Origin of the sequence: Paenibacillus taichungensis (assembly GCF_003287275.1) — a bacterium.
Lineage (GTDB): Bacteria > Bacillota > Bacilli > Paenibacillales > Paenibacillaceae > Paenibacillus > Paenibacillus taichungensis_A.
Map to the genome: position 1 here is coordinate 1 of NZ_QEVW01000033.1, position 57,671 is coordinate 57,671.

61 protein-coding genes are annotated in these 57,671 nt (G+C 44.2%); 48 read left to right on the plus strand and 13 right to left on the minus strand.

Annotated elements, in window-relative coordinates:
- From DC345_RS30135 to DC345_RS32500, 18 genes are all read left to right on the plus strand, one after another.
- Positions 1-1,681 (plus strand): DUF456 domain-containing protein (locus DC345_RS30135; protein WP_397333805.1); only part of this gene is annotated, 1,681 nt, incomplete at its 5' end.
- 3 nt (positions 1,682-1,684) lie between these two features.
- Positions 1,685-2,338: a hypothetical protein gene (locus DC345_RS30140; RefSeq protein WP_113056274.1), complete on the plus strand. Its 654-nt coding sequence runs from the start codon at positions 1,685-1,687 to the stop codon at positions 2,336-2,338.
- 11 nt (positions 2,339-2,349) lie between these two features.
- Positions 2,350-3,330, plus strand: coding sequence for an XkdQ/YqbQ family protein (locus DC345_RS30145; RefSeq protein WP_113056275.1), 981 nt, complete (start codon positions 2,350-2,352; stop codon positions 3,328-3,330).
- On the plus strand, positions 3,330-3,653 hold the full coding sequence (locus tag DC345_RS30150) for a DUF2577 family protein (protein ID WP_113056276.1): 324 nt from the start codon (positions 3,330-3,332) through the stop codon (positions 3,651-3,653). Before DC345_RS30145 ends, DC345_RS30150 begins: the two co-directional genes overlap by 1 nt.
- A 3-nt stretch (positions 3,654-3,656) precedes the next feature.
- Positions 3,657-4,100 (plus strand): DUF2634 domain-containing protein, encoded by a 444-nt coding sequence (locus DC345_RS30155; protein WP_258530927.1) that lies wholly within the window; start codon positions 3,657-3,659, stop codon positions 4,098-4,100.
- Entirely contained in the window at positions 4,097-4,921 is an 825-nt protein-coding gene (locus tag DC345_RS30160) for a baseplate J/gp47 family protein (protein ID WP_113056277.1), read from the plus strand. Before DC345_RS30155 ends, DC345_RS30160 begins: the two co-directional genes overlap by 4 nt.
- Positions 4,918-5,571 (plus strand): DUF2313 domain-containing protein, encoded by a 654-nt coding sequence (locus DC345_RS30165; RefSeq protein ID WP_113056278.1) that lies wholly within the window; start codon positions 4,918-4,920, stop codon positions 5,569-5,571. Before DC345_RS30160 ends, DC345_RS30165 begins: the two co-directional genes overlap by 4 nt.
- Complete coding sequence (locus DC345_RS30170; protein WP_113056279.1) at positions 5,571-5,891, plus strand: hypothetical protein; 321 nt, start codon at positions 5,571-5,573, stop codon at positions 5,889-5,891. Before DC345_RS30165 ends, DC345_RS30170 begins: the two co-directional genes overlap by 1 nt.
- A gap of 31 nt (positions 5,892-5,922) precedes the next feature.
- Positions 5,923-8,727, plus strand: coding sequence for a hypothetical protein (locus DC345_RS30175; RefSeq protein WP_146752174.1), 2,805 nt, complete (start codon positions 5,923-5,925; stop codon positions 8,725-8,727).
- Entirely contained in the window at positions 8,727-9,335 is a 609-nt protein-coding gene (locus DC345_RS30180) for a hypothetical protein (protein ID WP_113056281.1), read from the plus strand. Before DC345_RS30175 ends, DC345_RS30180 begins: the two co-directional genes overlap by 1 nt.
- Before the next feature lie 12 nt (positions 9,336-9,347).
- Positions 9,348-9,785, plus strand: a complete 438-nt coding sequence (locus DC345_RS30185; RefSeq protein ID WP_181586784.1) for a hypothetical protein — start codon at positions 9,348-9,350, stop codon at positions 9,783-9,785.
- Positions 9,775-9,978 carry a hypothetical protein gene (locus tag DC345_RS30190; RefSeq protein ID WP_113056283.1) on the plus strand — a complete coding sequence of 68 codons (204 nt, stop codon included), beginning with the start codon at positions 9,775-9,777 and terminating at the stop codon, positions 9,976-9,978. Before DC345_RS30185 ends, DC345_RS30190 begins: the two co-directional genes overlap by 11 nt.
- Positions 9,979-10,064: 86 nt before the next feature.
- Positions 10,065-10,460 (plus strand): hypothetical protein, encoded by a 396-nt coding sequence (locus DC345_RS30195; RefSeq protein WP_113056284.1) that lies wholly within the window; start codon positions 10,065-10,067, stop codon positions 10,458-10,460.
- Between the two features lie 94 nt (positions 10,461-10,554).
- Positions 10,555-10,833, plus strand: a complete 279-nt coding sequence (locus DC345_RS30200) for a hypothetical protein (protein ID WP_258530928.1) — start codon at positions 10,555-10,557, stop codon at positions 10,831-10,833.
- A 12-nt stretch (positions 10,834-10,845) separates the two neighbouring features.
- Positions 10,846-11,124: a phage holin family protein gene (locus DC345_RS30205; RefSeq protein WP_113056286.1), complete on the plus strand. Its 279-nt coding sequence runs from the start codon at positions 10,846-10,848 to the stop codon at positions 11,122-11,124.
- Complete coding sequence (locus tag DC345_RS30210) at positions 11,111-12,460, plus strand: GH25 family lysozyme (RefSeq protein ID WP_113056287.1); 1,350 nt, start codon at positions 11,111-11,113, stop codon at positions 12,458-12,460. The genes DC345_RS30205 and DC345_RS30210 overlap by 14 nt, the downstream gene beginning before the upstream one ends.
- Before the next feature lie 339 nt (positions 12,461-12,799).
- Complete coding sequence (locus tag DC345_RS30215; RefSeq protein ID WP_113056288.1) at positions 12,800-13,300, plus strand: hypothetical protein; 501 nt, start codon at positions 12,800-12,802, stop codon at positions 13,298-13,300.
- A 96-nt stretch (positions 13,301-13,396) separates the two neighbouring features.
- On the plus strand, positions 13,397-13,903 hold the full coding sequence (locus DC345_RS32500) for a VanZ family protein (RefSeq protein ID WP_113056289.1): 507 nt from the start codon (positions 13,397-13,399) through the stop codon (positions 13,901-13,903).
- A 410-nt stretch (positions 13,904-14,313) separates the two neighbouring features.
- Here DC345_RS32500 and DC345_RS32305 read toward each other — a convergent pair whose 3' ends face one another.
- Positions 14,314-14,448 (minus strand): hypothetical protein, encoded by a 135-nt coding sequence (locus DC345_RS32305; RefSeq protein WP_256984622.1) that lies wholly within the window; start codon positions 14,446-14,448, stop codon positions 14,314-14,316.
- A gap of 116 nt (positions 14,449-14,564) precedes the next feature.
- Here DC345_RS32305 and DC345_RS30225 point away from each other — a divergent pair, with 116 nt between their 5' ends.
- From DC345_RS30225 to DC345_RS30250, 5 genes are all read left to right on the plus strand, one after another.
- Positions 14,565-14,771, plus strand: a complete 207-nt coding sequence (locus DC345_RS30225; protein WP_113056290.1) for a helix-turn-helix domain-containing protein — start codon at positions 14,565-14,567, stop codon at positions 14,769-14,771.
- A 215-nt stretch (positions 14,772-14,986) separates the two neighbouring features.
- Positions 14,987-15,565 (plus strand): hypothetical protein, encoded by a 579-nt coding sequence (locus DC345_RS30230; RefSeq protein ID WP_113056291.1) that lies wholly within the window; start codon positions 14,987-14,989, stop codon positions 15,563-15,565.
- 27 nt (positions 15,566-15,592) lie between these two features.
- The gene (locus DC345_RS30235; protein WP_113056292.1) at positions 15,593-15,922 is read left to right on the plus strand and encodes a hypothetical protein; all 330 of its coding nucleotides are present in this window, start codon (positions 15,593-15,595) and stop codon (positions 15,920-15,922) included.
- 353 nt (positions 15,923-16,275) lie between these two features.
- Positions 16,276-16,569 carry a hypothetical protein gene (locus tag DC345_RS30245; protein WP_181586785.1) on the plus strand — a complete coding sequence of 98 codons (294 nt, stop codon included), beginning with the start codon at positions 16,276-16,278 and terminating at the stop codon, positions 16,567-16,569.
- A gap of 14 nt (positions 16,570-16,583) precedes the next feature.
- Positions 16,584-16,919 carry a YolD-like family protein gene (locus DC345_RS30250; protein ID WP_113056294.1) on the plus strand — a complete coding sequence of 112 codons (336 nt, stop codon included), beginning with the start codon at positions 16,584-16,586 and terminating at the stop codon, positions 16,917-16,919.
- Between the two features lie 69 nt (positions 16,920-16,988).
- Here the strand turns inward: DC345_RS30250 and DC345_RS30255 are convergent, their stop codons facing one another.
- On the minus strand, positions 16,989-17,195 hold the full coding sequence (locus tag DC345_RS30255; protein WP_113056295.1) for a hypothetical protein: 207 nt from the start codon (positions 17,193-17,195) through the stop codon (positions 16,989-16,991).
- A gap of 378 nt (positions 17,196-17,573) precedes the next feature.
- On the opposite strand from DC345_RS30255, the gene DC345_RS30260 reads away from it, so the two are divergent.
- The gene (locus DC345_RS30260) at positions 17,574-17,915 is read left to right on the plus strand and encodes a hypothetical protein (protein ID WP_113056296.1); all 342 of its coding nucleotides are present in this window, start codon (positions 17,574-17,576) and stop codon (positions 17,913-17,915) included.
- A gap of 677 nt (positions 17,916-18,592) precedes the next feature.
- Here the strand turns inward: DC345_RS30260 and DC345_RS30265 are convergent.
- From DC345_RS30265 to DC345_RS30285, 5 genes are all read right to left on the minus strand, one after another.
- Complete coding sequence (locus DC345_RS30265) at positions 18,593-18,862, minus strand: helix-turn-helix domain-containing protein (RefSeq protein WP_113056297.1); 270 nt, start codon at positions 18,860-18,862, stop codon at positions 18,593-18,595.
- A 199-nt stretch (positions 18,863-19,061) separates the two neighbouring features.
- The gene (locus DC345_RS30270) at positions 19,062-19,718 is read right to left on the minus strand and encodes a ZIP family metal transporter (protein WP_181586786.1); all 657 of its coding nucleotides are present in this window, start codon (positions 19,716-19,718) and stop codon (positions 19,062-19,064) included.
- 53 nt (positions 19,719-19,771) lie between these two features.
- A complete protein-coding gene (locus tag DC345_RS30275; RefSeq protein ID WP_113056299.1) occupies positions 19,772-19,984 on the minus strand; it encodes a helix-turn-helix domain-containing protein in 213 nt (70 codons plus the stop codon).
- Between the two features lie 153 nt (positions 19,985-20,137).
- The gene (locus tag DC345_RS30280; protein ID WP_113056300.1) at positions 20,138-20,569 is read right to left on the minus strand and encodes a sigma-70 family RNA polymerase sigma factor; all 432 of its coding nucleotides are present in this window, start codon (positions 20,567-20,569) and stop codon (positions 20,138-20,140) included.
- Between the two features lie 206 nt (positions 20,570-20,775).
- Positions 20,776-21,099 (minus strand): hypothetical protein, encoded by a 324-nt coding sequence (locus DC345_RS30285; RefSeq protein ID WP_113056301.1) that lies wholly within the window; start codon positions 21,097-21,099, stop codon positions 20,776-20,778.
- Between the two features lie 191 nt (positions 21,100-21,290).
- Between DC345_RS30285 and DC345_RS30290 the strand changes: the two genes are divergently transcribed.
- The 3 genes from DC345_RS30290 to DC345_RS30310 all read left to right on the plus strand — a co-directional run bounded on the left by DC345_RS30290 (position 21,291) and on the right by DC345_RS30310 (position 24,968).
- Entirely contained in the window at positions 21,291-21,854 is a 564-nt protein-coding gene (locus tag DC345_RS30290) for a hypothetical protein (protein ID WP_113056302.1), read from the plus strand.
- Positions 21,855-23,586: 1,732 nt separating this feature from the next.
- Positions 23,587-23,904: a hypothetical protein gene (locus tag DC345_RS30305; RefSeq protein WP_113056305.1), complete on the plus strand. Its 318-nt coding sequence runs from the start codon at positions 23,587-23,589 to the stop codon at positions 23,902-23,904.
- Positions 23,905-24,341: 437 nt separating this feature from the next.
- The gene (locus tag DC345_RS30310) at positions 24,342-24,968 is read left to right on the plus strand and encodes a polysaccharide deacetylase family protein (RefSeq protein ID WP_113056306.1); all 627 of its coding nucleotides are present in this window, start codon (positions 24,342-24,344) and stop codon (positions 24,966-24,968) included.
- Positions 24,969-25,050: 82 nt separating this feature from the next.
- Here the strand turns inward: DC345_RS30310 and DC345_RS30315 are convergent, their stop codons facing one another.
- On the minus strand, positions 25,051-25,776 hold the full coding sequence (locus tag DC345_RS30315; protein WP_113056307.1) for a hypothetical protein: 726 nt from the start codon (positions 25,774-25,776) through the stop codon (positions 25,051-25,053).
- 199 nt (positions 25,777-25,975) lie between these two features.
- Here DC345_RS30315 and DC345_RS30320 point away from each other — a divergent pair, with 199 nt between their 5' ends.
- The 8 genes from DC345_RS30320 (at position 25,976) to DC345_RS30355 (ending at position 37,189) form a co-directional block, all read left to right on the plus strand.
- Positions 25,976-27,229 (plus strand): mechanosensitive ion channel family protein, encoded by a 1,254-nt coding sequence (locus tag DC345_RS30320; RefSeq protein ID WP_113056308.1) that lies wholly within the window; start codon positions 25,976-25,978, stop codon positions 27,227-27,229.
- A gap of 223 nt (positions 27,230-27,452) precedes the next feature.
- Entirely contained in the window at positions 27,453-28,706 is a 1,254-nt protein-coding gene (locus tag DC345_RS30325; RefSeq protein WP_113056309.1) for a macrolide family glycosyltransferase, read from the plus strand.
- Between the two features lie 167 nt (positions 28,707-28,873).
- Positions 28,874-29,728 carry an aldo/keto reductase gene (locus DC345_RS30330; protein ID WP_113056310.1) on the plus strand — a complete coding sequence of 285 codons (855 nt, stop codon included), beginning with the start codon at positions 28,874-28,876 and terminating at the stop codon, positions 29,726-29,728.
- A 299-nt stretch (positions 29,729-30,027) separates the two neighbouring features.
- Complete coding sequence (locus DC345_RS30335) at positions 30,028-31,722, plus strand: extracellular solute-binding protein (protein WP_113056311.1); 1,695 nt, start codon at positions 30,028-30,030, stop codon at positions 31,720-31,722.
- A gap of 81 nt (positions 31,723-31,803) precedes the next feature.
- On the plus strand, positions 31,804-32,730 hold the full coding sequence (locus DC345_RS30340; protein WP_113056312.1) for an ABC transporter permease: 927 nt from the start codon (positions 31,804-31,806) through the stop codon (positions 32,728-32,730).
- A 30-nt stretch (positions 32,731-32,760) separates the two neighbouring features.
- The gene (locus DC345_RS30345) at positions 32,761-33,645 is read left to right on the plus strand and encodes a carbohydrate ABC transporter permease (RefSeq protein WP_113056313.1); all 885 of its coding nucleotides are present in this window, start codon (positions 32,761-32,763) and stop codon (positions 33,643-33,645) included.
- 49 nt (positions 33,646-33,694) lie between these two features.
- Positions 33,695-36,028, plus strand: coding sequence for a helix-turn-helix domain-containing protein (locus DC345_RS30350; RefSeq protein ID WP_113056314.1), 2,334 nt, complete (start codon positions 33,695-33,697; stop codon positions 36,026-36,028).
- A gap of 33 nt (positions 36,029-36,061) precedes the next feature.
- Entirely contained in the window at positions 36,062-37,189 is a 1,128-nt protein-coding gene (locus DC345_RS30355) for a glycoside hydrolase family 88 protein (protein ID WP_113056315.1), read from the plus strand.
- 191 nt (positions 37,190-37,380) lie between these two features.
- On the opposite strand, the gene DC345_RS30360 is transcribed toward DC345_RS30355, so the two are convergent.
- From DC345_RS30360 to DC345_RS30380, 5 genes are all read right to left on the minus strand, one after another.
- Complete coding sequence (locus DC345_RS30360; RefSeq protein ID WP_258530929.1) at positions 37,381-39,132, minus strand: sulfatase family protein; 1,752 nt, start codon at positions 39,130-39,132, stop codon at positions 37,381-37,383.
- A gap of 153 nt (positions 39,133-39,285) precedes the next feature.
- Complete coding sequence (pdxA, locus tag DC345_RS30365) at positions 39,286-40,287, minus strand: 4-hydroxythreonine-4-phosphate dehydrogenase PdxA (RefSeq protein ID WP_113056316.1); 1,002 nt, start codon at positions 40,285-40,287, stop codon at positions 39,286-39,288.
- Positions 40,284-41,579, minus strand: coding sequence for a four-carbon acid sugar kinase family protein (locus DC345_RS30370; protein ID WP_113056317.1), 1,296 nt, complete (start codon positions 41,577-41,579; stop codon positions 40,284-40,286). The genes pdxA and DC345_RS30370 overlap by 4 nt, the downstream gene beginning before the upstream one ends.
- Before the next feature lie 62 nt (positions 41,580-41,641).
- Positions 41,642-42,628 (minus strand): 2-keto-3-deoxygluconate permease, encoded by a 987-nt coding sequence (locus tag DC345_RS30375; RefSeq protein ID WP_113056318.1) that lies wholly within the window; start codon positions 42,626-42,628, stop codon positions 41,642-41,644.
- Between the two features lie 168 nt (positions 42,629-42,796).
- Complete coding sequence (locus DC345_RS30380) at positions 42,797-44,479, minus strand: sigma-54-dependent transcriptional regulator (protein ID WP_113056319.1); 1,683 nt, start codon at positions 44,477-44,479, stop codon at positions 42,797-42,799.
- On the opposite strand from DC345_RS30380, the gene DC345_RS30385 reads away from it, so the two are divergent.
- The 13 genes from DC345_RS30385 (at position 44,462) to DC345_RS30440 (ending at position 57,652) form a co-directional block, all read left to right on the plus strand.
- Entirely contained in the window at positions 44,462-45,148 is a 687-nt protein-coding gene (locus tag DC345_RS30385) for a MarR family winged helix-turn-helix transcriptional regulator (RefSeq protein ID WP_113056320.1), read from the plus strand. The genes DC345_RS30380 and DC345_RS30385 overlap by 18 nt on opposite strands.
- Entirely contained in the window at positions 45,132-45,986 is an 855-nt protein-coding gene (locus tag DC345_RS30390) for a class I SAM-dependent methyltransferase (protein ID WP_258530930.1), read from the plus strand. Before DC345_RS30385 ends, DC345_RS30390 begins: the two co-directional genes overlap by 17 nt.
- Before the next feature lie 142 nt (positions 45,987-46,128).
- Entirely contained in the window at positions 46,129-46,833 is a 705-nt protein-coding gene (locus tag DC345_RS30395) for a PspA/IM30 family protein (protein WP_113056322.1), read from the plus strand.
- A gap of 46 nt (positions 46,834-46,879) precedes the next feature.
- Entirely contained in the window at positions 46,880-47,911 is a 1,032-nt protein-coding gene (locus tag DC345_RS30400) for a TFIIB-type zinc ribbon-containing protein (protein ID WP_113056323.1), read from the plus strand.
- A gap of 23 nt (positions 47,912-47,934) precedes the next feature.
- Positions 47,935-48,714, plus strand: coding sequence for a TPM domain-containing protein (locus DC345_RS30405; RefSeq protein WP_181586793.1), 780 nt, complete (start codon positions 47,935-47,937; stop codon positions 48,712-48,714).
- Positions 48,715-48,753: 39 nt separating this feature from the next.
- Positions 48,754-49,770 carry an SPFH domain-containing protein gene (locus DC345_RS30410; RefSeq protein ID WP_113056324.1) on the plus strand — a complete coding sequence of 339 codons (1,017 nt, stop codon included), beginning with the start codon at positions 48,754-48,756 and terminating at the stop codon, positions 49,768-49,770.
- 199 nt (positions 49,771-49,969) lie between these two features.
- On the plus strand, positions 49,970-50,197 hold the full coding sequence (locus DC345_RS30415) for a DUF896 domain-containing protein (protein WP_113056364.1): 228 nt from the start codon (positions 49,970-49,972) through the stop codon (positions 50,195-50,197).
- A gap of 129 nt (positions 50,198-50,326) precedes the next feature.
- Entirely contained in the window at positions 50,327-51,289 is a 963-nt protein-coding gene (locus DC345_RS30420; RefSeq protein WP_113056325.1) for a ring-cleaving dioxygenase, read from the plus strand.
- Positions 51,290-51,348: 59 nt separating this feature from the next.
- The gene (locus DC345_RS30425) at positions 51,349-52,437 is read left to right on the plus strand and encodes a low temperature requirement protein A (protein ID WP_113056326.1); all 1,089 of its coding nucleotides are present in this window, start codon (positions 51,349-51,351) and stop codon (positions 52,435-52,437) included.
- A 222-nt stretch (positions 52,438-52,659) separates the two neighbouring features.
- Positions 52,660-55,446 (plus strand): glycoside hydrolase family 3 C-terminal domain-containing protein, encoded by a 2,787-nt coding sequence (locus DC345_RS30430; protein ID WP_113056327.1) that lies wholly within the window; start codon positions 52,660-52,662, stop codon positions 55,444-55,446.
- A gap of 101 nt (positions 55,447-55,547) precedes the next feature.
- Entirely contained in the window at positions 55,548-55,736 is a 189-nt protein-coding gene (locus tag DC345_RS30435) for a hypothetical protein (RefSeq protein WP_024629467.1), read from the plus strand.
- A gap of 186 nt (positions 55,737-55,922) precedes the next feature.
- Positions 55,923-56,093 carry a hypothetical protein gene (locus DC345_RS31925; protein ID WP_181586788.1) on the plus strand — a complete coding sequence of 57 codons (171 nt, stop codon included), beginning with the start codon at positions 55,923-55,925 and terminating at the stop codon, positions 56,091-56,093.
- Positions 56,094-56,263: 170 nt separating this feature from the next.
- Positions 56,264-57,652 (plus strand): alpha-L-fucosidase, encoded by a 1,389-nt coding sequence (locus DC345_RS30440; protein ID WP_113056365.1) that lies wholly within the window; start codon positions 56,264-56,266, stop codon positions 57,650-57,652.
- Positions 57,653-57,671 lie beyond the last annotated feature (19 nt).

Below are 57,671 nucleotides of genomic sequence, written 5' to 3' on the forward strand. Positions count from 1 at the left end.
CGGCACTCGTAAATTTGGTGGCGGTGGATCTTCCCCGATCGGTGGTTCTGACCTTGTGTCCAGTATGAACGTTAATGCCACTCGTGTTTACGTTAATGGCAGCATGGGTGGCAATGGCGGAGGAAATAGCAAGAACAGACGTAAGAATAGAAGAAATAGCGGCTCAGGTGGATCAAAGTCGAAATCCAACACTTCGAGCAAAAATACAACCAGAACGGATATTGTGAGTGATAAGAAGTCAAAGCCGCAAACGTCAACGAAGTCAAAAGTTAAAGACGTTTCCGCTAAGACTCCCAAAACGCCAAAATTCAGTCCTAAACTCGGTGCCGATGGTTTGTTGTCAACAGGTGGTAAAACTATCGGGGGTGCGGCCAAAGGCGTAATGAAGGGCCTTGGCGTGCTTGGCACGATAGCCAATGTGGGCATGTCTGCTTATGACATGTATGACACAGCAAAAGAACAAGGTTGGAAAGAAGCGATTTCCACAAAGGGTGGTTCGACGGTTGGTAGCTTAGCCGGTGGCACCATCGGTGGTCTAGTTGGCTCGTTGTTAGGTCCGCTTGGTACAGCTGCAGGTGCTGCAGTTGGTAGTTGGGCAGGTGAGAAACTTGGTGCTCTTGCTGATTCAAGTGGACTTACTCGTGACATCGTGGATGGTGTCTCGAATCTTACTGATTCTATAAAAGGATGGATGGGGTTTGGTCCGAAGGAAGAACCGAAATCCATTCCTGTCACGCCTCAGTTGCCGAAAGAAGCTTTTATCTCAACGACCGCATCCACGACGAAGGAAGGCGAACAAAAGATAAAGGAAACGATGGAAAGTGTCGTTTCCAATATACAAAAGAGCGGGCTCAAGCAAGGACTTACAGATGCTATGAACGAGAGCGGCGTTAGCCAAGCCGCAGATCATATTAAGGATAAGCTTGTTGGCATGTTCAAAGGTTCTGAGTCAAAACAGGCTGAAAGTAACGTCAAAGCCGTTGGGACAGCAGCCAAGGAAACCGAACAGAAGGCTAAGGATCTAGGCGTTACAACGAAGAATAGCACAAGGGACATTATCAGCGGTAACGGCCAAGCTGCATTGAGTTTTAGCGGTGTGAGCTCATCAGCGAAAAGTGCGATCGATCTGACCCGTCAACATCTTGAATCGCTCTCTACTGTATCAAGCAAAGGAAGCACATGGGGAAGCAATCTAATTAGCATGATGGCAGCGGGTATGCAAAGTAAATTCCCGACTTTGACCAGCATTGTGTCAAAGGCTGCAGGCGTTATTAAGGATTACCTTGGATTCAGTTCACCGACCAAAGAAGGGCCTGCCAGCAAGTCGGACCGATGGGCGGGAAATTTCGTTTCCATGTTCTCGGATGGATTGCGGCCGGACTCTATTAGAGATCGAATGAGTGTGATTGCTGGGACAATGCGGGAGGGTGTGGATGGCATTGAGGGTCCGAATCTATCTGTTAATAATATTCCTGTCCGTACCACTCCGTTGACCGCCCAGACATCTGGTGGAAGCAAGTCTGTAACGATCGGCAATGTCACTGTTGATCTCGGAGGAATTGCAGCAGGCATTACAGATTTCCAATCCTTTGCCAAGGCTCTGACAAGCCCAGAAGGGCGCGCATTGATCCGTGATGTCACTGGTGAAGAAATATACAAAGCATTGGAGACAGGGGGTTAAAGCATGTTGGCAATGTCACAGGGTGCCATTCGGTTGACCTTCCCGATCACTCCGGCCGAGGTACAAATTACAACCGGAAATGATGTCGATACATTTAATAACATCATAGGTCAAGAGAGGACAGGCAAACCCACTGCCAAGTTGCAGCGGGTTTCTTTTTCGACCATTTTGCCACGCGAATGGCGTGAATTGTGGGAGACGGATAAGAAACAGACTGTTACTTACAAACGACCAGAAACGACGTGGCAGCTGCTTGAGAAGTGGAAGCCCAAGCCAGTCGTGTTGAATTTTGAGGAATTGTTTTCCCAGACTATGTTGATCGAGAACATGGATATTGTTTATAAAGACGGCCAAGGCAACATTCACATGACGATGAGCCTGGTCGAGCATAAGCCGGTTAAGATCGTTTCATATAGCAATACCAAGCAACTCCTGAAGCCTGGCGTAATTATAACGAAGTCATCCAAGAGTCGGCCCAACACAACGGCCAAGTCCAGTAAAAAGGACAAGAAGAAGACCACCAAAAAGAAGAAAAAGGCCAAGGATAAAAAGAAGAGTACAGCTGCGGCAAAGGATGCTGCTGATAATGCAACGGGTGCATTTGATTACACAGGTCGCAAAAGCAAGATTGCAGCAGCCAACAACAAAGTGAAGTAAGGAGGGCGACCATGGATAAATTTGCAGTCATATACGGTAAACAGGATGCCAGGTCTGCCCTGACTCCGGCTATAACGGACATATCTTGGTCATCGCAACGGGATGAAATCGCGCGCAGTTTGACGGTTCGGCTGCGTGACATTCCAACGGTTAGTGTGGCCGGTATGCTGATGTGCTTTTCCCACCGGATCGGCAAGGCGCTCCTGCATCACAAGAACCAGTTCTTTCATGGTCCGATCATTGACTACGAAAAAGATGAATTTACAGGTGCATGGGAGATTAAAGCCCGCGAAATTGGTTGGTACCTTGCCAAGAACAAAGGGACTCGGCCGTATTTGAAAGGTGAAGCAGGGGCTGAGTTGCAGAAGTACATTCAGACGACTGGTGTTGACTTCCGTTGCCCAAAACTTGGTTTTACCCTGGATGAACGATATGGGACGATGGCGCATTCAGAGGTCATATTGGATGTGTTGCAAAAGGCATATGAGCGTAGCGGCTACAGGTACCATGTGGATGCTATCCGGACAGAAACTAATTTTTACCTGCAGGTCGTTCGTGAAGGGACAAATGAGCGGGTACCCATTTTTGTTCCTGAACAAATGGAAGCCAGCAGCGCAGGATACAACATTGAGGACACGTATACGGTTGTGACTGCCCAGAAGTACAAGGATGACAAACTATCAGCATCAGTCACTAAAACGGATGCCAGTGCATTGAAGACATTCGGTCGCATGGAAGAGATCATCGAAGTGGAAGAAGACGAGAACCCGACGACAGTGGCGACGCAACGGTTGAAGGCCATGGCTAAGCCTAAGCAGATCAAGAAGATCACCGTACGTCATGAGGACCATACATTGGCTGGATTACGGGCTGGCTGGCTCGTCCTGATCAAGACAACTGTTGTCACCAAATGGATCGTGGAGAGTGCCGACAGTAGCTGGAGCAATGGCATATTCACGGTCAAGTTGGCTTTAGAACGGAGGGAAGCATAATGATGGGTGATGCAATCAAACTATTATATGAAAAAGCAGCGGGTCGCATCGATGCGCGGGATACAGAACGTGCAACCCTCCTGAGCTGGCCGAATCCTAAAATTGAAGTGGATGGAGATCCTTACCCTTACGAGTCGGAAAGCCTGGTCTTTGCGGATTACCTGCAGGAACGTGAAATTGAAGTTACGTTTGATGTGATTGAGCCAGCTCCAACAATGATGAAAGGGAAGCTACTGATCCCTAGCCCGTTGGAGGTCGGTGATAGATTACTTGTTTCCCGCATGACGGGTCAGCGCTATTACGTACTTGGAAAGGAGCGGTAACCCGTGGAAGAGGACGAAACGTTATTTCCCGCGATGGATCTTGAAGAGGTAGATGTCACAGATCTGGTGGACAATATCCCATCAGAAACCAAATGGACATACAAAATGGATTACCGTAATCGCAGGGCTGTCCTGGATGAGTCAGGGCGTCCAGTCCGGACAACCAGTTATGAGGAATTTCTTGTTGAAACCGCCATGAAGATCCTTTGTACTGAACGTTTTCAGTATGTCGTCTATGGTGCTGACATCGGCGTTGAAAAATCGGAGTGGCCAGGCTGGGAGGATACTGAAATCATCCGAGATATTGAAGAAGCGTTAATGGCTCACCCGGAGATTGAGCAAGCCGAGGTAACGTTAATGACGCGTGTTGATCGGGGCATGGATTTGACCATCCAGATTACGGGTCTTGTGGGCGTGGCCGAACTCAATGAGGTGATCGATACATGAGCTTAACGATTAATGATTTGCCTAAATTCCCTGTTGTACCTGTGCTTGAAGAAACGCCAGACATGATTTTTCAACGATGGGTTAACCGGGCAATTACGATGGCCAACGAAAGAGGGCTGCCACCGCCTCCTGTGGGTGAGGGGGAGTACTTTTATGATCTTTGGTATCCTATTGCCCAGGAGCTGGCCGAACAACAAGAATTGTGGGGCTATGGCGTGCTGCAGTCAACCCCGATTTGGGCTGATGATGAATTCTTGGATGCGCACGGCTGGGCCGATGGCATGGTCCGTAAGGAAGGCGAATCCAACGATGATTACCGTTTGCGGATTTTGGATAAGGCATTTGTGGAGGAAGGAAACGGCCGCCGTAAGGACTATGAAATGTGGGCCAAAGAAATTCAAGGCGTTGGTGGTGCGGTTGCAGTTGAAAAGGAACGGCACGATAATTCCATTGATTTATATCTGACGGATGCGAGTGGCCAGCCAATTACGTTGGAGTTTGCGGAGCAAGTCAAAGCGCTAATGTGGGACGATTACCGTATAGCTGGTCACGATCTGGCCGTGTATCCTGCTCCGATCTTCCTGGTCTCTGTTAAAGCTAAATTGGAAACTTCGGAAGACCTGCAGCAATTGGTCGAACAGATCCGTCAGCGGGTAATGGCATATGCTAATGGTCGCAGCAAGCTGTTATACAACTATATTGCCGCTCTCTTGCTCGTGCCAGGCGTGGAGAACTACAGTGAATTTACCCTTAATGATGATGTTCAGGACGTTGATGTTCCACCTGTATCGTTCCTGCAGATTGAGGTGGTGCTGCTATGATTCCTGTTCGGTACCGCGAGGTACTTGCCCCGTACTGGTATGAAAACGAAGTAGCAGGCTGGCACTTTGGGGTGATGGCAGAAGAGATTGATCTACGGGAAAAGAAGATGGATGAATTAGTCGACCAGTTCTTACTGCAGAGGGCAACTTGGGGCCTTGATCTTTCGGAGTGGATTTATTTCCGGACGGAGCAGATTGGCACAATCGAACAACGTCGAGAAGCCATTCGCAGGAAAAGACTTGCTAAGAAACCATTCAAACTGCCCATTCTCCGACAGATCGGTTCGCAGTATGGTAAGTTACTGCAGGTGCGTGAGGAATTCCTTGCCAAAGAGATCCACTTTGAATACGACAGCAGCTCCCCAATCAACATGGCGGGGCTATTTGATGATTTTGAGTACATTCGCCCCGTTCATATTAATCGTGCAGTACCTGTGGCCAAAACATCGACACCAGCCATCACATTTGGCGGGAAAGGTTTTTCACACTCCGTAGATTTTCCGATCTGCGGGTTTGAAATGCCACTAGAATTGGGGACGAGTGGCGTATTGGCTACTCAAAACGTCACGGTGGGCGCAGTGACATCATACGCCCGGATTGACAGTCCAATTACAGGATTAGAAATACCCATGCAAGGAGGGACGCCATAATGGCAGATATTATTCAACCGTTGATGCTTGATTACGCTGTGACTGATGCGGACTCGCATTTTGACCATGCCCTGGTAAACGTGAGTGGTGAGCTGGTGAAATATCCGATCCACAATACCGTCATCTCCGGAAGATCGATCCGCAAGTACGTGTTCTTGAAAGATACCGAAGTTATCGGAAAACAGATCCTTGGTGCTTCGCTTATGGATAGTCTAGGCCGTACACTTGCGAATCAGCCGTTGAATGTTGTTAAGAACGATCGAGGCTTTCTGATCGGATTCGAATTTTTGATTAAGCTGGAGGTGAAAGCAATTGTATAACAAGCAAACGTGGTTGGACGAGATCCCCGACATGACAAAGCCCATTTATGATGCTGCGGGAAAACAGAAGACAGACCCACAGACTGGGCGTCCATTGTTTGAACTTGTTCAAGCAGGTACTCGAATCACTTCTAATCGTTTGAACAACGTGGAAGGTGGTATTGAAGCAGCTCATACATTAGTCGAGCAATTAGGCAAGGAGCTGGGCGGCAATTTTGTTGTGCCTATTGATGGGACAATGGGGCTTCTGTGTAGCGCCCAGGGTCTTAAAGCGACATGGACTGCCGGGATAGCTTATGTAAACGGTCGCCGGTACCAGGTAGCTGCAGGTGAAATGTCAGTGAATCCAACTCAAGGACAATACTTGTACGTGGACGTTGATGGTGTGGTTAAAAAGACGCCCTCTCAAACAACGGCCAAGAAGGGATTAACGATCTTTTATGTGGCAACTGATACGAGCGGGGTCATTTCAACAACGGATCACCGCGTAAATATTAGCCTGGAAGAGATCTTGAAGAAAATAAAGGATATTGATATTAAAGAAGCTGTTACAGGAGGCGCCAGTGGCCTGATGACGGGTGCTGATGCAAAGTTTGTACGTGTTGATGGTGAAACTAAAACCGGAGCACAAACAAAAGCTGACGCTGTTAAAGAATACGTGAACAGCAGGTTAGATATTCCCCAGCGGACTAAGACAACTTTGCAGCCAGGCTTACAAGTAATTCAAGCGGATCAAGATGCTCCTTTCGCGTTGACCGGACTTACGGGACGTACGCTGGTTAACTTGCTTGGCGTATCAGGACGTTGTGATGTTATCGCTGGTTGGGTTGGTACAACAAGCACATTGAGCGTTGAAACTAAGTACAAAACGTTAGGCGATGCTTCATTGAAAATCACGGGATCAACTGCACAAGGAGGTAGCAAAGAATCTGTTGCTACAATCCCCCTTGAGTCTGGAAAATATTACATTGTCGTTGGAGACGTCATGTTGGTCACGGGTGACAGCATGTCCGTGTCTTTGGGCGGCATTGTAGCAGGTAAATCCAACGTACAAACGGACAAAACAAAGTTTTCCGCTGCATGGAGCGCATATAACTCGAACGTAGCTATTTCGTCGCCCGTCGTAGTATCTATAACGTCGGCGATTACGAGTAGAACTGGATATTTTGATGCTCTACGAGTTTACGAGATCAGCGCATCAGATTACGCGGCTCTTGATAGTTTGACTCCTGAACAGGTAGCGGCTAAGTACTCTTACACTGAAGGCATTAAACCTGTGCGAAATCCGTATGCAATTCGTTATGGTGAAAACTTGTTGCCGCCGTTCTACGAGTATGTTGCCAGTAACAGTAATGTTTTAGACGTGGTCAAACCATACGTTGCGAACGTCAACTTTGCGGCACAGTCAACGTACTCGGTTACGGTAGCTGTGATATCTGGGCAACGATATACGTTAGCACTGAGCCATAACGGGCGGATTGGTGTTAATACCGTAGACGACTCAGGAAATATTGTAGCTGATCTTTCTCAACCGAAATTGAACGTTTGGATTACGGATCAATCGTTGACATTTACTGTTCCCGCAGGAGCTACGAAAGTAAAATTCAATATCAATAACGGCGAGTTCTTGAGTCAGCCCCTAACGTTCTCTAATCCAATGCTTACGATTGGTAATGTAGCAAAACCGTTCAAACCGCGTGAAGATATTATGCTCGCATTACAAACGGAGCTACATGCCAATCCATTAACCGGGGCGAATGCTGACGAAGTGTTCGAAAAGGACGGACAATACTTCAAGTTGAAGAAGTGGCGCAAACGTACCTTAGATGAAAATTCTGGCGTTGAATTAGGTGGTCGCGTAACAGGATATAGACAGTTGGTGCTACTCGACGTAAATGACTACGGGTTACTGGTTACATCTCCCGAAGTAGGGAAGAGTCAAGTAGTCAAATATGACGGCAAAGTTATGGTAGAATCGGGCACGGTTAATGCATCGTTAACTGGCCCCGATCAATATTACTTTAGCATGAACCCGACTTTTACTCGTTTGTACTTTACAGTATCGAATACAGATACCGGGTGGGGTGATTCATACAATCCTACAGCGGACGAGGTTAAGGCGTATTTCATGGGATGGAAGATGTACGATGTAAATACCAATCCTGATGGAAGTGGTGTTTATAACAGAACTGATGGAGTGGGAAAATGGTTTGTTCCAGTTGATCGATCTTCTGGCGGTGTCAACGCACTTCCGACAACTAAGGTTCCAACAGTTACGTCATACCAACTCCTATACCAGCTTGTAACACCGATTGTCGAACCGATCACGTCAGAAGGACAATTGACGTTAATTGAGGGCAGTAATCAGGTGGAAGTGGGAACGGGGATTGTGTTGCGTGAAGAGACGAAACCTGCATTATCGTCTCAATGGGGCACCTACGAGATCAATTCACTCAATGTGGGCGGTGGAGTTGCGTCAAACCCACTAAAATACAAAGCTAAAAAGGTTATGACGATTTATAAAAATGGTCGGTCTGACAAGTGGGAAAGGTCTACGGACGTGAACAGTTACGGCCTTGAACGTGCATATCAATCAGTTGCATTGTTCGATCCTTCAGCTGCTTACACCGTCACATATCTAATGCTGGACACTTTCCCGATAGCTCCGTTTGTCGGATCAGTCCCGGACAATGAAAAGGCGTTACTTACAGACCTGGTACAGGACGTTCAACAAGGTGCAACTTCATTGGCTGTGCTTGAAAGATCATTAAGTGAAGCACTTAAATCCTTGACCCAACAACAAAATAAACGAAACGTTTGGGGGCCGATTGAATAATGGCTAAACAAAATAAATCCCTTGCTCTTTCTAATCCTGCGACCAATACGTCAACGACCATATATAAGGTACCTACCGGAAAGTATGCGGTCGCTAAATCAGTAGTTATAAACAACTCAAGTAATGCAGACTTAACGTTTAGATTGATTATAGGCGGGGCTTATGTCGCGTACACTCACACGTTAAAGAGCAGAGATACGTTAGTGATTAATGACTTAGACTTTCCTTTATTGCCGGGAGAAGAAATAGTAGTCTTGGCTTCTTCATCTTCCCTAACGATTAGGGTGTCAGGATTCGAGAACGATTACGTAGCGTCCGAATACCCGTATATGAAGGTGAATGCTCTTCCTGTTTCGAATATAGGGTTAATTGCAAAGAATTCGGATGTGATTATTCGCTCCGTGATAATTTGCAACACAGGAGCGGCTGTAACTAATATTTATGTGGGAGCACCTTGGACGATAACAAGTAAAGACATCAAGCCTTATGATTCATTGCTGTTACTTAATTTGCAATATTACGTACCAGAAAGTCATAACATCGGTTATCAACAAACTTTAGGCACAGGCGGAACAGTAACGTTCATTTTAGAAAAGGTGGTGCAGTAAATGCTAATCGGAATGAAAGTTTATTACGATGTCAATTCAGGTAATGTAATTGTCATTACTCCAGAATACGCTGGCCCAGTTGTAGAAACCACAAAAGAACAAGACTTTAAATTGTACAAAGCGCTGGAGGAACTTGTACCAGAAAGTGTGGACATGATTCAACTTGGTTACGGGCAATACAATTTAGATCGTTTCGAAGGAAGGGAAATCGTTCGTATTGACTTGGAAACATTAGAACCATTATTCAAAAATCCTGTCAAAGAAGACGAAGAACCAAAGCCTCCAACCTTCTCATTGGAAAGCCAAATCAATGACTTGAAGGAAAAGTTAGCAGAATCAGACGCTCGTAATGAAAAGCTGGCTGAGGAAAACACACTCAATCAACTTGCGCTGATGGAACTGCACGCAATGTTGTTATCAACGCTCCCGGATGCGGGCAATGCGGAATAGGATTGCTTGGTTGCTGATCCGTATGGCCGGAATGATCATGGAAGGGGGTGAGAATATGTTGGCTGTATACGTGGCTATGATTCATAAAGGCGTTATTTCAATTGATGATGTACCAACTGCTGGTGGTAACCGTGACAAAGTAAAAGCGGCTCTCGAAGCTACTGGAATGGACCAAAACGGTAATATCTTGTAACAAGCGTTCCGAAATGGGAACGCTATTTTTATGCCCTCTGATCAACTGGAGGGCATTTTTAAATCCAGTTGAAATGTGGTGAATTTATGCCTTTACTTGATAGTTATTTATTAGACAATTACTTGATTGATGGGTTTGACAAAGACGCGCCTCTTACTCTTTTGGCTTCTGGCAGTGCCGTTGCTTCAAGCAGTACGTCTCCGGTAGTGAGATTTGATACCCAGGCGGCCTGGGCATCTTCATACAACGTAACTGTTAACCAAAATTTTGGTACAATTCCCAAAATGATAATTTTCAAAAGATCAGGTCTTACCGAAAACATATTTCTTAGGGATGTTAAAAATTCACTTGGAAATTCCTTAGTTACAATCGGGAATGGTTCAACTGCTGTCACGACACCGGATTGGTATGTAAATAACTCGCAATTTCGTTTGCCAGTAAATACGCAAGGCCAGACTTACACTTGGGAAGCTTACGGTTGATATAGTATGCAATAAATTGATTTATGCCCTCTGGAGTGGTCAGGGGGATTTTTCATATTCAGATAGAGATGGGGGAAGAAGGGTGGACTTCACTATGTTTATAGCACTCCTGGGCGTGGTCAGCACGATTAGCGGCTTGGTAATCGGGTGGATCGGACGTACCAGGGCTTACAAGGACGAGGTTATCCAAGAAGCGACTCAAGATGCATCGTTACATACAGATGTGTCTTATATCAAACGTGGTATTGATGATTTGCGTGTAGATCTAAGGTTGCAGAATCAACAACTTGCAGGGGTAACTGAACGATTAACCCGAGTTGAAGAATCTTCAAAACAAGCTCACAAACGAATTGATAAAATTGAAGAAAGATAAGGTGATCTTAATATGCAATGGGAAATTATTAACGGTTTGATCGATGCGAGATTAATTATTGTTTTGGCTGCATGTTGGGTCATCGGCTTTGTGTTGAAGAAAACACCACGGGTACCGGACTGGACAATCATTTTTTATGTATCCGCCTTTTCAATCGTCTTCGCTATATTGATGCTTGGTTTGAACGCTGAAAGTGTGATACAAGGCATCCTGACTGCAGCTGTTGCAGTATATGGCAATCAGTTCGTCAAGCAAAGCAAAAAGGGAGTTGACGAGGATGCAGCAGCGTAGAAATAGTAACGTTCAAGGAATCGATGTTTCCCGTTACCAGGGCAAAATTGATTGGCTGCAGGTGAAAGCGGACAAGCGGGAATTTGTGTTCATAAAAGCTACTGAAGGACAAACGTATACCGATCCGAATTTTACGGCCAACGTTAAGGGCGCGTTGTCGGCGGGGTTGCTTGTTGGCACGTATCATTTCTTGCGGGGCACGTCGGCAGAAGTGGCTAAAGCGGAAGCAGCACATTATGCAAAATCCCTCGAGGAGATTGGCGGGGCAAAATCCCTGCAGCTCCCGCCTGTGATGGACTATGAGAATAACCCGAGTGGGATCAGCAAAGCACAGATTAACATTGTAGCCAAAGCATTTCTGACGGAGCTGGAACGGCTGACAGGTGTCAAACCGATCATCTACACGGGCAACTCGTTCGCCACCTATTTTGATACGGGCCTATCCGGTTACGATCTCTGGATCGCACGTTACAGCAACTCTCGTGTTCCAGACGACCAGCCTGCATGGAAGAACTGGACAATCTGGCAGTTTAGCGATGCAGGCAAGGTTCCAGGCATTACGGGCAACGTGGATCTGAATGAATTCAACGGTAGTCTATCAGATCTTAAGGCGAGATATGGAAAGGAGAAGGACATGAATAATCCTTTTGACGGGTACCGACTCACAAGTCCGTTCGGCATGCGGACACATCCGGTTTCAGGAGAGAAAAAGTTTCACAGGGGTGTGGATCTCGTTGTCACACCTGCAGACGGGCCAATCTATGCATTTGTGGCTGGCGAGGTGCTGCATGCCAAAATGGGCATTACTGGATCCGGCTTCGGTAATTACGGTATCGTTGTGGCCATCAAAGATGACAAGGGTTACTTGCATGTCTATGCCCATCTTTCAGCTGCAGGCGTAAAAGTTGGCCAACAAGTCAAACGTGGGCAACTGATCGGCAAGCAGGGCAGTACCGGCATCAGCAGCGGGGCGCATTTGCATTATGAAGTGCGTAAAGCTTGCACACCTCAGTTTGGTTATACGGCCACAGAAGCGGGCGTTGTGGAGCCGACACAATACTTAATCAACTACTATGGGCAAACGCCCGTTAAGGAGGACAAGCCAGTGACAACAAGGGATATTAACGTGCCGAGCAAGTGGGCAGAGGCAGCATGGGCAGAGGTAACGGCAAATGGTTACTATGATGGTACGCGTCCTGGTGCGTTGATTACACGCGAGGAATCGGCTATCGTAACGAACAGGCTAAGGAAAAATTTCCTGGCCTTGATTGCAGGAACTAACGGGGATGTAAAAGAACTGGATTTACGACTGAAAAAGATTGAATCCGAATCCTAACGAATGTATATTATAGGAAATCCGATAGCATCGGTAAATGCCCTGCCAGTGATGGTGGGGCTATTTTTGGAGGTGCGACTTGTCTAAAAAATTATTCAAAAATTATATATTACCTGCTCTACTGATCGTTGCCTTTTTTACATACTGGCATCAGATAGGCGACGTTACATTTAATTTCCCAATCCCATGGTAATACAAAAAGGGACTGCTGGCAGAACGTTGGCAGTTCCTTTTATTTATTTAATTGTTTATATATGTATATATTATATGGGAATCTATTTACACGAAACTCTTTAAATGGTATATTGTGTATATAAAATGTGATTAGGAGGAAATAAAATGAAAAAAATAGCAAGTAGCTTGGTTGCAGGTGCTCTTTTGCTGACACTTACAGCAGGAGCCGTATCAGCAGACTCTACCGTACATACTTTACCTACGGTTCCACCTGCTTCTTCAGCTGTAATCACACCATTTGGTGCTAACGCCCCGGGCAGCAGTGCCTCATCTCACGATTTAACGGCAAGTAACTATAACTACCAAGTTAGTGAAGTAGGAGCACAAGTTTATACCGATAAGTGGTTAACTGGATCAACTACAATGAGTGTTTCAGTAACGAATGTAAAAAATGTAGGTGAGACTCCGGGTAATCTTAATGGAGTAAATGTCGCAATTTTCAACTCAAGCAATAAACAGGTAGCTATTAAGAATATTGATCTTAGTAAATCAACTTCAGGTTCAGTTTCATTTTCAGGTTTGACCTCAAGCAGTAAATATTATGTAGAGTTCTCTGTTCCAAGAAGCGGACTTAAATTCTCTTTTAATGGTACTATATCGAAGTAAGGCACATTCCTTATAGTATAATAAAATGAGAGTCAGATTTTATGACTCTCATTTTTTATTGTGTGAGTGGTAAAAATTTAAATCTAGAAAGTCGAGTTGAGAATTATTAAAAAATTTACTGTTACTATATTTGTTCTCTATCTTCTTTGTTTGATAAATTTTGTGACTATAAAATTCTTTGGGAGTTTCCAGGCAGTCCAGAAAAGAATTGATGATGTCCTTCTGCAAAGAGAATTGTATGATATATGGAACATTTCACTAGTACCTTTTCAGTCAATTAAAGCTTCAATTTATTCTTTCATTCGTGATCCAAGTTTCGGGGTGGTTACTTTATTTTTAATTGGGAACATTTTGATATTTGTACCACTAGGTTTTTTACTACCTTTACTTTTAAAGAAACCTTCGTACATTAGAACAATTCTAGTTTCATTGATCATTATTGTTAGTATTGAAACAATCCAATTTGTGACTTGTCTTGGTATTGCAGACGTAGACGACGTACTCCTTAACATGTTAGGTAGTTCTATAGGATACGTTACGTTTGTTATAACTGAGAATTTGTTTGCTATAAGACAAAAGGTTTATAGCTCTAATAGTTTTTAAAGCAGCTCCAACATCTTATTTGTTGGAGCCTTTTTTGTTACACATATATTTTTATCAAGCATCGTGTCCGGCTCTTATTTGTCTGCAGCACAGCGGCAGCTTTGCGTCCCAGTAATCGCTTGAAGATCCGGACCGCTTGATAGTATTTATCTGCTCCAGTCACATAAATGTATGTGATGTCTCCTGCGCTATTATACTTCCAAGGTAAAATCATCCCCAATCCAACCTTTCTGTTATTTTCTGAAATTCAAGACCGACAGTATTAAAGCAATGACGGAGATGACGAGGCCACCTAATGCAATGGTCCAAATTGCGAAATTCATCCTAAGCCCTCCTAGTGGAAATTTAATTGCCGTTTATGATAAGATTGGGGTGAGCAGGCGCTGTATTAGCCGCCTACTCGGGAACTTTTAACGTTTGCGTGGTCCGCGGCGTTTGGTTCCTTTTTTCTTATTCTTGCTCTTAGCGGCACTTAGCATATTGACGATGGCTGTCGTCATGTTTGCGATCGCTGTTAGGAGCAAGACCCAATCTAACGTTTTCATTGCTGTTGTTCACCTCCTTACATATATAATTATACAACGAATATCGTTGAAAGTAAACGAATATAGTTGAATTATGCATCGCAATATTATATATTTAATTTGAGGTGAGACTATAAATGTTAAAGTTGAAGCTGGCTGAACTCATTGACGAACGTGGCTTGAATACTCGGCAACTGAGTAAAATGACGGGCATTCGTTGGAATACGATTGCTGATATGGCCGAGAATAAATCGAAGGCTTGGTCACCGGATAATCTTCATAAAATCATGATCGCACTTGAACTTGATCATATATCTCAGTTAATTGAATACGTAAAGGAGTAGCACGGATCATCCTGCTACTCCTTTTTTTCTTGTTTAATAGGTAAATTGTAGTGAATATTAAATTTTAATTCAGAAAAATATAATCATTTTTCTGTTAAATAATGTCGAATGCTAGGTGTTTATTGGTTTTATGTGTTATTGTATATATATGTAATTGGGATATTATTCAAATTATTTCATCTCATTTACATAAAACAATACGGAGGTTATTAATAATGAAAAAAGCTCTAGCAGCATTCGCACTCACATCTGCACTAGTTATTCCAAGCGCATCTTTTGCATCAGCTGAAACCGTTATTCAACCAGTATCAAGTAACCAATCAGAAGTCACAATTACTAATTTAGGTCAATCTGCAAATGACTCTTTGTTCGCTTCCCAGTCTCAAGCAGCAGTGATTAATAAAGGTAGCGATACATCTGTAATAACTCCAATGTCTACAGATGGTCAAAATATATACTACGAATTTAAAGATGTATCTTCCAACATCTGGTCTGACAGTAGTCTTCCTCTTCATAGATCTGGATCAATTAGTTTAACTCTGGTACAATCTACTGGAAGCTGGTTGAATCCAGCGACTGTATCTTATCAGTTCGCAACCAAGGATGGATCTAAAAAATCTTCTGTTCTTCAAGTTGTGGGGAACGTTGATAGTAAGAATACGACACTGAATTTTAGTGACGTTCCAAAAGGAACAGCGAGCAATCCAGTTTTCTTGATTATTGTAAACAAAACTCCGAAGAACAGTGCCGGCAATACAATGCAAATCTATGGTAATGGGTACACAACTGGTTGATTTTTTTTAAAAGAAAGGAAGAATATTATGCGGAAAAAAATTATAACTTCGATATTGGCTGCATCAGTAATTGGTGCAACTGCAATTGCTGGGACATCTTTGATTCAAGCATCTGGGGATAATGTTGCTGATTCGAAATACACTTCCAACGAAACTCTTCCAGCAAACTTAAAGTATGATTCTGACCATCCTGATGAAATTCATGTGAAGGATCATGGTGTCTTTGTAAAAGTTGATTCAAATAAAATTGATTACAACAAAGAAGAAGTTGTTAATGACGTACAAAAAGTTACTGATGACACTAGTGTAATTGTTGCGTATGATGCAACATATATTAAACAAAGTGACTGGAAATAACTTTAACATTAACGTATAAGTTCGGAAGCACAAGGAGAAGAAATCTCCTTGTGCTTTTTTTGTTTTTATTTCCATTGAATATCGAACGTACATTCGCATATAATAATGAAAAAGCAAACATACGTTCTGTCTATCGGAGGGATGAACATGCCAGTTAAATACTTAGGTTGGTTGGTTGAGATTATTTATGAGGATCAAAGCGGCAAGATTACAAAGCGACGTATCCAGGTCAAGAGTATACGATCGGGAATGATTAAAGCTGATGATCTATTGTCGGGTCAGCCACGTACTTTCCGCGAATCAGGTTTACTGGCATGCTATCCGATCAGGACGACAGTACAGGGGGCTTAATCATGTTGACGGATTTTGAACGGAAGGTACTGAGGATCTTGTATAATTACAGTAGTGGGCGACGACGGCTGCCTACAATTCATGAATTGACTGTTAAAACGGGTAAAGGGGATAGAGCAGTTATGGCCGCCTTGGAGACCCTTATTACAACTGAGTACATACATTGGGAAGATAAGTCGGATACGGCTAACATATTGATCCTTGAGGGCTGGGAGCGAGATTCTGAGAAGCCGAAGCTTCCCAATATAGTACCGGTGGCTAACCCCAACAACACGGATTATTGGACCCAATACTGAGGAGGGCGTAAACTATGGCTAGCAAATTAACAGGTAACGGGATCATTGAAGGATCTCGCATTATCCTTCCGGAACATCGTGAAGCATACATAAAGGCCATTAGTGAACAGGAGAGACGAGGGAAACCTGTCCTGGACGAACAGGAAATACAGCTGATCGAGGAAGCGATCCTGGAATCGTACCAGGAATGCAGATCTATCACATTGACTGTATTTAATCCGTTCGATGACGAGGAGCTGCGGGGCGTTGTCACATCGATCGATAAGCCAAACAGGAGAATCAAACTTGTCCGGGCTGAAGAGGATTACAGTTGGCCTAAAATAGAAGAGATTATTAGTGCGAGTATTTGAAAAGCATGTTCCGAGCACGCCACCATATATAATAGAAAGAGACGGGATCAATTGACTGGTCTCTTTCTACTACTTCCACCACTTATCAAAACGAACCTCTAATCGATTACCTTCTGAATTAAAAGAGATCTCGAACATGTTTCCTTCAGCATCTTCACGAATTCGTTTGTTGTCCTTTATATAGTAAATTGATGCACCTAATTCTCTCGCTTGTTTACGTGCATGTTGATTGGCACGCATCAGAATATCTTGGAGTTGTTCTCGATTGGGATGCATCATCATACCTCCGTTTCTCGATAATTTCCCGCATCTTACATCAATTATTCCAGTCTTACAAGTATCGATATTATTAAGTACCAAATGGGGGGCGACGCCCCTCGCCTCCAATAGTAGTATAAAAAAGCACCATGAAGGGTGCTTTTTTTTGTTTTTTATGCACTGTGGTTTGAGAAGCCCTTTAATTACTGGAGTTTTACCAGCAACTATAGGGCATCAGAATTATTTTCTTTAATCTAAGGTATGCTGGGGTGTCAGTTGATGTCAATGTACTTCAATCTGGAAAGTTAAATAAGATTTATAGGTACAGGGGCACTGGTGAGAGAAGAAGCCATCATTAAGGATTCAGATAAAGACTGAAGTGATGAGATTTATGGTTTGCAATATTATCATGCTCTAGAAACACGCTCTCTTTCCAAAGCAGATGGTATTTACGATAAGATGGTTTATAAATGGGATGTGAGCAAGAAAAAATACATTAAGGTCATCTATGGTCAGGATGAGATCGAGGATACTAAACAGAAAAAAGTAGATAATATCAGTTCTAAAATGGCTTTGAACCTTTTGCAAAATGCTTGTAAAAAACAGATTTCCATGCCAGTACCAATCACTCTTAACAACTTTAACAAGAAGCTGGAAACGCTTGTTTATAAAAAAAACACTAAAAAGTGCTTATACAATCAATGTATTGTTTTATCCTATCTCTTGTGGTCTTCTTAAACTTTTTCATACGAGAGCTTCTGAATGATGATCTTGTCGTTTCAAATAGGTTGAAGCGTTCAATTATATTTTTTTTGAGAATAGACAATTGCTCATAAATAGGAGAAGAAGGGGCAAAATTAGAGATTTATTAGTACTGGGATTAGTATGGATACTGCATATATTTAATGTTTTTTTACTTATTGAGGATAAGGTGGTTAGTATAGCTACATTATATTTGAATGACTGGCTTAAGGGAGTAAAAAACAAATCATGAATTTGTTTAGTGATATCTTGGTGGTGTTCTAACATTTTGCATCCCATTTGTTTTGTTTTGATATATATCATACATATGGCTAGTTCAGGGCGTATTAGATAAGTCAATTTTTTCTTTAAACATTTCCTCTTGGGTCTTCAGTAAATCATCGTCTATATATGGTTTTTTTCCTGCTCTTGAACTCGGCATCCCTGTTTTGGGTTCCTAGGTATAAGTGTCCATATATCCAGATAGCGGTATCAGAATCGTTAAGCCAACGCTTATACTCATTTTTCAAGTTGGGTTTACTTAAGTCCGTTGGAACGATAAAATCTTTCAATAACTGTCTGCACTTTTCTTTTGAAACTCATCGATAATATAGTGCATCAAAATTACTGGAGACCAATCCTTAATGATATATTCAGCATGTGAGGGACAAGCATTAACAACTTTCTTGATAAGTAGTAGCTGTTCCCCGTTCAGTTTTACTTCTTCCAGGTATTTTCTCTTTAAGTAGAGATTCCATACCAAGGGAGTTATAGTTCTTTATGTATCTTTGAATAGTCCGTTCGCTCACTCCTAAGGTTTCGGAAATCTGTCTCACGGTTTTACCATGACTGAAGTGTTCAATGGCTATAAGAGCCTTAGTGTTATATGCTTGCTCATCTTTAAGTTCAGGTTGGTTGCTAGGATTCTCAGTTTTCGTATTCATATACTTGCCTCTTCTTCAGCTATTATTTAATTTCATTAATTTAAGACTAAATAATATAAAGTAAAATTTCAAATATTGGGATGATACAGGAATTAGCAGTTACAGTACGTTATAGCGTTGTCCAATGCCGCCGATATACATAAATACTTGATACTAATTGTAGTCACCAGGGTTATATGGCGTATTTTTTACAAAGACATCAATGCATAAATACATGAAGCCCAAAATAGATTGCACAACCAACGAAAGGATAAATATTTGCAAATTTCAGTCTTGAGCGGCTAATCTCAGTTGAAAGAGTAGTTAAGGACATATGGATGAAGATCCCTGATGAAAGAGAGATCGCAATTCCAGCTAACTCACTGAAAATCTCAGGGCTAGTTACTAAAAAACTCGCTATAACCATGCCCAATACGGTAAAGAAATTTATGGCAAGAAGATATAAAAAGAGATTGATTTTACGTTTTATTCGAGAAGCAAGTATTAGAGAAAACATTATCATTTCAGTGAATTTATGCAGAAGCATTGACAAGACAACTAATGATCCAAGACTAGTTCCCGCCAAGATACCAGTAATCATAATTGTTCCGTCAATAAAGCTGTGTAAACATGCACTAATCATTAATAGCTTTAAAGACAGATGTACTTTCCGCTCATTAGTATGTTTTTGACCACCTTGATGAAACAGCAGGGGAACTAGGATGCCTAAAACGATGAAAATAGGCCCGTTGTGAGAATACTCAACTGCAATAGGAATCAACTCAACAACAGTGAATGCTAACAACACACTCATAGTCAGTAAAGATATTTTAGAATAATTATTGGTGATCCAATTAGTATGTGGATTTACAACCATTGCCGAAATAAAGGAAATTACAACTAGTCCATTGCTAATTAGTAGTATTAACATCACAGGCTCATTTCTCCTTTTTCTATATCCCAATTATGTACTACTTCAATAAATTTGATGATAAGATCTTGTTTCAAATCATCCCTATTTTGAAAACTCGTTTGATGAAGTGATTTTTTAATTTTGGGTTCAAATCTTTGTATGATCTCCATCATAGCTTGTGTATTGTTTCGTTTTGCTTGGGAAATTAAGTCGTTTAAATTATTTTTCATTTTTTTCCTCCTCGGAGTTTTTCTTGATGGCATCAATTAAATTTCTTATTGTCTCGCTAATACATCTATTTTCCTTTTAAATCGAAGAAGCAAGTATATGTAACTCCTATTGGAAAACCCATATTTCCAATCATTTTTGCTCCAAAAGGGACGTCATCCATTTTTGCTCCCTCCTAACGTACTGATTTCTCGTCTCATTTTTATTAATGCAGTTTTCTTTGTTTTGGAGACACTTTGTTCGGAGATGTTTAGTAGCCTAGCTATTTCCGTATTCTTCAATTCTTTACTGATTGAAAGGTTCAGTATTTGGCGTTCTTTCGTTGTTAGATTCATAAAAGTGGCATACAGATCAGGATCGCTAATTTGATTCTCTAATATTTCGCTATTTTGAATAGCATCTTCTTCAACTCCTGAAGTTAGTTCCTTATAATCAGTATCATCTAGAATTAATGCAAAGCGTTCATTAAATTTTCTGTTTTTTTTATCAAAGTTAATAGAGTTGTAATGTAATAGACTGGAAATATATGCGACAAACCTCTTCTCTTCCTCTACTTTATCTTCTACATAAGAGTCATCGTGGTTCAAAGAGACCTCCCCCTTTTTTTAATATAAAGAGATATGAGAAATAAAAAAAACAACCAAATTAAGAACAAATGTTCTCTTTTTTATTATACCACATATCGGTGGGTAGTATATTAAAATACTTATAAGAGTTTTTATTGGATTAAAATAGAAAAAGAAGTAGTTTGTTCTATAAAGAACAAACTACTTCTAGGGAAACTTAATACCTATTAAACGAAGGTGTATCCTGGCAAGGAGCTAGCTGCGATGTAACGAACCAAGTTTTTGTTTACTCTGAATACCCAGGCTCCATTCTGTGATTTACCTGAGACGATAGCGCCTTGAGTGAAATAATCGGCAATGTAGTGTCCGGTACCATTATGTGGAGATCCTGTTGCTATCAAATACTCTCCGCAACCCGAGCACTGGTAGAAATTTGCATTATAGAATCCTGACAATCTTTCACCGGTTGCATCATCTTCTACTCGTGATGCACTTCCTTTCATAACCATTCGATGACCACCATTCAATACTGGACATGGGTTTTCTGCCATTAAAATCTCTCCCTTATAAATAATTTTAAGTGCGTTCTTTTTAAGTTGATCGCGCTTATATTAGATAAAGAGCTTTAAACACCTAGAAAAACAACCTATATTAAAAATATTATAATTTCTTGAAATGTATTTTGGATTTTATACGTAATATATGGTAAGGTTATCCTTAACTAGAAGGAGGTAATTACAGAATGAAGAAATTATCGTGGATTATGGGATTAACTTTATTATCTGTTATTTTAGTAACAGGGTGTACTAAAGCCACTACTCCAAATGATTCAGAAACACAGTCACCAGTTGAGAATTCAGAGACTTCTGAAAATGAGCAGGCATCTCAAGAAGCAATTAAGGCGGCTGAAACTTATAAGACAAAAGAATATACAATTAATGAAGTTCCAGAAACTTCTGAAGAAATCTTTGTAGAACGTAATAAAGAGTTGGAGCCTTTCTTTGCTGAAAATCTTGAAGAAAAACCCGTTAATGCGAGCAACATTGCTATAGCTTTACGAGTTGCGATAACCCAACAAGCATCATTAAAACCAGAAAATATGGAGTTCACGGTCTATCAGGAGCTTGAAAATTATTTTGATTTGGATTATACAATGGACCTCGTATTAGAAAAGCAGAATGGAGAAAATGAACGTATTCCTCTAAAAGGGAGATTGACACTTGTAAGTAAGGATGGAAAGTGGCTTGTTCAAGCTGACGATTTTGACAAACCAGCGTTTGCGGAGCTTTTGCGAGATGAGAAGTAACAAGTAAGGAAGGGCGCTAGATATGGCGCCTTTTTTATTTACTTCGAAATCATTTCTGGGGCCAGTGAATATAGGTTTGTTGTATCTAAGTATGACCTTTCGTTATAAATTGTCCAGGTACAGGTACCAGATTAATCAGTCATGAAATGGAAATTTCCAATTATATACCTGCAATATTGATATAGCCTCCCAGATTGTAGATACATTCAGCCATAATGAGGGAAAGAAATTAATAAGACTATGGATAGGATAGAAAAAATTAACCTAATCACACTGCCAAATATCAACATAACAAAAGCAATAAGACCACCGCTGATGATGTGAGTATATCCCATATAATAAATGTATAGCGTTCAAAATTACTTGTATCAAACGTAGGACTGCAGTCCATTTCAAATTATGAATTAACTTACACGGTATATTCAATATATAGGATATATTATATAACGCATTTGCTGCTATTAATCTTTTAGATTTAGCATCTGTATCTTTTATTTCGTGGGCCAGTCGATCTGTGTTGAAAGTTTCAACATAGTTAACGAATATGCTTTTTCATACGTTGTAACGTCTTTACTAACGCTCTCCTCTTCTTTGACCATGGTTTGATTGCTATCATTCTCACCAGAGATGGAGAGAGCAGATGCAAGAACTCTTAAATTCGTACTTCTCATCCAAACTTGAGATTGCTGTCCATATATAAAGAAATACAAGAGAAAATATGGCTAACTTCCTTTCAATTTAAATCCTCCTTAATTGTTGAGTACTACAGGTGCATATTTATTGTGTAAAGATGCCATCTTGATATATGGACTCATCATAAAGCCCTTGTGAGCCATAGGGTATTTCAATAGAGTTTCCATTTAAGATGATGTCATCCTGTCCCTCTACATTCATACAAGTACAAGTGGGTTTGATCCGTCTCTAGAGCCATAAAGTTATAGCTGAATGCCCAAAGATAGGTTTGATCAATTTGATTACTCACTGCTACTTAAAATTTCTGGTGTGCCATCTTCATCGAAATCATGTTCTTTCAGGTAAATGCTGAATCCTTCAGAAAGATTACCATGTTTGTCGAATGGCCCATTCTTATTTATGAGGCAAGTCGAATTTCCAAACTGACTGCATACTTTCTAAGAAACAGCCACAGATTGATTTCGTTTGGGTTATCATTCCTGACAATGACTGAGGCGGTTTCGCAATCCAAATTTAGTTTTAACTCTTTCTCTACATCTGTAGTGTCCCATATCAAGAATCCATTAAGATATTTCAATGGGGTCTGTTGCAGTTGAACTGACCTCAACTGGCGTAGTTTGTAAACAGATTTATCGGCCTCTTTAAAACTTTCTGTGGGAGCAACAATACTAGCCACTGATTCCTTTACATATTCGGAATTTTGATTGCGCTTCTTTTTATTTTTGCATACTTACTGGATAAATCTTCGTGTTTAAGATAGGGACCCTCATAATCACCGAAATTTTAGCGTACAATAAAGCTCGTTTCGAAGGTGAAGTTATACCGAGTAATGACGTGTACCCAACAGATTTTATTATGAAATAACAGTCTTGGATATAGTTCCGTTATTTTGTTTAATGAGGATGTACGTGAGCGATATATTGACTATTATCATGATACTTTTGATCTTGTTTGGGAGGAGTTTACATGTTGTATATAGGTCAAGTCAATCACTGGAAGAAGGCATGATTATTTTCTTGAAAGACAGGATAAAGAGAGAATGAAAAGCCAACTTGAATATACTAAAAAGTTATTTCTAAGAACAGATCAATACTTTCGTACTGTATTAAATCTTATGGAGGGAGATAGGTATAAAACGATTTCTTCCTTGGGAATGAGCGTGGATAATTTACCTCGCGACTACAACAAGGTGCTCATCTTATTCGATGAACTTGATTTAATAGAATTGAGTGAAATTCAAGATAATGATATAACACTATTTAATACTAAGACTAACGTATTCAAAGAATCCTATTTCAGATTATTTCACATATTTGAAGAAGCATTACAAAAAGTATATAACAATTTAAAAAAGTAACTTTTATATTAGGTTACACTACCTCTCTATATTCAGTAGCATCATTCGGCGACGAATTCTGGTTTTGTATAGCACAGTTCGCCTCCATTAGAGCGCTGTATGGATTCGCAGAACTGACAGCATCCATCATATGGGGCAAAGTATTATCTAGTTCAAGGTGAAAGCCAACGGACTTCATATTTTGGAATAACTATCCCTTTCATCCTTGGCAATCTTCTGAAAACATGATGACGAATCGAAGCCGACTTCGGCAGAATTGGAGGATGGTTTGCCTTTGCCAGACAGCTTATGTAATGGAATCCTGATGCTCGAATCGTGGAACTGACCGCCATCCTATTCCAATTGCATACTGTGATCTCTGGACTAGACCGGAGCATACAATCATGGAATAATAAGGGAGAATGTAGACAGGCAGTTGCAGAGAGGGGCATTGCTTTATGGTCAATATCGCGATGGTAGAGCAGGAATCTGTTCGGGAAAAGGTTGTGGCGTTCACGTTTGATGATGGGCCTCATCCGGTATATACACATCAATTGCTTGAGATATTCCGCAGTGCGGGTGGGCGGGCGACGTTTTTCATGATTGGCAAAGAGATGGAGGCTTACCCGGAGATTGCGGCGGAGGTGCACCTTGAAGGGCATGAGATTGCAAACCATACGTACACGCATCCGGACCTGACAAAGCTGACGCTGGAGGAAGCCGGAGAGGAACTGCAACACGCAGAAAATCTTGTTCAAGAAATTACGGGGCAACCTGCCCGCTGCTTCCGACCGCCGTATTTTGGCGTAAACGATGACATTCTTTCTCTGGCGGCGGAGCGCGGATACCAAACGATTGGTGCGGTAAACGGTGATGCAAGGGATTGGAACAATCCCGGCGTGGAGCACATTCTGGAGCATACCCGGTCTGCGGTAAAACCCGGGAGCGTGCTCATATTCCATGACGGGTACGGGGATCGTTCCGAAACGGTGGAGGCGGTACGCGTGCTGGTGGATGAACTTGCCGCGGAAGGGTACCGTTTGGTCACGGTAAGTGAATTGTTGAGAGTTTCCTCTAATCAGTAAACAGGAATAGGATAGAGTGGGCCCATCATTCATTGGAATGATAGGGCCTATTAATTGTCCAGTATCCACCGACCTCGAAATGTTAATTATTAAAAATCGGTTCCGTGCGAAGCAAATAGTTACCCCTTACCTCCGCAGCCCAATAGGCAAAGACTTCTCTCCATTGAACACTGTTAAAGAAATCGTCTACGGATTGGTTGTCGGAATCCCAGTCAACAAAGATGTTGAGAGGTGTTATTCCTCCAGCCCAAATTCCATTACTGACGTCCGTTCCCCTTTCTCTTACTAGTAAGATTGGAATGCCGAATTGAAAAGCCATGGCAGGCTCGATTTGAGAAAAGGTCGAACCTTCCCAGAACGGAGTGGTCGTTGGGGGCTCCCCTACATTGGATTCCAGAATTTGAACATAAAATCTGCGGAAGTTGATTGCGAGCAATCCATAGCTTGAAAAAACCAGGCGTCGTATATTCGTTAGAATGTTTTCCGGGTATTGTTCACTAACGGGCAAAGTGCGGGGAAAGAGCAATGCATCTTCAATTTCCCTAACCAGACGGTTCAGAAATTGCTCTTGCAGATCATTTACCGTGTTGGTTGTACTCAAAAATATAGGAATACGAAAAGCACGGTCCACGCATGCATCGATAGCCGATGATGTACCCTTTTCATTATGGATGGGCTTATTCGGATTTGAGGCGGCGGAGGTTCTTAAATGGCCACGGACGGGTGGAAGTTCGGTTACCATGCTTACGGGAGAAAGCTTTTTCATGGCAATAGGTTGGGCCTTAGCTTTATTTTTTGGATTACTCAAGGTTCACATCTCCAATGCAATAATCTGGTTATATTTAGCCCAGTCTATGCACATTAGCCCATTTGTGTGATGTGATACTTATGAGGGGGGAAGTATCCTGTACCCCATCAAACGATCACTGTAATTTTTTGAAATTTTACTTCGTACTAGAATGTAATTTATAATAATAAGTTAATATAAACCGCGTCAGGAGGATACAATGGACTTTATCAAAAATCAACTAGACGGAACTGGCATGAGTGAACAAACCATTGGATATCTTTCGAATTTGATCATGGTGGTATTTATAGCTGTGGTCTCCATACTGGCCAATTTTATAGCCAAAAAAATCGTACTGAAGATTATTATCCAAATCATCAACAACAATCGGTACACGTGGGATAAAATCATTGTGGAGAAAAAAGTGTTCCACAACCTCTCACATCTGGTACCGGCGATTATCATTTATTATTCTGCGTATGTCTTCCCGTCCTATCAAGCTTTGATTGAAAAGGCAGCTTTAACCTATATGATCGTCATAACCATCACGGTATTAAATGCACTGCTTAATGCCTTTGATACCATCTATCGTTCCTATGAAGTCTCCAAGATCAGACCCATTAAGGGATACATTCAGGTGGCCAAGATCGTTCTTTTCATCATTGGGGGCATTATCGTTATCTCGAGCCTCATTGGTCAGAATCCGTTAATTATTCTGAGCGGACTTGGCGCGTTATCAGCCGTTCTGATGCTCGTCTTCAAGGATTCCATACTGGGACTGGTGGCAGGCGTGCAATTATCATCGAATGACATGGTGCGTGTGGGTGACTGGATAGAAATGCCCAAATATAATGCCGACGGTGACGTCATCGATATTACTTTAAATACGGTAAAGGTTATGAATTTCGATAAAACGATCACCATGATTCCGAGCTATGCTCTCATCTCGGACTCATTCAAAAACTGGAGAGGTATGCAGGTATCCGGTGGCAGAAGAATTAAGCGAAGTGTCTATATCGACACAAGCAGCATCAGCTTCTGTACCAAGGAAATGATTGGGGAATTTCAGAAGATCCACTATCTTACCGATTATCTCGAGACCAAATTAAATGAAATTAACGAATACAATATAGAACATCATATTAATACGGAAAGCATTGTGAATGGTAGACAGCTTACGAATGTCGGTGTATTCCGAGAATATATCCATCAATATCTGAGGAATCATCCGAAAATTCATAAGGATATGACGTTGATCGTGAGACAGTTGGCGCCGGGAGATAACGGACTACCCCTTGAAATCTATGCATTCAGCAATGATATCACCTGGGGTGTATATGAATCGGTTCAAGCCGATATCTTTGACCATATCTTCGCTGTTGCGCCGACATTTGGCCTTCGTGCCTTCCAAAACCCAACAGGTCATGATATCGTGCAACTAAAAGAAAGCCCCCAATATTCGAGAGGATATTGAGATAGGTTATGTAGCCGATCCAATATAAATATGAACAGAGGAAGCACCGTAATGGTGCTTTTTTTGTTTAAAAAGTGACATATATACTATTTACAAAAATGGAAATAATTAATAGTATATTCATATGGGCACAATTTCCAGTTTTTATTTTGCACCTATTATCTTGAAGCTAGAAATAAAATGTCCGCTTTGAAGATTGGAAAATTTAATGGAGGTGAATTTCGTGGCACGTGTATTATTAGTTGTAATGATGCCTGCAGAAGGGCATATCAATCCGACGCTCGGAATAATCAAGGAACTGGTAGAGAACGGCGATGAGGTCGTTTACTGTTGTACGGAAAAATACCGGACGAAGATTGAAGCGTTAGGCGCACAATTTAAAGCATACTCCTTCAACGAGGCAACCCTGCTCAACAACCCGGATATGAAGCCTTTTGAAATCAAGCACCCTTACCAATTTTTATATATGGTTTTGAAAAAAGTTATTCAACGATTTATTCCGGATGTTCTGAATCTGATCGAAAATGAAACCTATGATTATTTAATTTTTGACTCCTTAATAGGCTGGGGAGGACAAATTTTAGGCGAAAAGCTGGGTATCCCAGCAGTGTGCTCAACCACCACTTTTGTTTTTGTGGAGCCTCTCGGATCAGGTAATCAAAATCAACTGAAGGATGACGATGAGGAGGTCAAGGAGCTATATAACGGCATCATCGAGATGTCCCAGCAATTAGCTTCCCAGTTCAATGTAGCTGTGCCTTCTCTGGCGGATCTTTCAGGGCATCCAGGACAACTAAAGCTGGTCTATACAAGCCGTTATTTTCAACCCATGGGGGACAAGCTGGATGAGAGCTTTGTGTTCACTGGCCCATCAATTACCCCCCGCAAGGATGCACCATCCTTTGCCAAGGAATCTCTGCATGTCGTTTATAAACAGGCGGTTTATATTTCAATGGGAACCATTTTAAACAAGGATCTTGATTTTTATAAGCTGTGCTTTACGGCTTTCGGTGATTTGCCTGTACAGTTTATATTGTCTTCAGGGAAGGATACTGATTTGGAGCCGATTGCGGATCTTATTCCTGACAATTTCATCATCAGACCCTATCTCCCACAATTGGAAGTGCTACAGGGTGTAGATGCTTTTCTGACACATGCGGGCATGAACAGTACAAGCGAAGCTTTGTATTATAATGTACCCTTGGTCATGCTCCCGTTAACCTCGGATCAGCCGCGTGTAGCAGGCAGGGTGCAGGAGCTCGGAGCAGGGGTCATCGTGGATAAAAATAACCTTACACCTGACGTGCTGAGAACCGCGGTACTAGAGGTGCTCGGCAATGCCTCCTATAAGGAGCATGCTGAGGTTATTGGGAAAACGCTACGCGATGCTGGTGGGTACAAGCAGGCTGCTATGGCCATTCAGGACTTTATGGGCAATCGGTCGTTATCGGCCACGCCGATCTCTTCGCTTGAATAAAGAGGCGACTTGCCTCTATTAATATTAGACGAGAAAGCCATCATCCCATATAACGGGGTGGTGGCTTATATTTGATTCATCCGTATATGGAGGGGTAGAATAACGGAGAGGGCATATCACCTTTTCCATATCGTTTTAGTATATATTTCGCAAAGGAGTGTTTACAGATGAATCATACAATTCCGGAATATACGTTGAATGATGGCTTAAAAGTACCTGCCATTGGCTTTGGTACCTATAGCTTAAAAGGAGAAAAAGGCGTTAAATCCATAGCGTCCGCGATGGATGCAGGTTATCGACTGATTGACACCGCGTATAACTATGAGAACGAGGCTACTGTCGGGAAGGCCATTAAGCAGAGCTCCGTTTCCAGAGAAGAACTACTCATTTCATCTAAACTGCCAGGGCGTTACCATGCCTTCGATAAGGCGATCGTAGCCATCCAGGAATCTCTATACAGGGCAGATCTGGATTATTATGATCTGTATCTGATTCACTGGCCGAATCCGAAGCAGGATATGTATGTGGAAGCGTGGCAAGCACTCATTGAGGCCAAAAAACGCGGATACATCCGTTCCATTGGAGTTAGCAATTTCCTTCCGGAACACAATGAACGCCTGATTAAGGAGACGGGAGTAGCGCCAAGTCTGAATCAGATTGAGCTGCATCCATTCTTCGATCAAGCCGATCAGCGGGAGAAGGATTCACAGCATGGCATTGTTAACGAATCCTGGAGTCCCATTGGACGTGGCAATGATGCAGTACAGAATATCGTAAAAGATGAGCAGATCCTACGTATTGCCGAGGCTCATGGCAAAACGGGTACGCAGGTTATTTTGCGCTGGCATACCCAGCTTGGTTCCATTCCGATCCCTAAAGCAGGCTCGCTTCAACACCAACAGGAGAATATCAATATTTTCGATTTCGAGCTGAGCGAGAAGGAAATGGAAGTCATTTCTTCTTATCATCGTAAAGATGGACGGTTGTGGAATCAGGACCCGAGTGAATACGAAGAATTTTAAAAGGCTTATCATAAAGAATTCGATCCAACACCTTACGGTGAGTTGAATGGGTATAAAATAAATATGGCCTTCTAACCTGCAGGGATGTAGATTAGGAGGCTTTTTGTTGTATGTTTTTACAAAACGTAAGGTTTACTAAACAGGTGTGCTGGTTCAATATTTTGCTAGACGATTTGACCAAACGGGTTATTTGGGGAAGGCCTCTTTCACCTTTTTTGCTAACCAATCAATCTGGAAATATGATCTTGATCTCTTGAATTCATGTGCAAATCCTGCGCTGCATAAGGAAATATCAAATTTTGGATATATCTGCAAGAATGGAGGATAGCCATTATATCGGGCAAGCGGTACCTTTATGGGGAGCGATGACAGGGTTGCTTATCCACGATACACATTCAATGGGGGGACGTGAAGTGATGAAAAGGTCATGGAGAAAACGACTGACAATTGGAATCTGTCTAATGATGAGTATTGCTGCTCTTGGGGGCTGTTCAGGAGACAATGGAAGTTCAGGTGAAGCAGGAGGAGATGGACCTACCCCCATTTCAATCTGGATGTCGATGAATACCAATGCTTCCATCACACTCAAGAGCATGAATGAAATCACGGCGATTAAGGAATGGGAGAAGAAGACCAATACCAAAATCGAATTCCAGCATCCTGCGGTGGGTGCCGAGACCGAACAGTTCAATGTCATGATTGCCTCGAATCAGCTGCCTGATGCCATGTTTGTCAATGGAGATTATGCCAAGCTGTTCAATGATGGTATCATCATTCGACTGAACGAACTCATTGATGAATACGCTCCCAATTTGAAAAAGATCCTGGAGGAGAATCCCGAGGTTGCCAAACAGTTAAAAGCCGACAACGGAGATATCTATGCCATACCACATCTGCGTCTGGGGGAATACAAAACCTTCGGCGGTACGTTCATCCGTCAGGATTGGCTGGATGAGCTGAAGCTGGAGAAACCGGAAACGATTGAAGAATGGGAGACGGTACTCAAGGCCTTCAAGGAGAAAAAAGGCGTAGCAGCGCCCCTGTTGTTTGGTGCACCACCCAAAATGACCACGATGGGGCCAGCCGCACCGACATATCTGGAGGCTTATGGCATCACGAATAATACGTTTATGAAAGATGGCAAGGTGGTCTATGGACCGATCGAGCCGGAATATAAGGAATTTCTGACGATGTTCCATCGCTGGTATCAGGAGGGATTGATTGATCCCGATTTTGCTACCAATGATCAGAAAACATACGACGCCAAAATTTTGAGCAGTCAAGCGGGTGCGTTTTTCACCTTCATCGGTGGAGGTGTAGGCCGCTACCTGCCCGCTCTGCAGGAAACGGATCCGAACGCCAACCTAACCGCTACCCAATATCCAGTACTGAATAAGGGTGATGAGCCGATGTTTACCGGACGTTCCTGGGAATGGAGCAGTAGCGGTGTTGTGCTCACCAACAGCAACAAACATCCGGAAGAAACGGTCAAAGCACTCGATTATTTCTTCAGTGAAGAAGGACATATGCTCAAAAATTTCGGTGTGGAGGGCCTCACCTATACGATGAAGGACGGTTACCCGACCTATACGGATGAGATTTTGAAAAATCCGGACGGCCTGTCGGTTGCTCAAGCCATGGCCAAACATTTTATTGCCAACTACCCCTTTGTGGGGGAGGATGATGACCGGTACAACGAGCAATATTATCAGCTCCAACAGCAGAAGGATGCAGCGGTTCTGTTCTCCAAATACAGCGAGAATACGCTGAAGGTAGGCCTTCCTCCGACCAGCCTGACAACAGAAGAATCCACGGAGTACAGCAAGATCATGAGTGATATTGGGACCTACCGGGACGAGATGTTCGTCAAATTTGTCATTGGGGTTGAGCCGATTGAGAACTTTGACAAGTTTGTGGATCAGATCAACAAGTTTAACGTGAAACGGGCTATTGAAATTCAGCAAGCTGCCCTGGATCGTTATAACGCCAGATAAGGATGAGATGTTCACGGGTGGTGAAGCCTTTTTACGGCTTTACCGCCGTGGATGCCCTCTTTGGAATGAAAAAGGAAGGGGATGAAGGAGTTGTCGCACAAGCTTTCCTTGTTATGGCTCAATTACAAAAAGAATAAAGCCATCTATTGGATGGCTCTTCCCGTCGTTTTATATTTTCTCGTCTTCAAATACCTGCCGATGTACGGAGCCATCATTGCATTCAAAGACTACTCGGTGGGCAAAGGTATCTGGGGAAGTGATTGGGTCGGATTGCAGCATTTTCGGGATTTCTTTCAGAGCTATTATTTCTGGCGGATTCTGAAGAATACGCTTTTGTTAAGCTTTTATCAGCTGTTGTTCGGTTTCCCGGCTCCCATTCTTCTTGCTCTTTTGCTGAATGAGCTCAGGCATGAAATCTTCAAACGTACGGTGCAGACGATCTCGTACATTCCTCACTTTATTTCCATTGTCGTCATCTGCGGCATGATTGTTGATTTCTCGTCCCGGGATGGACTGTTTAACAACATCATTGGTTATTTTGGCGGTCAGAGCAGTGCGCTTCTCAGCGATCCGGCCAATTTCCGTACCATTTATACTGCCTCATCGATCTGGCAGGAGCTTGGCTTCTCCAGCATTATATATTTGGCTGCACTTAGCGGCATTAACCCCGAGCTCTACGATGCTGCCAACGTGGACGGAGCGAGTCGTCTTCGCCAGGTATGGCATATCACGCTTCCTGGCATCATCCCGATGATTATGATTCTTCTCATACTCCGCATTGGTGGACTGATGGAGATTGGGTTCGAGAAAATTATTCTGCTCTATAATCCGAATGTGTATGATACAGCAGATGTGATCTCGACGTTTGTCTACCGCAAAGGGATAAGTGAAAGTGCCGAGTTCAGCTATACAACCGCGGTGGGTCTGTTCCAGTCGGTCATTAACTTTGCGCTGTTAATCGGTGCCAACCGCCTGTCCAAGGTGATATCCAATACGAAGCTGTTCTAGCCAAGAACGAGGTGAAGGGAGGGATTTCTTTTGCGAATGAAAAGGTCCATTGGTGAGCGGCTGTTTGGCGGTGCCAACGCGATTCTGATGACAGGGCTGATTATCGTAACCTTGTATCCGCTGCTGCATGTGCTGAATGCATCGCTTAGCGACTCAGGTCAACTCATGGCCCATAGAGGTCTGCTGCTTTTCCCCAAAGGAATTACAATGGATAGCTACAAGCTGGTGCTAAGCAACCCCAACATTCTGTCCGGATACCGGAATACGATATTCATTGTGGTGGTGGGCACAGCGCTGAATTTGCTGTTCACCATTCTAGGGGCGTACACGTTGTCCCGCAAAAGCTTTATGCTCCGCAATCCGATTATGCTGGCGATTGTATTCACGATGTTCTTTAACGGCGGAATCATACCGTCTTATCTGTTGATCAATAACACACTTCATATGGGCAACAGCCTCTGGGCTTTGATTGTACCCGGTCTGATCAGCAGCTATAATCTGATTATTATGCGAACTTCCTTTGCTGAAATCTCGGAAAGTCTGCTAGAGTCGGCCCGTATAGACGGGGCGGGAGAGATGCTCATTCTGTGGCGGATCGTCGTACCATTGTCCATGCCCGTTATTGCGGTGATGATTCTCTTTTACGGCGTTGGTCACTGGAATTCATGGTTCAGTGCGATCCTGTATATTCGGGACCGGAACCTGTTTCCGCTTCAACTGGTGCTGCGTGAAATTCTGATTCAGAATAGTACAGATTCGATGACCACAGGAGCGACCGCGATGGACAAAGAGGCTATCGGGGAAAGTGTAAAATACGCAACCGTCATGGTAGCTACCCTGCCTATATTGTTCATCTATCCGTTCCTGCAGAAATACTTTGTTAAAGGTGTTATGATCGGAGCAATCAAAGAATAGAGTTGCCTTATCAAGTCATACCAAATAACACAGTGTGAGGAGGAGACGCATGAAGAGAAAAAGCATCCTGTTATCCTGGGGCATTTCTTACATGGTCATTCTGCTCATACCGATTGTGATCGGTGCTGCTGTATTTGCCGAGTCTCGCATGTTGCTTGAGGAAGAAGTGAATCGTTCCAACATGGTGCTGTTATCTCAGGTACAGGAAACTATTGATAACCAGATTAGTGATATTGGCAGCATTAGCAATCAATTAATGGCTGACTCCCAACTCATGAGCTTCATCAATCATGCGTCTGAACAGGATGCCCGCTGGAGGTTCATGGGGATTGATCTGATCAAAAACCTGAAATCCACACGCGTCGGAAATGGCCTGATTAGTGAACTATATATTTATATCAAACAACCGGATATTGCACTGTCCTCGTCTTCACTTATTCAAAAAAATTATCTATATGACATGTTCTATCAGGGCACCAATGTAACCGAGGAAGCATGGACCCGGCTTATGCATGATTCCGGCAAGAGCATGTACCGAAAGATGGAGGTTCGGAGTGAAGATAGACGGATTGAAGACACGCTGGTCTATATTCAGCCGTTTCCTATTCAGAATGGCGCTGACAGCCCTGCGACCTTTGTCGTTAACCTGGACCCCAACCGATTCCAGCAAGCCATTGATAATGTGCGTTTGGAAAAAGAGAGCACCGTGTTTATTCTGGATCACGACGGTCAAACGTTATTTTCTACCGGATCACTTGAAACCCCTTACATAAAGGGGGAGGATCTTAACTTTTTCGATGACGCTGGGAAAAGAACGGAAACGATTGAATGGAACGGAGAATCCGTGACCGTATCGCAGATTTCTTCCAAGATCCAGGACTGGAGGTACGTATCCATCGTACCTACCCGAATCTACGCCAAGAAGCTGACGGTTATCCGCGATATTACGCTTGGGGGTGTTGCCGCAGGACTTCTTCTTGGCGGGGTGGCAGCCTGGTGGTTCACCAGACGGAATTACCGTCCGCTGGGACGAATCATGAACATTATCTCGGATAAGGTCAAGTGGAAACTGGAGCAGCCGGATGATGAATATGGCATCTTGCAGTCTGTCCTAGTGCAAGCCTGGGAGGAGCAGGACCAATTCGCGAACAGGCTTAAGGATCAGCAAAGCGTTATACGGAGCAGTCTGCTCTCCAAGCTGATGAAGGGAAGGGTACAGGTTGGTGAGGAGTTTGCATCGACTCTGGAACGTTCAGGTATTCGATTCGAGACGGAGTCGTTTGCCGTATTGCTCCTGCACATTGAGGATGTTGAAGGGCTGTTCCGTTCCAGAGTACGTGAGCAGGACCAGGAGGAGAAGCATCAATTTGTGCACCTGATTCTGACCAATGTGCTGGAGGAGATGATCGGCTCAATCGGTCATGTATACTCTGCCGACATTGATGGAAGAATTGCGTTCCTGATCAATATTCGGGAGCGTGAGGAGAATACCAGTCATCGGTTAATTCGTGCAGTCGAAGAAGCCCAACGTTTCATCGGCTCCCGATTCTGCGTGTACTTCTCTGTTGGCGTTAGCCATGTTCATCACCGTATTTCGGAGATCGCGGATTGTTTCCGGGAATCGGAAGAAGCGCTGGAATACAGGCTGATTCTGGGGATCGGTCAGATTATTGATCCGAACCGGATTCGTCGGCCCAAGGAGGAGCTGTATTACCCTCTCGATCTGGAGAGACAGCTCATCAATTATATCGCTACAGGCAATTATGCCCGTTCCACGGAAGTGATGAACGAAATTCTCATGACTAATTTTGCCGGAGAACCCTTGTCTGTTGAACTGGCTCGCTGTCTGATGTTTGAGTTGATTGGTACCTTTCTGAAGGCTACAGAACAGATCAAGACGGACGACCAGAACGAGATGACGCAGCGCAACGATCTGATTCGGCAATTGTTTGCATGTGAGACCTTTGAGGAGATCGAGTCCGAATTGCTTCGGATACTGGAGACGGTATGCCAGACGGTGCATGAGCGCAAGCGTTCCCGCAGTGAGGAATTGAAGGATCAACTGGTGGAATTCATTCATGAGAGTTATGCGGATGTCAATTTGGGCTTGACCCATTTATCCGAACGCTTTCGTTTTCATCCAACCTATGTCTCCAAGTACTTCAAAGAACAAACTGGAGTCAACGTGATTGATTACATCAACCATTATCGGATTGAGCAATCCAAGAAAATTTTACAGGCAGAGGAACTGACGATTCAGGATGTTTCCGAGCGGGTGGGTTTCCTGAACAGCAATTCGTTCATTCGTGTCTTCAAAAAATATGAGGGAATTACACCCGGCCAATATAAGCAAAATAGCAGACTTGTCCAGCAAGAGGGTTGAAGAATAATACTTGCTTAGAGGAGGAACTGTAACATGTGGAAAAAAGCTATTGAAGATGCATTGAATGTAACCGGGCGTAACATCGATCGATTTGGGGGACGCTTTCCCCATGTTAGTAACGGGGATGAGCATTATGTGCTTAACGATAATACGGAGTGGACGGCAGGGTTCTGGTCGGGCATTCTGTGGTTATGCACGGAGTATACCCAGGACCCGAGGTTTCGTGAGGCTGCCGTGAATAGCGTCGATAACTTCCGTCGGCGAATGGAGCAGAAAATCATTTTCGATCATCATGATATCGGTTTCCTTTATTCGTTGTCTTCCAAGGCACAATGGATTGTGGAGCATGACGCTGCCGCAAGGAAACTCACGCTGGAAGCTGCGGATATGCTGATGAAACGCTGGCGGGAGGAATCCGGACTGATTCAGGCTTGGGGACGTAAAGGCGATGCGAACAACGGAGGGCGAATTATTATCGATTGTCTACTCAATCTTCCACTGCTGTTCTGGGCGTATGAGCAGACCAATAACGAGGAGTATCGCCGCGTTGCCGAGCTGCATGCGCTGAAAAGCCGCCGTTTCCTCGTTCGTGGAGACGACTCCAGTTATCATACCTTTTATTTTGACCAGGCTACCGGAGAGGCCATTCGAGGTGGTACACATCAGGGTTACCATGACGGCTCAACCTGGACTCGTGGACAGGCATGGGGGATATATGGTTTTGCCCTGTGCAGCCGTTATTTGCAAAGTGCAGAGATGCTGGAGACAGCCAAACGTCTCGCACGTTATTTCATTGCCCATTTGCCGGAGGATGAAGTAGCGTACTGGGATTTTGATGCCCCGCAGACGCCTAATACGAAAAGGGACAGTTCTGCATCGGCCATTGTTGCCTGTGGTCTGCTGGAAATTGCCGGACGGCTGGATGAAGCCGATCCTGAGCGGGAGGTGTTTCGGAAGGCAGCCGAGTCGTCCATGAAATCCTTGATTAATCATTACTCCACGCAGGGCTCGGATACAGCCGAGGGTCTGCTGAAGCATGGTTCCTACTCTGTAAGAGGTGGAGATTCACCTGACGATTATACGATCTGGGGCGATTATTTTTATCTTGAGGCGTTAATGCGTCTGGAACGAGGTATTCCTGGCTATTGGTACGATCGATAGGCGAAGACTGTTGCGGGATTTATTGAATAATTAAAGTCGCAAAAAGGGGATGTCCCATAAGTCATGAACATGACGAGTACATCCTTTTTAGCGTTAACAGTGTTTAATGAACCGAGCACATATTATTAGGTGCAATTTCTATAAGTCTGCGTTTGGCTTAACAAATGATAGAGATGTTATTTCCCGATCCTCTATATCGTAGGTTGATGAGGATAAAGGCGTTTTTGTTTCCGTTGTTCCTCCAGAAGTTGCATCATCCATTGCTGAATGGTCATCGTTTGCGAGGTAGCATAGGCAGCATGGGCCAGGTTGCAGGTTTCCAGCGGATCATCCGTTAAGTTGTACAATTCATATTCATCCTGTACGGGAATGGTTTTCGTTGTGGATACACAATGTCCCGAAGCGGGATTTCCAACAGGATGTGTAGTGACATCCCGGACGCCAGGTTGACTCCAAAATTGAGCATTGTCAAAGTACCGGGAAAACTTCCAGATTTCCGATTTGTTATTTTTATACAGGGTGGTGATTACGGTTTCGATGTGATTGGGTTGTACAACAGACGAATAAGGCACACCCAATGGGTTCGTTTGGTGCTGACCATGTGTGACATCATCATCGGTCATAAAATAGATCGGTTGCTGGGTCAACGCGGGATTATGGTCTCCATAAACAAGAGGCGTGAGGTTCCGTCCTACCATATGGCGGGCTTCACTGAATTCCTTTTGTAATCGTCCATGGATTTCAGAAACGTTAATATTGGCCAGACCTAGCATGGTTGGCAGCAGATCGACATGACTTGTCAGGCTATGCACATGTTGTTGCTCGGGGAACAGATGTTTATTATGAATCAAAAAAGGAACATGAAGGTATTCCTCATAGGCACAGTACCATTTTTGATGAAGATTACCGTGAGCACCCAGCAGTTCGCCATGATCGGATGTGAAAATAACAATGGTATTGTCATAGAAGGAGGAACGCGTAAGAGCCTCATACACTTTGGACATTTGGCGATCCGCATTTTTTTGCAATTGGTAATAGAGCTGACGGTAGAAACTCTGATCGGTGATAGGCTGTAAAGCTCTTGGATACAAGTCCCGGTAACTTGCCTGACAACGCGGCTTGGTGCCCAGCCACTCGTGTATTGTCGGCGGAGCGTCGACTGCGGGCATCGGATCTACCTCGAATTTGAAATTGGGTAGTCGCGCGGCGAGATCACCATATAGCGTAATATCATGCGGGTTCACAAAGGAAGCGACAATGAGCCAGGGCTCAACTTGTTGATTTTCGTTCTTCCTGCGATCAAGGGACTCAATGAGATGAACCGTTTCGGCGGCGTATACCTCGTCCCGTCCACTTAAGCCAAAGGCGGCGGAGGACGCGGAGTTGCGAGGGTTTCTGCCTATGGGATCTGGGCCGATCCAATCGGAGAACCCGAAGTCCTCCAAACGGCTCGCGTGGAGGTAGAGGCTTTCCAGCTGCGGCTCAGGAACTCCAGTCAAAGGGTTATAACTCGGAATACTTTGGTGGGTGCCGGGAGAGATGATATCCGCATTGGATATATGCCATTTTCCTTTATAGTACGTCTGGTATCCTGCTGCCCGGAAGTAATTGCCCATCGTAGGCACCGTATTGGAATTCAGCCAGAACATGTCCGAGTCATACGATTCCTTGGCAATGCCGACCGTTTGACTGACACCGTGCAGTGATGGATATTGACCTGTGAAAATGGTAGCCCTGCTGGGACAGCAGGCGGTTGTTCCGATATAATGCCGATGGAATTCCATACTGTGAGTTTTTAGACGTTCCTGGGTAATCAGATTTTCTCTTCGCCATGCCTGTATTTCTTTGCTTTCATATACAGGAGGATACCGCTCTTCATCCACAAGAATGACGAGAAAGTTGGGTTTCTCCAGAATAGAAGATGGCAAGGAAGTATTGTTCACGGAGTTCACACACCCTCAATCTTTTTACTTTAAGGTATGTGAGGAAGATTACGAAAAGTCCATCTCCACTGACTACACTTGTACGCAAAACGACCGCTTCCCAGGAGAAGAATGGGAAACGGTCGTTTACGATATCATATCTCGTTGATTTCTTTAAATTTGCGTTTTTGGCGCAAGCTCAATGGCGGAACGGATGGCAGCCAGCATGCTTTTGTCATCGGCGATGTTTTTGCCTGCAATGTCAAAGGCTGTTCCATGGTCTACAGAAGTACGGATAATGCCGCCTTTGAGACCCACCGTAATGTTCACGCCTTCTTCAATGCCCATGACCTTAATTGGTGCATGTCCCTGGTCGTGATAACAAGCCACAACGATATCAAAATCGCCACGGCCAGCGCGGAAGAATAACGTGTCCGCTGGAAGTGGACCAACCACGTTAATACCTTCCTTTTGCGCACGTTCGATGCCGGGCTGCAGTTTTTCTTCCTCTTCACCGTTACCGAACAGTCCGTTCTCGCCTGCATGCGGGTTGATACCGCAAACAGCTACACGCGGATTTTCGAAGCCGGCTTTTTTCAACGTATCATGAGCCAGTTTAACCACAGTGTATGTTCTTTCCGGATTGATACTCGCAATGGCATCAATCAGGCCCATATGCGTCGTAAGGTGAATTACTCGCAGATTGGGTGTAGTCAGCATCATGGAGAAATCCTCGGTATCGGTCAGATCAGCCAAAATTTCGGTGTGACCTGGATACAAGTGCCCACCCAGGTGCAGGGCTTCCTTGTTCAGAGGCGCCGTGCAGATGGAGTGGATTTGCTGTTTTTTGGCCAGATCAATGGCTTTGGCCAGAAACTGAAATGCTGCATCTCCCGCAACGGCAGATACTTTTCCATATTCCAGATCTGCAGGAATGAGATCCAAATCAATAACGTCCACCGTACCGAATTCATACTTGGCTTCGGATGGCTCATGAATAGCGTTTACTTTGAGGCTTGATCCGATGACAGGCAGGACACGCTCCAATATTTTTGCATCGCCAATGACGAGTGGATTGCAATCGTTGTAGACCTCCTGATGGCCCAATGCTTTCATAATGATCTCGGGTCCAATGCCTGCTGCATCACCCATTGTAATTCCAACGGTTGGTTTCATACGGTAACTCCTCCTTTTAACTTTTCAATGGCATGGATGAAGACGTCGGGCTTGCCGAAGCCACCTGCTTTGGTAATCACGTGCAGATCCTCAATTCCAATAAATTTCGAAATCGGTACACCAATTTCAAGCTCATCAAGCAGTTCAAAACCACTGATATTCCACTTCATACAGATTTGTTTAGCTGTATCTCCGCCTGTCATGGATACCCCTTTGAAATACCCGTTCTCCAGCAGCTTGGCACAGATTTCACCTATGGCCCGTACAATCTCATTGCTGACCTCGGTGTGATTAAGTCCTCTGACTTCACCCGTAGCACGTGCCAGTTCAATATCGACCTGTTCGGCGGTTGAATAGAGGACAACATCATGGCCTTCTACGGCTTTGGCCTTCACTTCCTCATACACACGATCGATTTCTTGCTCACGATCTGCCGATCCTGATACGGCTTTGAACGAGTGGAACGGGATGGATGATACGTTGGTTTTCTGTAGCAACAGCTTGAGCTGTTCACGAGAGTTTTTGTTGACACTCCCTACCACGGTGAGGATCGGACCCGGATTCGTTGGAATGGTCAATTCCACAGACTTGGCTCCCAAGCCGTAATGAGTAGGAAGGTAGTTCGCGATCCCCGCCGAGCCTGCCCAGGCAAATGAATAATCCAGCTTGCTGGTGATGCTTAATATCTGTTCCAAGTGCACCTCATCCGTCGAGTCGACGAGAATATAAGGAACGCCGTTTGCCTTGAAGGTTTCCAGCTGCGTCTTCACATGAGCTGCACCCGATTCAAGATCACTCACCGTAATCTCGCCTACGTCATACTTGGTCTGGAGCTTGAGCAAATCCGGCAGATATGAAAGGGTCACAGGTGTCTTCGGATCATTCGCAATCTCGGTATCGGCCAGTGGAACGCCGTTCAGATAATGCGTGCCATTAAGAATGGTGCGATTGTTCTTGGGATAGCCCGGGGCAATCATCATGAAGTCCGGTTTGACCACATCGTACAAAGCGTCGATCTCGATCCCGATGTTTCCGCGCATGGTCGAATCCATTTTTTTGAAAATGGTACCAAATCCGTTCCGTAACAGCAGTTCGGCTGCTCGACTAACCCGCTGATACGCATCCTCCGGTGTGATGGAACGGCTATCGGTATCAAACACGACCGCATCGTAATGACGAATGTTATCTTCGTCCATGTTGAAAAGTACGCTTGTCTTTAATCCATGACGGGCAAGCTGCACCCCGCTGTCATTGGCGCCGGTCAAATCATCTGCAATAATGGCTAATTTCATGCAGTCATCCCTCCTTGAAAATCAAAATTAAATATAAGTCCGGTCAGTTAAATTCAATGCATTTATGTGGACGGTCTTTGATTGTATTTCTCGACGCCGCCTGATTTCTCCAGCCTTTTGGAAAGGAAACCGATGAAGATCGGCAGGAGAATGGCGGTCGTCACAACACTCGCCGCAATCTGTACTGTAGCAATCTCGGCAATCGGGGCAAATGAAGCATTTGCGGCCACGATGGCAGCAGGCGTGCCTACAGCGTTACCGGCAGTAGAGCCTTCAGAAGCACCAACGATCGGGTTCCAGCCAATGGCTCTGAACAGCAGGAATCCAACGCCGCCAGTGATCAGTACCGTCAGGACACCGAGCAAGATACCGCTGAGTCCACCTTGAATGATCGACGAGAAGTTGATTCCCATACCCAGTGAAAAGGCGAAGAACGGAACGAGCTTGTCGCTGCCTTTGTGCAGCCAATCAGCCATGTTTTTATCGAGGTTACCAATAATAACGCCGACGATAAGCGGAAGCAGTACGGCTACAAAGGACATTGGAGAGAACATGCCGTTGGCAAAGCCCATTGCACCGAAGATGGAAAGGGCAACCATGGTAAGAAACGGTCCGTCGCTGAGCGCGAGGAACGGATAAGCAGCCTTGTCATCTTCTTTGCCGTATTGTCCGGCCAATGCGATGTACAGTCCGCCGTTGGAATTCGTCATTGCAGCGATAATGGCAAGTGGTGCCAAACCAAGAAATAAACCATTGGAATCGGCAAAATAGATGGCGATCAAACCTAATACTGCACCAACTGCCCACTTGAACACAAGCAGTGTAACACCCTTTCCAACCGAAGAACCGGCCGTCTTGAACGTGATTTGTGTACCAGCAATCAACAGGAACAGGGCAATCAATGTGCTGGAGCTATTTACGAACAGGGCTTCCGTGAAACCCCCGATTCGCAAAGCATTCGGAAAGAATGTGTTAATGGTTGCGCCGAGCAACAGGGGAACAACCATCATACCGCCAGGAATACGATCTAATGTTGCTTTAATGTTCATAGTAGTGGCTCCTTATGAAGTAATCGTTTTTATAAAGCGTTTGCAGGGATTATGTTATCCCATATTGTTTATTTTAGCAACACTTAATTATTGTAAATTTTAAGAAATAGTTATTAATGTTTAATTATGCAACACATATAATCATAAAAAAAGCGTAAACCTAAAGAGTTACTCTTTAAGTTTACGCCATAACGTGGCACGGTTAATCCCCAAGCGATCGGCCGCCTTGGATTGATTATTGTTTTCCTCATGTAGAACGAATTGAATAATCTCTTTTTCGATTTCTTTCAGCGTACCATTAAACATCATCGTATTGGGTGAGGGTTGTTCACCGAGCAGATGTGATAAGGTCTCGGCTGAGATCACGTAGTCCTGTTCATTCAGTGCAGCCTGTTTGATTAGATGCCTCAGCTGGTTCACTGTCATATGCGGAACTTGTTCCCTAATTAGCTGCAACGCGTCCTCTTTCATCTTCACAGCAACCGTCCCATACTTCTGGTAGTAATCGCTGAGGAAATGCTGGATCAGTGGCGCAAGGTCCTCCTGCCTGTCCACAAGGCTCGGCATAATGATCGTATTCAGCTCGATATCCAGTGTTCTGTTTGGATTCAATCCCTTTTCCCCCAGGATGAATACTCCGATCTGCCTCTGTAGACAAGTCTGAATGAATGAGATTAATTCCTCATCCTTCGAGCCATCTTCCAAATGATTAATTTCTACGTTGCGCACTTTGGAGAGTGGGATTTTGTGCAAATGGCCTGGAGGAACCTGGGCAAGATCGATTTGGAGCATCATCCCACCGCTGGAGTACATCTGATGTATATGTTTGACGAGAAAAGATTTGCCCGAATCCGCTTCGCCAAGCAGATAAATAGGTTCATGGTTCTCGTAAACGGCCCGGATATTTTTCAATACGGTCTGCATGGCAGGTGATTCGGCAACGATCGGTTCCATGGATATATCGGTATATGCCGTTATGCCGAATTGTGCAAAAGCATAGGGCTGTCCTTTTTCAAGGGAGTATACTTTATAGGTTTTGTTACTTAACGTCGTTTCATAGGCTGTCACCGTAAGTTGGTAATCATCCACGATGAACACATTTTGAACCTGGGATTGATGGAAATCCAGGTTGGTATTGGTGAGATAAATGTGATTATCGGTTAGTGGATTCTGCTCAAAATCGGTCAAATTCTCGAATACAACCTCGTTCTGCTCGTTTAAAACAAGAAGATTAGGATGCTCTTGGGTGACCAGATTGTTGAGTATGACGGATATCGCGTGATTTTTGCTCAAGTACCGATATACCAACTGGGCATCTTCAAGCGCTCTGAGGATGGATTCCTTGCCAGACTGGATCAGCAATCCTTCCATTCCATAGGTTTTGGCTGTATTCACGGTGATAACATCGCCAACAATCTGACGATACCCTGACGCTTTCAGCTCCAGCAGCAGCCTTGCTACATCCTCGGAGCTGCGTATAGTATACACCTTTAATGGCAGTTCCATTAGATCGATAATCGACTGTGCGCCTGAAGTAATGTTGGCAAAGCCAACGATAGCGGTTTGGCCGTTGAACTGGCTTGCGAGCGTTAGCGAACGAATCATGTCATATCCGGATAACTGCACATCAATGACGGGAATGGTTACGGCTTCCTTGATTAGCTGGGCAGTACCGCCGCGACTAATCATAATCTCCGCCCCGTTTCGTTCAGCCCGGGCCGCCAATTCGGCGCCTTTCATCAGGTCGCCCACCTCATACTGAATGGCTAACTGGGGAAATAGCGGAATACATTCTTCTATAATAGTAGTCATGGATTCGTAAGGAGCGATAATATGAACTCGTGTACGCATAATTTTCCTGCCTTTTATAAAAATCATTCATGGTTCCTGCTGGTCATCAGACCAGAGGGCTTTCCTTATTATAGCCAACTTGCAGAGGAATGGCATCCCTGGGCCAGCGGAGTTATTATAGCAACCAACCAAAGTGCGAGAAAATATTTATTTGCTTTGCGCAAACAAATAAATTATGATCAGATTGGAGGTGATCATTTTTTGGCAAGTAATCGAGATGAGCTGGAGAAGTTGGCTTACGGTACGTTAAGAATAGTTAAAGAATTTACGCATGCACAAAATCTTCGGTCAGATCTGGATCGTCTAACGTTTGAAATTCTGCTGTTTGTCAAGGAACAGGGAGCTGTGAGGATCACGGATATTGCCAGCAAACTAGATTTGAATCCCTCATCAATCACCCGGAGAATTCAGGGGTTGAAACTGTCTGGTCATATCGTTGCGGTCTCAGATCCGAATGATTTACGGTCCAGTTTGGTTACCTTGTCTCCATTGGGAGAAGAGGAATTGTCTGATTTCCTGAAAGTGAGTATTGATGGTTTGGCACATATCTTGCGCGATTGGAACGACAGTGAGGTCCAGATGTTTGCCGAACAGTTATTAAACTATGCGGATTCCATGCGTACGTGGCGTCTGGCTAAAGGAGCGGACTCAAATGTCGGCCAAAAATGAAAACCCTGACCAAAGTAAGCAATATGCTAATTCGGGTAAGTTCAACGCGAGAATTCATTTGCATAAAACATATAGCACGAATCCATATCCCTGGCCTCTTTGGGTCTTTGATCAATTTCCAAAGAAGGATCATCTTAGGGTTTTAGAATTGGGCGGTGGAAACGGATTATTGTGGATGGCCAATGCCGAGCGCATTCCTGATCATTGGGATATAACCATTACAGACAAATCGTCAGGGATGCTTCAGGATGCCGAGCGCAATCTTGCTCATCTTGGGGAACATATCCAATGGAGTGTCATGGATGCAGAGGATATTCATTATCCAGATGAAAGCTTTGATATCGTAATCGCGAATCATATGTTATATCATCTCGGGAATCTGGAGAGGGCATTGTCCGAGATCGGGAGAGTGCTTAAGAAGAACGGGACCTTTTATGCAAGTACCATCGGTTCACGAAATATGGCTGAGATGAAAGAGTTGGTAAAAGAATTTAATCCTGATAGCCAATATGACAGTGTTCTTGGCATGATTGAGTCGAAATTTTCCATGGAGAACGGAAAGCAACAACTTGAAAACGCCTTTACTGATGTGCAATTACATGTGTATGAAGATTCGCTTTCCATAACAGACTCAAACGCAATCGTCGAATATGTATTATCCATGAATGGGTTGGAAGGAAATGAACAAGTCATGAGTCTTCAGGAAGCCAAAGCGTTTAAAATCTTTTTAGATGAGAAAATGAAAGAATCGGATGGGAAGATACACATTAGCAAGGCTTCCGGAATGTTCTCTTGTATAAATGCCAGAATTGTTCATTCATCAAGGAATCCATCCTAGTATATGAATTGAGTTCTAAAGACGGCGTTCTCCGAAAAGTGGGGGGCGCCGTTATTGTATTTGGGGAATAAGGTAAATGAAACCTTCAACCTCATATTCATGTATTATAGTACATATGAACTGATCGAAGGAGGAACGAAAGATGGGAATCTTATCGAGGTTTAGGGACGTGATGAAAGCGAATGTGAACCATGTGCTGGCTCGGGCGCAAGATCCAGAGAAGACGGTGAATGAATATATGCGGAGCTTGAGCAGTGATCTGGGTCAGGTGAAGGCAGAGACGGCTGCGGTTCTCTCGGATGAGAGCCGGGCGAAGAGGGCTTTGGACGAATGCAATGCAGAGATTAAGAAATTACATCGGTATGCAGAGAAATCTGCGGAGTCCGGTGATGAAGACAAGGCACGTGGATTTCTGGAAAAGAAGGCAGCGCAGACTATGAAACTGAACGAATTACAAGCTGCCTATGATCGGGCTTCAGCCAAAGCCAAAATGATGAAGCATATGCACGAGAAGCTGGTTGCGGATATGGGGCAATTGGAAGCTCGGCATGCGGAGCTGAAGGGCAGGATGGCGGCTGCCAATGCGCAACAACAGGCCAATGAACGGAACGCTTCGGCTGCCAATGCGAATGCTGCTTTTAAGGCGATGGAAGACAAGGCGAATCAGGCACTTAACGAAGCTGAGGCTTTGGCTGAACTTCGTGCTGGGGCACAGGAAGATGATTTGGATGTACTCATTGCGCAGTTGGAGCAGCAAATGAATGCCGAAGCGGGTAATAATGCACAGGTGACGCCGACTCCAGAGGAAGAGCTTACAGCAATTAGGAAGAAATTGGAAGATAAATAACGATATATATCATTTAATACATTTCGTTAAACATTGAGGTGAGCAAATGCCGGTAATCGAGTACAAGTGTCCCAACTGCGGCAGTGGAATGCTTTTTAATAGTGCAACTGGAGCGTTATCCTGCCCCAGCTGCGGACGACAGGATAATATCGAACAGATCCCCGATCCGCTGAAGAAACAGGTGTTCACGGAGAATGAGGTCAAGGAGTATCACTGTAACAGCTGCGGCGCGGATATTGTAACTGAGCCGGAGACAAGTGCAACGACATGCAGCTTCTGTGGAGCTGCCGTTGTTCTGAGTGATCGACTGACGGGAGATCTGGCACCGGCCATGGTCTTACCCTTTTCGATCAGTAAGGATGAGGCCAAGCAGGCGTTCAAAAAATGGTGCAGAAACGGCTTGCTGACACCTAGCGGATTCATGACAGCTGACCGGGTTAAGAGCATTACCGGGATATACGTGCCCTTCTGGTTATATGAGTTACATAACAAAATCGAAGTACATGGCCGTGGCACAAAAATCAGAACTTACACGCAGGGTGATTATCATTACACGGAAACGCAGCATTTTGATATTTACCGGAGAATCCGGCTGAATTATGTGAATCTGCCCATTGATGCTTCGGAAAAAATGAAAGATGAACTGATGGATAAGCTGGAGCCATTTCCGTATAACCAGTTAAAGCTTTTCAAAACCCCGTATCTCGCCGGGTACATTGCGGAAAAATATAGTTATACCGATGAGGAACTATACCCGCGCGCCAAGGAAAAAACGAGCTCTTATATCGATTCTTATATTGCATCAACGGTTTCAGGCTATAACAGTGTCAGTTACACAGACAAACAGATTGATACTACATTGAAAAATGCAGACTATGTGCTGCTCCCGGTATGGATGGTTTACTATGACTACAATCGTTCGCAGTATACCTTTGCCATGAATGGTCAGACAGGTAAAGTGGTGGGGAAACCGCCTATCAGCAAAGCTAAAGTTGCCGGATGGTTCGCAGGAATTTCAGCCGTTTCCTTATTGTCATTGAAACTGGTCTCCTGGATGATGGGAGGTGGATTCCTGTGAGAAAAAGAAAACATTTGGCATGGATGGCAGCACTCATTTTATTAGTGATTACCCTCGTGTCTCCATTGATTACAATGTCAGTAGCATCGGCAGCAGATAGCAAGAACCTGATTTACGATGAAGCTAATCTGCTGAACGAGCAGGAGAAAAGTGAACTGAACGCAATGGCGAATGAATATGGGGCGGAGAGGCAGACGGATTTCGTTATTTACACCTCAAATAATGAGGAGCAGAAGAGTGAAATACTGCTCACTGAGGATTTCTACGATGATCAGGGGTTTGGTTACGATAAGGCTCATGGTAATGCAGTTATTTTGACAATTGATATGTATAACCGGAAGATGTATCTGGCTGGTTTCTATAAAGGGAAAGAGTATATCGACAATGGCAGAGCCGATAAAATCACAGCCAAGATTGCACCAGATGTAACGGACGGTAATTATAAACTGGCTTTTGAAAAGTATATCAAGCTGTCCTACGAATATATGGGAATTAGACCGGGAGTAAATCCTGATAATATCCTCTTTAATATCTGGTTCCAACTTATTGCGTCCATAGCAATTGGAGGAGTTGTTGTTGGGGTAATGGCCTATCGTTCCGGTGGGCGAGTTACAGTCAATCGTGCTACTTATGAGGATTCAAGTACTTCCAGTGTGGTCGATCGTCAGGATCGGTATATCCGTACTACCGTAACCAAACGGAAAATTGAGAAGAACAACAATAATGGTGGCGGAGGCGGTGGAGGTGGGGGAGGTACCACCCGAGGTGGCCATTCGCATAGTGGTAGCAGCAGATCTTTCTAAGATAAGAAGTAAGACCAAATAGAAGGGATGGGAACGAGTATGGGATTTTTCAAAAATCAATTTTCAAATGTAGTGGAATGGGAAGAGTTTAGAGATGACATGATTTTCTGGAAGTGGAGTAACCGTGAGATTAAGAAGGGAAGTAAATTGATTATCCGTTCGGGGCAAGATGCGATCTTCCTGAATAACGGCAAGGTGGAAGGGATTTTCGAAGACGAAGGATCGTTTAATATCGATTCCGAGATCATTCCTTTTCTGTCTACCTTAAAAGGATTCAAGTTCGGATTCAACAGTGGCATGCGGGTCGAAGTGCTGTTTGTGAATACGAAGGAGTTTACGGTTCGGTGGGGCACGCAAAGCCCGGTATTGATTCCAACTCCTCAACTTCCAGGCGGGATGCCGATTCGTGCAAATGGTACGTTTAATTTTAAAGTGAGTGACTATGTTACATTGATCGATAAAATCGCGGGTATCAAGCAGAGCTATCTGGTCGAGGATGTTAAGATTCGGATTACATCTGTGCTGGATCAGTTGCTAATGAAATGGATTAGCCGTGAGGGTAAGGACATGTTCAACCTGCAGGCGAATGCTTCGGATATTGCCAAAGGAATTCAGGAAGATCTGGATATGCAAATGATGGACATTGGGATCGGAATTACAGGCTTCCAGGTGATGAGCTTCAATTATCCGCAGGAGATTCAGGATATGATTACGAAGACCGCTTCACATGAAATGATCGGCAATTTGCAAAAATATCAGCAGGTCAGCATGACTGATGGCATCTCATCCGGAAAAGTTAAGGGTGGCGGCGCTGCTTCGGATATGGCGGGCATGATGATGGGCATGAACATGGCGAATGAAATGATGAAGAACATGAATCAGAACCAGAACAACCAGAATCAGAATTCGGATCAAAAGCCTGCGGCTAATCAAAACAGCGATGCAAGTGCATCTTCTTCGTCTGGGGACAATAAAAAACCGAACTTCTGTCCGAACTGTGGCGCCAAGAATGAAGGAGCAAATTTCTGTCCAAATTGTGGTCAGAAGTTGGGTTAACCTATATCTAAACATAAGAAGGGCATACTCTAAGGTCAAACTTTGGAGTAAGCTCTTTTTTTATTCTATTTTAAATGGGAGAAAACGGTTGACAACGGATCATAAATCATTTATCTTTAAATTAAGATATTTAATTTGAATATAAATTACACCAAAAAACAAATATCTTAATTCCGATTTACGAGGAGAGATCAAGATGATGATTCCAACATTGACCAGAATAAATGAACTTTCAAGAAAAGCCAATGCGGCAGGGTTGACGGAGATGGAGAAAGCGGAGCAAATTCGTCTGCGTCAGGAATATCTGCAAACCTTTCGTGGTTCGATCAATGATATTCTGCTGAATGTAACCATCTATGATCCGAACGGCGATGACGTCACTCCGGATAAACTGAAACAGGAACAGGCCGAACAAAATAATAACTGAATCAGCTTGGATAAATATCTTAATATTAAGATAATATATGACTATAAATATAAATAAAGCACCTATAAGACGATCTACAATTAACTCTTCCCATACAAAAATGATCTATAAACCTAGGAGGAAATGATGATGACTATTCAAACTGCAGGTATTCACCATATTACAGCTTTTGCGGGAGATCCGCAGGCCAATGTCGACTTTTATGCTGGTATCTTGGGACTTCGGCTTGTGAAAAAAACAATCAACTTCGATGCGCCGGATGTGTACCATCTGTACTTTGGGGATGAGAACGGAAGTCCAGGTACCATTATCACATTCTTCCCATCAGCCGGATCGTCGCGAGGCAAAATTGGTGGCGGTCAGGTTGGCATCACCTCATATGTGATTCCACCTGGGACTATTGGCTTCTGGCAGGATCGGTTGGAGCAGTATAACATTGAGGTAACCAAAACAAGTCGTTTTAATGAAGAGCTGCTGCAATTTGAGGACAGCGAGGGCTTGCGTCTGGAACTGGTTGAACGTGAAGAGGGTCCAGCCAGCACCTGGGTGCATGAAGGCATTCCTGCGGACAAAGCCATCAAAGGATTTGGAGGTGCTGTGCTGTTCAGCGTCAATCCACAGAGAACGATGGATGCGTTGGCCAAAATACTCGGATTCACCAAAGTAGACGAAGATGAGGAGTATGTACGATTCCGGTCCGTCGGAGATATCGGTAATGTCGTGGATGTTCCTGTCACCCGGATGGCTTTGGGGACAGGCGGAGCAGGGACGGTTCACCATATTGCGTGGCGTGCCAAAGACTTTGCAGAGCACGAGCAGTGGAGAGAAGCTGTACAACAGTACGGCTATCAGCCAACCCCAGTTCGGGACCGTCAATATTTTAACGCAATCTATTTCAGAGAAGCCGGCGGAATCCTGTTCGAAATTGCTACCGATCCTCCTGGATTCGCGAAAGATGAGCCAGCGGAGTCGCTTGGACAGAAACTCATGCTGCCTGAATGGTTTGAGCCATATCGTGCCCAAATTGAAGGCAATTTGCAGCCGATCCAGGTAAGAACGTTAGAGCCTTCGCATTCTATGCGGACACGTTAAAGAAGAGGCAAGAATAAGCAATCTTTTTGTAAGAGTCTAACCAAAAGGAGCATTGAAGGATGATGGAGAAAAAGGTTACTTGGCTGGAGCTGTTCTATGATTTGCTTTTTGTAGCAGCGGTCTCCAAAGCGGGTCATGTCCTGCTGCATGCCGAACATGGCGTGATTTCGTTTGAATATTTGATGAAATTTGTTTTGATCTTTATTCCTGTCTGGTGGGCATGGGTCGGTCAGACCCTATTTATAAACCGTTATGGTCAGGATATCTTCATCCATCGAGTATTCCTTATCCTTCAACTCCTGTCTGTTCTGGTGATGACGGCGAGCCTCTCGGTTGATTTTGATCAATACTATCTTCCCTTCTTTGCGGGTTATATCGGTTCGAGGGTATTGACAGCCATTCAATATTTTATGATTCATAATTCCAAAAGTGAACATCAACAAAAAGCCGCCCGTTATCTGGGCGTATGCTTCATCATCGGCATATTGATCTCAACAGGTTCCTTGTTCTTTGATTCGTGGCTGAGATATGCGATTTTGTACGTGGGCATTGCCGTGGATATCATTCTCCCGCTCATCGGACGCCGAAATCTGGTGAAGGTGCCGATACATACCCATCATTTATTGGAACGTTTCGCTCTGTTTACACTTATCCTGCTCGGTGAGTCAGTCGTCAGTATCATTGCCGTGCTGCAAATGGATCACTGGGATGTAAAATCTGTTCTGTTCGCGGCGTTTACATCCATATTCGTGATTGCGATGTGGTGGCAGTATTTTGATAATGTTGAGAAAAAGGTCAGTAAAGAGATCCAGACCGCCGGGCAAGCGATCATCTACGGCCATCTGTTCATCTATATATCCATGAGCATGATTGCCGCTTCCATTCAACTGTTATACCTGAATGAACTCCATTATGGTTTCATGTTGGCCTTTGTATTTGGCCCAGTTCTGTTGTATTTTCTGTCCACTTCGCTGGTGTTCCACCGCTACAGGCATGTTCATCTGCGGCTCCGTCCACGTCACTTGGTGTTCATGCTGGGGATCATGGCTGCGTTTATCGTTGTGGATCTGATCTATCGGGTGCCTAATTATGCAGTTGTGGGAGAGAACATGGTGTTCTTCCTTGTCTACGCCAAATTAACGACCTGATTCATAGGCCACACAAGAATAAAAGTCACGGACGAACGACGTTCGTGGCTTTTTAAGTTGGATATTTGTAAAATCATGTCCACTGTGAGAAAAAACGTTTAACCTGATTTATTTTCTACTATAGAATCTGTTAATATGAGACTAGATACAAGTGAATCTACCAGATTAACGAATATACATAGTGATTCGTGGAGATGGAGATGACAAACTGGAGGGAAATCATTGAGCACACATCAAATCGGAGTTCCATTGGAAGGGTTTGCAGAGTTTAGCCGCACGGTTGCCGCTGAAGGCGCAGTGCTTTTGAAGAACGAAGGACAGGTGCTTCCGATTCAAAAAGACGAAAACGTTTCAGTGTTTGGACGGATTCAAGTCAACTATTATCGCAGTGGTACGGGCTCAGGCGGCAGCGTTCATGTAGCGTATACAACCAATTTGCTGGATGGTTTGCGTAGCAAAAAAGGACTTACAGTTAATGAAGAATTGGCAGCTGTCTATGAAAAATGGATTGAAGAAAACCCGTTTGATGACGGTGGAAAAGTATGGGCAGCAGAGCCTTGGAATCAGAAAGAAATGCCTTTAACGGACGAAGTGGTATCCCAAGCCAGAAGTAAATCCAGCAAAGCAATCGTGGTGATTGGACGAACAGCAGGCGAAGATCAGGATAACGTGGATGCACCAGGCAGCTACCGGTTGACGGAAGATGAGAAAGCGATGCTGAAGCAGGTCACAAATCATTTTGAACAAACGATCGTGGTGTTGAATGTATCGAACATCATGGACATGAGCTGGTTGAATGATGAAAGTTACGTTCATCCGATCCAAAGTGTCATTTACTCGTGGCATGGCGGTATGGAGGGTGGTAATGCGATCGCCGATGTACTGGCCGGAGATGTTACCCCAAGTGGTAAATTGACCGATACGATTGCGTATTCCATTGAAGATTATCCTTCCACAAGCAATTACGGAAATGAGTTTAAGAACCTTTATCAAGAAGATATCTACGTAGGCTATCGTTATTTCGAAACGTTTCGACCTGAAACAGTACAATTTGAATTCGGATACGGCTTGTCCTATACCACATTCACAACCAAGGCTGAAGACGCAAAATTGATCTCCCAAAACGGAGAAAACAGCATTAAGGTGAATGTAACCGTAACCAATACGGGCACAACCTATGCCGGTAAAGAAGTAGTGCAGATCTATTATGAAGCCCCACAAGGTCAATTGGGGAAACCTGCAAAAGCTCTGGTGGCATTCGGCAAAACGAATCTGCTTCAGCCAGGTGAATCTCAGCGCCTGACTGTGAGCTTCCCTGTCGATTCCATGGCTTCCTATGATGATGCTGGCGTAACAGGACATGCATCGGCGTATGTACTTGAGGCAGGAACATATCGTTTGTACGTAGGAACCAGTGTCAAAAATGTGGAGCATGTTAGCATTGATGGCCAAGATGGCTACGTTGTAGAAACGATTCAACTCGTGGAACAGCTCCAAGAGGCAATGGCACCGACTGAAAGCTTTACGAGAATGAAGCCGGGAGCGCGCAAATATGATGGATCTTACGAGCTGATCTTTGCAGATGTACCAACACGCCAAGTATCCATGGCTGAACGAATTGAACAAAGCTTGCCACAAACGCTGGAGCAAACCGGCAATCAGGGCTACAAGCTGAGAGATGTCAAGGATGGCAAGGTCAGTCTAGAAACATTTATCGCCCAATTGAGTGATCAGGATCTGGCAGCCATCGTAAGAGGCGAAGGTATGAGCAGCCCACTCGTTACATCGGGTACAGCTTCCGCATTTGGCGGCGTGAGTGACAGTCTGTTCAATTATGGAATCCCTGTTGCATGTACTGCTGATGGCCCATCCGGTATTCGTATGGATAGCGGGGAGAAGGCTACACAGGTTTCCATTGGAACTTTGCTGGCAGCAACATGGAATGCAGAACTCGTCGAAGAGCTGTATGTGATGGAAGGCCAGGAATTGCTGAGAAATCAGGTGGATGCACTGCTCGGGCCTGGATTGAACATTCGCCGGAGTCCGATGAACGGACGTAACTTTGAGTATTTCTCAGAAGATCCGCTGATTTCCGGTGTATTTGCTGCTGCTTGCACGAAAGGAATCATGAAGGGTGGCTCTAATGCTACGCTGAAACATTTCGCCTGCAACAATCAGGAGAAACATCGCAGTAAAGTGGATGCTGTTGTATCCGAACGTGCGTTGCGTGAGATCTATCTGAAAGGGTTCGAAATTGCCGTGAAAGAAGGCGATGCGAACTCGATCATGACCTCCTACAATCCGATTAATGGACATTGGGCGGCTTCGAACTACGATCTGAACACGACCATTCTTCGTGGAGAGTGGGGCTTCCAAGGTATCGTGATGACCGACTGGTGGGCTATTATGAACGATGGCGTTGAAGGTGGACCTGCAGATCGGAAAAACACGAATTGGATGGTTCGCGCTCAAAATGATCTGTACATGGTTGTACCTAACTATGGTGCAGAAATCAACGGCTGGGATGATAATACGATCGAATCTCTGGAAAATGGGACGTTGACACGCGGAGAGCTTCAGCGCTCAGCCATGAATATTTGTGATTTCATTATGAATGCACCTGTCTTCTCGAGAAAACATGAAATTGTAGAGAATGTCGCTACATTCCAAGCGAATGCTTCACTTTCCTCAGAGCAGGCACAAGTGCTGGCTGATAATGCACAGGTCAAACCTGTTGTGGGCGAACCTGTCTACATGAAAGTGGATGAAGCAGGTCAATACCGGATTATTGTACAGATCATGTCTCCTGAGCCGGAACTGGCTCAAAGTGCATGTAATGTCATTCTCAATGATCAATTGATGACGACCATTCAAACCAATGGTACTGAAGGTAAATGGATAAGACAGAAACTTGTTAAAGTGGATTTGGAAGCAGGTTTGTACGAATTGAAGCTGGACTTCACCAAACCGGGTCTTCAGATCGACTGGATCGAATTCAAACAAGTGTAACGCAGGATCGTCTGATCTGTTGTAACTGAACATGACGACTGTTATGATTGTGTTATGAGATCCGGAATTTCTGAACAATCTGGTCAGGAGTGTTGCGAAGGATGAGAAGGTATAATTTTTGGAGCCCCATTCTGCTGATTGCGGTTGCGCTGATTGTCAGAGGCCTAGTTACCAATCTGGGCGTTCTGTTCGGCATGTCGCATGATGCAGCAAGTAATATCGCAATTGTTGCCATGTTGATTGCTGCACTGATTATGTTTAACCGAATGACAAAGGCAAAGCGAAAATGAACTTATAATATTCGATATGGATCAAGAGAGAGGCACCCTTAGGGGTGTCTTTTTTGTGTATTGACGTTTCATTCATAACGTCTTAGACTGTTTATGAATAAAATAATAACATTTTTATAATAACGAAAATAACGATTGTGCTTACTCCAATGGCTAACCCATCAATATCCGAAAGGAGACCTGTTCATGAAGATTATGGCGGTATGGTTTGCAGATAAGCATGAAAAGGAAATTGATGTGGTGAGCGGGATGTGGGGGCGGCAGGAGGAGTCGTGGACTGTTCCGATGAGATTGGCAGAGTCTCCGTTGCATAGGGAACGAGCCGCGTTCAGGAAGCTGACTTTGAATGACAGATGAACATAATTAAGGACCGCTGGAGATGCTGTGCTCTGTCGGTCCTTTATGGCATTTGGCGAAAGGCGGATAGAGAACCGGCATGAGAGGAGAGGAATCCAGTAAATACAACCGATTGGGTGAAGGCAGCAGCACAGGTCGTGCCATCAGAACGTCACCTGAAATGGCAGGAGATGGAATTCTATGCATTTATTCATTTTACCATGAATACGTTTACAGATCAGGAGTGGGGAACGGGGGATGAAGATCCGAGTATCTTTAACCCTTCTCATCTGAGTGCCCGGCAATGGGTTCAGACGTGCAAATCTGCAGGCATGACCGGATTAATTCTCACATGCAAACATCATGATGGGTTTTGCTTGTGGCCAAGCAAGTACACGGATCATTCGGTAGCTGCCAGCCCTTGGCGAAATGGTGAGGGTGATCTGGTGAAAGAGGTTGCCGATGCCTGCCTTGAAGGTGGGTTGAAGTTCGGTATCTATCTGTCTCCTTGGGACCGTCACGAAGCATCCTACGGAGATTCAGAGCGATACAACGAATTTTTCGAAAATCAGTTGCGTGAGCTGTTAACCCAATATGGTGAACTTTTCTGCGTGTGGTTCGATGGAGCATGCGGAGAGGGGCCGAATGGGAAAAGGCAGGTCTACGATTGGGATTCCTATTATGCGCTGATCCGGGAGTTGCAGCCAGAGGCTGTAATCTCGGTATGTGGACCGGATGTTCGCTGGTGCGGCAATGAGGCAGGTCATACCCGGACTTCGGAATGGAGCGTCGTACCTGCCTATTTGCAGGATAATGAGAAGATCCAGGAGCAATCGCAGCAGGTGGATGATGGCGAGTTTGCCAGCAGAATTAATACACAGGATGCCGATTTGGGGAGTCGGGAGGTGATCCGGCAGCATGAGGACAAGCTCATCTGGTATCCTGCTGAAGTGAATACATCCATCCGTCCGGGCTGGTTCTATCATGCAAGCGAGGACGATCGAGTCAAGTCGCTGGAGGAACTGCTCGGCATCTATGATGGAGCGGTTGGCGGCAACGCCAATTTTCTATTAAACCTTCCACCAGATCGACGCGGGCTTATTCACGAACATGATGTTGAGCGGCTGCAGCAGCTCGGAGACTTTTTGCGCGGTACTTATCGGCAAAGTCTGGCTGTTGGGGCGAGCATTCAGGCATCGGACACTTTGGATGAAGAACATGCGGCTGTCCAGGTATTTCGTGAGGAACCGGATACGTTCTGGCGCCCATCTGAAGGAAGTGAACTGGCTTGGCTGGAGGTGGAGCTGCCGGAGGAAAAACTGTTCGACCGAGTCGTTCTCATGGAGCATATCAGTTCAGGTCAACGAATTGAACGCTTTACGCTGGAGGCTAAGAGGGAGCACGGTGATTGGCAGGAGTTGTATCACGGCACGGTTGTTGGACACAAACGAATCTGTAGATTTGATCCCATCACCGCCAAAACCATTCGTCTGACCATTCAAGAATCCAGATGGTATCCAACGTTGTCCTGGATGGGTGTATATCTGAGCAAACAAGAGATGCATGAAGCCGGCGATTGAGCCGTAACATTTGTAGATA

What these genes read in the sequence shown, in the direction of transcription:
- DC345_RS30175 (WP_146752174.1), top strand. Translation starts at nt 5,923, where the DNA reads ATGACAAAGCCCATTTATGATGCTGCGGGAAAACAGAAGACAGACCCA.
- DC345_RS30285 (WP_113056301.1), bottom strand. Translation starts at nt 21,099, where the DNA reads ATGGCAGAAAACCCATGTCCAGTATTGAATGGTGGTCATCGAATGGTT.
- DC345_RS30425 (WP_113056326.1), top strand. Translation starts at nt 51,349, where the DNA reads ATGATGGAGAAAAAGGTTACTTGGCTGGAGCTGTTCTATGATTTGCTT.
- DC345_RS30420 (WP_113056325.1), top strand. Translation starts at nt 50,327, where the DNA reads ATGACTATTCAAACTGCAGGTATTCACCATATTACAGCTTTTGCGGGA.
- DC345_RS30415 (WP_113056364.1), top strand. Translation starts at nt 49,970, where the DNA reads ATGATTCCAACATTGACCAGAATAAATGAACTTTCAAGAAAAGCCAAT.
- DC345_RS30150 (WP_113056276.1), top strand. Translation starts at nt 3,330, where the DNA reads ATGATGGGTGATGCAATCAAACTATTATATGAAAAAGCAGCGGGTCGC.
- DC345_RS30385 (WP_113056320.1), top strand. Translation starts at nt 44,462, where the DNA reads ATGAACTCGTGTACGCATAATTTTCCTGCCTTTTATAAAAATCATTCA.
- DC345_RS30190 (WP_113056283.1), top strand. Translation starts at nt 9,775, where the DNA reads ATGCGGAATAGGATTGCTTGGTTGCTGATCCGTATGGCCGGAATGATC.
- DC345_RS30395 (WP_113056322.1), top strand. Translation starts at nt 46,129, where the DNA reads ATGGGAATCTTATCGAGGTTTAGGGACGTGATGAAAGCGAATGTGAAC.
- DC345_RS30245 (WP_181586785.1), top strand. Translation starts at nt 16,276, where the DNA reads ATGTTGACGGATTTTGAACGGAAGGTACTGAGGATCTTGTATAATTAC.
- DC345_RS30210 (WP_113056287.1), top strand. Translation starts at nt 11,111, where the DNA reads ATGCAGCAGCGTAGAAATAGTAACGTTCAAGGAATCGATGTTTCCCGT.
- DC345_RS30390 (WP_258530930.1), top strand. Translation starts at nt 45,132, where the DNA reads ATGTCGGCCAAAAATGAAAACCCTGACCAAAGTAAGCAATATGCTAAT.
- DC345_RS30275 (WP_113056299.1), bottom strand. Translation starts at nt 19,984, where the DNA reads ATGAAAAATAATTTAAACGACTTAATTTCCCAAGCAAAACGAAACAAT.
- DC345_RS30410 (WP_113056324.1), top strand. Translation starts at nt 48,754, where the DNA reads ATGGGATTTTTCAAAAATCAATTTTCAAATGTAGTGGAATGGGAAGAG.
- DC345_RS30350 (WP_113056314.1), top strand. Translation starts at nt 33,695, where the DNA reads ATGAAGAGAAAAAGCATCCTGTTATCCTGGGGCATTTCTTACATGGTC.
- DC345_RS30255 (WP_113056295.1), bottom strand. Translation starts at nt 17,195, where the DNA reads ATGCATCCCAATCGAGAACAACTCCAAGATATTCTGATGCGTGCCAAT.
- DC345_RS30205 (WP_113056286.1), top strand. Translation starts at nt 10,846, where the DNA reads ATGCAATGGGAAATTATTAACGGTTTGATCGATGCGAGATTAATTATT.
- DC345_RS30320 (WP_113056308.1), top strand. Translation starts at nt 25,976, where the DNA reads ATGGACTTTATCAAAAATCAACTAGACGGAACTGGCATGAGTGAACAA.
- pdxA (WP_113056316.1), bottom strand. Translation starts at nt 40,287, where the DNA reads ATGAAACCAACCGTTGGAATTACAATGGGTGATGCAGCAGGCATTGGA.
- DC345_RS30225 (WP_113056290.1), top strand. Translation starts at nt 14,565, where the DNA reads ATGTTAAAGTTGAAGCTGGCTGAACTCATTGACGAACGTGGCTTGAAT.
- DC345_RS30180 (WP_113056281.1), top strand. Translation starts at nt 8,727, where the DNA reads ATGGCTAAACAAAATAAATCCCTTGCTCTTTCTAATCCTGCGACCAAT.
- DC345_RS30230 (WP_113056291.1), top strand. Translation starts at nt 14,987, where the DNA reads ATGAAAAAAGCTCTAGCAGCATTCGCACTCACATCTGCACTAGTTATT.
- DC345_RS30440 (WP_113056365.1), top strand. Translation starts at nt 56,264, where the DNA reads ATGGAATTCTATGCATTTATTCATTTTACCATGAATACGTTTACAGAT.
- DC345_RS30265 (WP_113056297.1), bottom strand. Translation starts at nt 18,862, where the DNA reads ATGAATACGAAAACTGAGAATCCTAGCAACCAACCTGAACTTAAAGAT.
- DC345_RS30145 (WP_113056275.1), top strand. Translation starts at nt 2,350, where the DNA reads ATGGATAAATTTGCAGTCATATACGGTAAACAGGATGCCAGGTCTGCC.
- DC345_RS30355 (WP_113056315.1), top strand. Translation starts at nt 36,062, where the DNA reads ATGTGGAAAAAAGCTATTGAAGATGCATTGAATGTAACCGGGCGTAAC.
- DC345_RS30200 (WP_258530928.1), top strand. Translation starts at nt 10,555, where the DNA reads ATGTTTATAGCACTCCTGGGCGTGGTCAGCACGATTAGCGGCTTGGTA.
- DC345_RS31925 (WP_181586788.1), top strand. Translation starts at nt 55,923, where the DNA reads ATGAAGATTATGGCGGTATGGTTTGCAGATAAGCATGAAAAGGAAATT.
- DC345_RS30165 (WP_113056278.1), top strand. Translation starts at nt 4,918, where the DNA reads ATGATTCCTGTTCGGTACCGCGAGGTACTTGCCCCGTACTGGTATGAA.
- DC345_RS32305 (WP_256984622.1), bottom strand. Translation starts at nt 14,448, where the DNA reads ATGAAAACGTTAGATTGGGTCTTGCTCCTAACAGCGATCGCAAACATG.
- DC345_RS30405 (WP_181586793.1), top strand. Translation starts at nt 47,935, where the DNA reads ATGGCAGCACTCATTTTATTAGTGATTACCCTCGTGTCTCCATTGATT.
- DC345_RS30340 (WP_113056312.1), top strand. Translation starts at nt 31,804, where the DNA reads ATGAAGGAGTTGTCGCACAAGCTTTCCTTGTTATGGCTCAATTACAAA.
- DC345_RS30140 (WP_113056274.1), top strand. Translation starts at nt 1,685, where the DNA reads ATGTTGGCAATGTCACAGGGTGCCATTCGGTTGACCTTCCCGATCACT.
- DC345_RS30380 (WP_113056319.1), bottom strand. Translation starts at nt 44,479, where the DNA reads ATGCGTACACGAGTTCATATTATCGCTCCTTACGAATCCATGACTACT.
- DC345_RS30375 (WP_113056318.1), bottom strand. Translation starts at nt 42,628, where the DNA reads ATGAACATTAAAGCAACATTAGATCGTATTCCTGGCGGTATGATGGTT.
- DC345_RS30195 (WP_113056284.1), top strand. Translation starts at nt 10,065, where the DNA reads ATGCCTTTACTTGATAGTTATTTATTAGACAATTACTTGATTGATGGG.
- DC345_RS30160 (WP_113056277.1), top strand. Translation starts at nt 4,097, where the DNA reads ATGAGCTTAACGATTAATGATTTGCCTAAATTCCCTGTTGTACCTGTG.
- DC345_RS30400 (WP_113056323.1), top strand. Translation starts at nt 46,880, where the DNA reads ATGCCGGTAATCGAGTACAAGTGTCCCAACTGCGGCAGTGGAATGCTT.
- DC345_RS30250 (WP_113056294.1), top strand. Translation starts at nt 16,584, where the DNA reads ATGGCTAGCAAATTAACAGGTAACGGGATCATTGAAGGATCTCGCATT.
- DC345_RS30185 (WP_181586784.1), top strand. Translation starts at nt 9,348, where the DNA reads ATGAAAGTTTATTACGATGTCAATTCAGGTAATGTAATTGTCATTACT.
- DC345_RS30170 (WP_113056279.1), top strand. Translation starts at nt 5,571, where the DNA reads ATGGCAGATATTATTCAACCGTTGATGCTTGATTACGCTGTGACTGAT.
- DC345_RS30290 (WP_113056302.1), top strand. Translation starts at nt 21,291, where the DNA reads ATGAAGAAATTATCGTGGATTATGGGATTAACTTTATTATCTGTTATT.
- DC345_RS30305 (WP_113056305.1), top strand. Translation starts at nt 23,587, where the DNA reads ATGAAAAGCCAACTTGAATATACTAAAAAGTTATTTCTAAGAACAGAT.
- DC345_RS30330 (WP_113056310.1), top strand. Translation starts at nt 28,874, where the DNA reads ATGAATCATACAATTCCGGAATATACGTTGAATGATGGCTTAAAAGTA.
- DC345_RS30310 (WP_113056306.1), top strand. Translation starts at nt 24,342, where the DNA reads ATGGTCAATATCGCGATGGTAGAGCAGGAATCTGTTCGGGAAAAGGTT.
- DC345_RS30435 (WP_024629467.1), top strand. Translation starts at nt 55,548, where the DNA reads ATGAGAAGGTATAATTTTTGGAGCCCCATTCTGCTGATTGCGGTTGCG.
- DC345_RS30215 (WP_113056288.1), top strand. Translation starts at nt 12,800, where the DNA reads ATGAAAAAAATAGCAAGTAGCTTGGTTGCAGGTGCTCTTTTGCTGACA.
- DC345_RS30370 (WP_113056317.1), bottom strand. Translation starts at nt 41,579, where the DNA reads ATGAAATTAGCCATTATTGCAGATGATTTGACCGGCGCCAATGACAGC.
- DC345_RS30235 (WP_113056292.1), top strand. Translation starts at nt 15,593, where the DNA reads ATGCGGAAAAAAATTATAACTTCGATATTGGCTGCATCAGTAATTGGT.
- DC345_RS30270 (WP_181586786.1), bottom strand. Translation starts at nt 19,718, where the DNA reads ATGGTTGTAAATCCACATACTAATTGGATCACCAATAATTATTCTAAA.